Genomic DNA, 57,377 nt, shown 5'->3' on the forward strand with positions numbered 1-57,377 from the left:
GTGTTATCGTGTCCCCCGGTGTCCCCCGCGGCGGCTGGGGGGGCGGCCCGGCGGGGTGGGGTACTAAGGTCCTGGGCGCGCCGCCACTGGGGATTCCCCCCCCCACGTCGGGAGCTGTCGGTCCCTTGGGGCCGAGACGCGGCAGGAAACGCTGCGAGAGGGCGGCGGCGGTGACGATGGCGACCGTGACAGGCAGAGGCCCAGGCCCGACCGGATCAGGGAGAAGCCCAGCACGTACAGGCGGGTCCGAACTCGAACGGGCGATTCTCGACGCGGCGTTGGAGCAACTGCGTACGGTCGGCTGGAACGCGCTCACGAGGGAGGCCGTCGCCGCCGGCGCGCAGACCGGCGAGGCCGCCCTCTACGGCGCCGGCCCTCGAAGGCGGACCTCGTGGCCGACGCGCTGCGTCCGGTCTGCCGCGGATCGGTGAGATTCCCGACTCCGGCTCGATCCGCGAGGACCTCGGCCTGCTGTGCGTGCCTACGAGGGAGGTCATGTACTCGCGCGCCGGGCAGGCTCGCTGGTCGGTCCTTCACGAATGCGATCACATGGCGGCAGAGTGGTTCCGCGGGGTCATCCGGTCCGGGCTGCAGGAGCCCGCCCAGCGCCCTGACCAGGGAGCTTGTACTCCGCGGAAACAGGGAATCGGGCGGAGGGACGTGTGACCGGACGCCACTGGTCCGTTTGTCGTGGATGTCGCTCCGGTGGTGCTGATGTACCGCGCCAAGGTGTGCGGTAGCGAATGGGGGGACTCGGGCATCGCCGTGTTGAGCGACGAGGTGATGGTGGCGCTGCTCAGGGTGTGAGACGCGGAAAGCGGCCGCGAGCCGCGCGGGGAGGGATCTGGGGCCGATCGCGGGCCCGTCGGACCCGGGCGGGGGTGTGCAGTGGGCTCGGGGCGGCGTAACCTTGCTGGCGCCATGCCGTACGAAGCACCCACCCACACCGTCGAACGCTCCCTCCGTGCAACCACCGGCGCCAAGGTCATCGCCGGGGTCGACGAAGTCGGACGAGGGGCCTGGGCCGGTCCCGTCACCGTGTGCGCGGCGATCACGGGCCTGCGCCGGCCGCCCGCCGGGCTCACCGACTCCAAACTGCTCACCCCCAAGCGGCGCGACGCCCTGCTCGACGTCCTGGAGGACTGGGTCACCGCGTACGCGCTCGGGCACTCCACGCCCGAGGAGATCGACGAGCTCGGGATGACGGCCGCCCTGCGGCTCGCGGCGGAGCGCGCCCTGGCAGCCCTGCCGGTGCGGCCCGACGCGGTGATACTCGACGGCAAGCACGACTATCTCGGCCCGCCCTGGCGGGTCCGTACGGTGATCAAGGGCGACCAGTCCTGCATCGCCGTCTCCGCGGCTTCGGTCATTGCCAAGGTCCGCCGCGACCGGATGATGGCCGAACTCGGCGAACAGGGCGGTGGGATCGAGGACTTCGCCTTCGCCGCCAACGCCGGATACCCCTCGCCCGTGCACCGCGCGGCCCTGGAGCAGCGGGGGCCCACCCCCTACCACCGGCTCTCGTGGTCGTACCTCGACGCGCTGCCCAGATGGCGCCACCTCAAGAAGGTGCGCCGCAGCGAGGAGTCGATGGAGCTGGAAAACGGAGGCCAACTCGGCTTCGATTTCTGATCGCACCCATGTGCCACCGGCCGGTACGTTTCGTACCGGTGTTTGATAGATATCAACTCATGCCTCTCACCCCCGCCATCGAGGAGCCTCAGATTCACGAGAGTGCCCAGGGTCCCCGCGTCACGCCGGCCGCGAGCCGCACCGCGCAGACCCCCCGCCCCGTACCTGGTCCGCGTCCCGCCGCCGTCCCGCGGCCCGGTCGCCCCGGTCCTGTCCGGCCCGCACCCCCCGCGCAGCGTGCGGCGCAGGCCACCACCGGACCCGTTCCCGCAGCCCCTGCCCCCACCGCACCGTCCGTCTCCGCGGCGGTGCCGCAGATCCAGCTGATCCCGGCGTCCGCCGAGGGTGCGCTGGACGCGGCCGAGGAGGCCGTGGACCTGCTGCTCGACACCGGGCGCGCGCCCGGTGACATCCTGGTGCTCACCACCGGCGACCCGCACCCGTGGGCCGCCCACGAGCTGTCCTTCGGCGAGGCCGCGTACTGGGCCCAGCACGACGCCGGGGACGACGTCTTCTACGCGGACGCGGCGCAGGTCCAGCGAGCCGCCGACCGTCCCGTCGTGGTCTTCGCGGCCAACGGCGGTGCGGTCGACACCCTCGCGGGTTCCCTGCCGGTCGCGCTCACCCGGGCGGGTGCGCTGCTGATCGTGTGCGGTGACCCGCAGCAGATCAACTCCGTTCTGGGTGCGGGCGTCTGACGCCCTGTACCCCGGCACGGGTGAGGGGCGGGGCGGGCGCTGAGCCGGCCCCGCTGAAGCCCGGGCCCGGACCCAGATCCGGACCCGGACCCGGACCGAGGTTCGAGCCGACGTCCGCGAGGGTGCCCGATGCCTGATCCGCCGTACGCCCGGTCCCGGGTGTACGGCCGTGAGGCCTGTCCGGGAGCAGGCCGCGCGCCGGGTGCGGGCGTCAGCGCGCGGCGGTCCGGCGCAGGGCCTCGACCGCGCCACCGCCGGTGTGCAGGGCGAGTGGAGCGAATTCGGCCACGGTGTCACCGAGCCGCTGGGGCCGCGAGTCCGAGCTGGGCCGCCGGCCGCCACGGCCCTCGCCCAGCACCTGCCAGCCGTCGCGGGTCAGCGTGATGTACGCACCGCAGCGCAGTCCGTGCAGGGTGCAGGCGTCCCGCAGCCCCCACATCCACGCACCGTCCTCGGGGGTCCACCGCGCGTCGCCCTCGCGGCAGTAGAGCAGCACGGCCGTCCGTACCGGGGTCCGCCGCCGCAGGTCGTGCGGGAGGACCCGGCGCAGCCGGGACAGCAGGGCGTTGCGGTACTCCCAGCCGTCGGACGACGCCGAGCGCTGCACGAAGGAGGCGCTCGCCACGAGCTGCTCCTCCGGGCCGAGGACGGCGATCACCGCGGTCGACGGCACCGGGCTGTGCCGGGAGTGCAGGCCGCTGACCACCTCGCGCGGATTGCGCAGCAGGGGAATCCCTGCCGACATCCACTCGGACGGTTCCAGCAGTCTGCCGTGCCGGCTCGCGCCGCCGGCGGCCGTTGCCAGGGACGATGTCGAAGGCGGCGTGAATCCGAAGGTCACGTTCCTCCCTTCGGGTACACGCCCGCGGACGGGCACGGCTGGAGTCAGGGCGCGCCGCAGCGCGGCCCAGGAGGGTGCCGAGGAGCCGAGCGGGAGCACTCCGATTCTCGCGTGGCTTCCGAGCATGCGGCAACGAGCAATTGACGACGCCGACCGGAATTCGCCGGTATGCCGTTCATATCCTTGCCCCGCCACGCCGAGAACGACGCATCCGGTCCCCCGCGGCGCGTCGGCACCAGCGCGAACGCCTCCTTCGCGGGCCGAAGTGGCCGAGTGTCGTAGCCATCGGGTTGCATGGGGGCATGGACAACCAGGAGCTGCGCACCGAAGCCGACACGATCCTCGCCGAGCTGGTCGGCGACCCCGGGGGGTCGGCGCGGCTGCGGGAGGACCAGTGGCAGGCGGTGGCGGCCCTGGTCCAGGAGCGCCGACGGGCACTGGTGGTGCAGCGCACCGGCTGGGGGAAGTCGGCGGTGTACTTCGTCGCCACCGCCCTGCTGCGCCGTCGCGGCTCCGGCCCCACGGTGATCATCTCGCCGCTGCTGGCTCTGATGCGCAACCAGGTCGAGTCGGCGGCGCGGGCCGGCATCCAGGCCCGCACCATCAATTCGGCCAACCCGGAGGAGTGGGAAACCATCTACAAGGAGGTGGAGCGCGGGGAGACCGACGTCCTCCTGGTGAGCCCGGAACGGCTCAACTCGGTGGACTTCCGCGAGCAGGTGCTGCCCAAACTCGCGGCCACGACCGGCCTCCTGGTGGTCGACGAGGCCCACTGCATCTCCGACTGGGGCCACGACTTCCGCCCTGACTACCGCCGGCTGCGGGCCATGCTGGCCGAGCTCGCCCCCGGTGTGCCGGTGTTGGCCACCACGGCGACCGCCAACGCGCGTGTCACGGCGGACGTGGCGGAACAGCTGGGCACCGGCGTCGGCGAGGCCCTGGTGCTGCGCGGCCCGCTGGAGCGGGAGAGCCTGCGGCTGGGCGTGGTCCGGCTGCCGGACGCCGCCCACCGGCTGGCCTGGCTCGCCGAGCACCTGGACGAGCTGCCGGGCTCCGGGATCATCTACGCCCTCACCGTCGCCGCGGCCGAGGAGGCCACCGCCTTCCTGCGGCAGCGCGGCTTCAAGGTGGCCCCGTACACGGGGCGCACGGAGAACGCCGATCGGCTGCAGGCGGAGACCGACCTGCAGGAGAACCGGGTCAAGGCGCTGGTCGCCACGTCCGCGCTGGGCATGGGCTTCGACAAGCCGGACCTCGGTTTCGTGGTCCACCTCGGCTCGCCGTCCTCGCCGATCGCCTACTACCAGCAGGTGGGCCGCGCCGGTCGCGGCGTCGAGCACGCCGATGTGCTGCTGCTGCCGGGCAAGGAGGACGAGGCCATCTGGCGCTACTTCGCCGACACCGCCTTCCCTCCGGAAGCGCAGGTCCGGCAGACCCTCTCGGCCCTCGCCGATGCGGGACGGCCGCTGTCCGTGCCCGTGCTGGAGGCGGCGGTGGACCTCCGGCGCACCAGGCTGGAGACCATGCTGAAGGTCCTCGACGTGGACGGCGCCGTCAAGCGGGTCAAGGGCGGCTGGACCTCCACGGGCCGGCAGTGGACCTACGACTCCGAGCGGTACGCATGGGTGGCCCGGCAGCGGGCTGCCGAACAGCAGGCCATGCGCGACTACGTGAGCACGACGGGGTGCCGTATGGAGTTCCTGCGCCGGCAGCTCGACGACGAAGGGGCCGCCCCGTGCGGCCGCTGCGACAACTGCGCGGGTCCCTGGGCCGATTCCGCCGTCTCGGCGGAGATGCTGACCGGGGCGGCGAAGGAACTGGACCGTCCGGGCGTGGAGGTCGAACCGCGCCGCATGTGGCCCACCGGAATGCCGGCCCTGGGCGTCAACCTCAAGGGGCGCATCCCCGCCGGCGAGCAGTGCTCCACCGGCCGCGCCCTGGGCCGGCTCTCGGACATCGGCTGGGGCAACCGGCTGCGGCCCCTGCTGGCCGAGAACGCGCCCGACGTGCAGGTCCCGGACGACGTCCTGAACGCCGCGGTGGCGGTACTCGCCGACTGGGCCCGCTCTCCCGGCGGTTGGGCGCCGAACGTCGCCGAGGCCTCCGCCCGGCCGGTGGGAGTCGTCGCCGTACCCTCCATGACCCGCCCGCAGTTGGTCGGTTCCCTGGCGCGGGGGATCGCGGCCGTCGGCCGGCTGCCGTTCCTCGGCTCGCTGGCGTACACCGGGCCGGGCGGAGCGCACGCGGCACGCCGCAGCAACTCCGCGCAGCGACTGCGGGCGTTGTCCGACGCGTTCACCGTGCCCGAGGACCTGGCCGGTGCGCTGGCCGGCGCTTCCGGGCCCGTCCTGCTCGTGGACGACTGCACCGACTCCGGCTGGACCCTGGCCGTCGCCGCCCGACTGCTCCGCCAGGCGGGCGCCGACCAGGTCCTCCCCCTGGTCCTCGCCTCGGCGGGCTGACCTGACGGCGGGAGCCGGGCCGGCCCCGCCGGGGCACCCCGAGGTCAGGCGGCGGCCGGCGGGCCGGGCGGGAAGGGAATCCCGGAGAGCAGCGGCAGGAGCGACTCCTCCTCGTAGTCGAGATGGGCGTTCAGCTCTTCCGACATGCGGGCCAGTTCCCTGCGGAACCGCTCCGGATCCGCCCCGCTGATGTCGGCCAGCAGCACGCTCAACTCGCGCTGCAGCCGCGCCACCGTGACGTGCTCCGTCCGCAGCCGCTCGAGGACGTCCTTCAGGTGCGGGTTCTGCGCCGCGAGGGCGGGGAACACGTAAGCGTCCTCGCCGGTGTGGTGGATCTCCAGCGTCTGGCAGAACGCCAGGCAGTGCTGGCGGATCTGGAGCCCGAGGCCCGGCGCCGGCGCGGCCCCCTCGCCCTGGTGCGCGGCCACCGTCTCGAAGTAGCTGTCCACTTCGGTGCTCACGTGCCGCAGCTGCCCGCGCAGCCACACGTGGACTTCGACCAGCTTGTCGGCCAGGCTCCGGATCTCGCCCGGGCCCTCGCCGGGCGCGGGGTCGCTGCGCTCCAGCACCACCACGGGCAGCACGCGGCTGGTGTTCTCCTGGTACTCGCCGTAGCCCGGCGCCGCCGCCACGACGTGCGCGAAGAGCCGGTCCCGGCGCTCGCCCTCCGCGGGCACCGCGACCGCCACGAAGGAGTCGGCGCCGATCTCCACCTGGACCAGCGGATTGGCGAGGACGTTGTGGTACCAGTCGGGGTGCTTCGGCCCGCCCAGGTTGGAGCCGATGACCAGGAGGTGGCCGTCGTGGCGCACGTAGCCGAGCGGGACGGTCTGTTCCTCACCCGACTTGGCGCCGGTGACTGTGAGCAGCAGCAGATCGCTGCCCTCGAAGTACCCGCCGACCTTTCCCTGGTTGGTGCGGAACTCGTCGATGACTGACTGGTTGAAGGACATGGCGGGGTGGGACTCCTCGGGTGACGGGGTGTGCGGGGGCAGCACGAAGCAGGGGAGGGGGGAAGGCGCGTGCGGGGGCGTCGTCCCGTACGGCACGCCGTGCAACGGCGGGCGGAAGGACGAGCGGTGACACACGGGGACGCGGGGGATACAGCACGGCCGGTTCGAGCGGCGGTGCGGGCGCGACGAGGCGCCTGGATCAGGCGGAGCCTGTGAGAAGAGAACGCATAGGACGGTCCCTGGTGTGCGGGTGGTCGCCCAGTCACCGGCCGGCCCGGTTCTCTTTGGCCGGCGCCACGCGCCACGTTCCTCATTAGAACGACCGCTCCGCGATCTTGTCAACGCAGCTGTCAAGGCTCCTTGGCCGGATGCGCTGCCGGTCGTCGACAACACTCCCGCGGTGGCGCACCGTTCCGCGCCTGCGGTGGTTGAGGTGTCAACAGTTATCCACAGGGCTTTCGGGATCGGATCATGCGCGGGACCTTCGTGACATGACGAACAACAACGAATCCCGCCGCCCGTCCGACCGGTCCTTCATCAGCCCGGCCGGAACCGCCGACGAACCGCAGATCACCCTGCGCAGCCCGGCCGAACTGGCCGATGCGCTGCCCTACATGCTCGGCTTCCACCCGTCCGACTCGCTCGTCATGGTCGCCGTACACGGTGAGGGCGGGCGCTTCGGCGGCCGCCTCCGCGTCGGCATCCCCATCACACCTGCCGAATGGGAGGGCACCGCCCGACAGGTCGCCGACTGTCTCATCCGGGGCGGCGAACGGCGCGGCGCCAAGCCCGACGGCATCGTCGTCTACCTCTGCCAGGAGCCGCGCGGAGAGGAGAGCGGCCAGGGGGTGATGACCCGGCTGCGGCCGTTCGCGCAGCGGATCCGGTTGGCCTGCGGCGCGCTGGACGTGCCGGTGCTGGAAGCCCTGTGCCTGTCAGCCGGCCGCTTCTGGTCCTACGTCTGCCCCGACGAGCGGTGCTGCCCGGCCGAGGGCAGCCCGCTGGCAGCGGTCGGCACCTCGGTGATGGCCGCGGCCGCCACCTTCGCGGGTCTCCAAGTCCGCGGCTCCCTCGAAGAGATCGAAGGCAGGCTCGCACCGCTGCGCGGGCCCGTGGCCCAGGAGGCGGAGAGGGCCCTCGACCGGGCTGCCACCGCACTGATGCCGAGGATCCTCCACGGCGCCACCCGCGAGGAGGTCGGCGCCGAGACCATCACGCTGGCACAGACCCTGATGCGGCGCATGACCCAGGCGCCGCCCGCCGAGAGCGGCCCCCAGGGCGACGACTGGGACGACGCGCTGCTCGGCCACGACGAAGCCGCCGCACTGATCCTCGGCCTCCAGGACCGCGAAGTCCGGGACATCGCGGCCGAGTGGATGGAAGGGGAAGAGGCGGCCCCCGCACTGCGCCTGTGGCGGGCCCTGGCCCGCCGCTGCGTCGGCGCCTACGGCGAGCACGCCGCAGCGCCCCTCACCCTGGCCGGCTGGGTCTCCTGGTCCACCGGCGACGAGCCGACCGCCCGGATCGCCCTCGGCCTCGCCCTGAGGGCCGACGCCGAATACCGCTTCGCGCAGCTGCTCCACCACGCATGCAACGAGGGGATCGACCCCGAGGGGCTGCGCCAGTGCCTGAGGGAGGAGCGGCGCCGCCGCGAACCGAGGCGCGGCCGGTCCTCCGCCGTCACCCGGCCGCCCGGACGACGGGGCCGGACGGCCCCGCGCCGCGGCTCCCGCCGCACCGCCGGGAGCGGGCAGTGAGCGCGCGCCGGCCGTCGTACGGCGCTCCCCTGCGGTGGCCCCGCGCCGCCGCGGCCCCGGCCTCACGGCGCGGGCTCCGTCCCCGCAGCGCCCGGCCGGAGTCCGGGCCCGTGACCCGGGCGGGGGTGGGGGCGTTCAGCTGGGTGGTGCCGCCCCGGCCGCGCCGCCACCCAGCTGAAGCCACCGGAGCGCAGACAAGGCGACACATGTCTCACCCCGCACCTCCCCGCCCGACAGCCGTACCCGTGGCCCGCAGGCCCGAGCTGCCGCCCGTGCACGGCGCCGTCATCTGCGTCGCCGCGCCCTGCCTGGTCATCTCGCCCGAACACGGCCAGCTGACCGGGCAGGGGATCGACGGGATCTACCGGTCCGGGCGCCGGCTGCTCTCCCGCTGCGTGCTGCGGATCGGCGGCCGTGACCCGGTCGCCGTCCAGGGCCGCAGCCTCGGTGCCGACCGGGCCGGCTTCACCGCAACGGTCCGCACCGGGGCCGAGCCCGGCCCCGACCCGGACATCGGCGTGGAACGGATCCGCCACGCCGACGGCACCGAACGGATCACCCTGCGCGGCTTCACGGCCCGGCCGGTACGCCTCTGCGTGGAGCTGCTGCTCGGCACCGACCTGGCGGAACTGGCCGCAGTGGCCGCCGGCCGGGCCGGCCCGGAGCTGCCCGCCGGGGTGCACGCCGCCGGCCTGCGCTGGAGCACCGGCGGAGCACAAGCCGTCACCACGGCAGATCCGGCACCGGACGACGCCGTGGCCTCAGCCGGGCTGCTGCGCTGGCAGCTCGAACTGGGCCCTGGCGAATCCCGCACCATCGAGCTGCGCACCACACAGGACCGGGTGGTGCGGGCCCCCGCCGGCCAGGTGGCGAACCCGCTGGCCGACGCCAGGGCCGAAGGGGACGACCCGAGGGCCGAGGCGTGGTTCCGCACCAGCGTCGAGGACCTGCGCGCGCTGCTCTCGCGGGATCCGCAGGAGCCGGGCGACGCGTTCGCGGCGGCCGGGGTGCCCTGGCGGCTGGGCCTGGCACCGGCGGAATCGCTCTGGGCCGCCCGCATGGCGCTGCCGCTGGGGACCGGGCTCGCCGCCGCCACCCTGCGCATCCTCGCCCGGACACAGACCGAGGGGCGCGGCACCGAGGCCGGGAAGATCCCCGGCCCCCTGCGCGGAGCGGGCCCGCAGCTGCCGCCCGCGTGCACCGGAACCGAGGCGACCCTCGCCTTCCCCGCGCTGCTCGCCGAAGCCCGCCTCTGGGGGATGCCGGAGGACGATGTCGCCCGACTGCTTCCGGCCGCCGAACGGTGTCTCGACTGGATGCGCGGCGCCTTCGGCAAGGACGGCTTCCTGGCCGATCCCGACCCCGGGCCGCGGCGCTGCGAGACCCAGGCCCATGCCCACCGGGCCGCCGTGCTGGGCGCAGAGCTCCTCGCCGGCTGCGGACGACCCGGCACCGAGGAGTGGCGGGAGCGGGCGGCCGCGCTGCGCGAGCGGTTCCGGGACGGGTTCTGGATCGACGGCCCGGACGGCGGCCGGCCGGCCGCGGCTCTGCATCCCGACGGGCGGCCACTGCCACGGCTGACCGGGGCCGCAGCCCACCTGCTCGACGCCGGGCTGCTCAGCGGCGGCAGGCTCGCGCCCGGGCTCCTCGACGGGGTCCGCACCGAGCAGCTGGCCCGGCTGCTCGGGGCCCCCGCCATGGACTGCGGATGGGGGCTGCGGAGCATGGCCCTCAAGGAGCCGGGACACAACCCGTACGGCCACCGCTCCGGCGCGGTACGGGCGCACGAGAGCGCCGTGGCCGTGTCCGGACTGGCCGCGGCGGGCTTCGAGAAGGAGGCCGCTGGCCTGCTCAGAGGCCTCATGGACGCGGCAGAAGCCTTCGGGTACCGGCTGCCCGAGATGTTCGCGGCAGAGCAGCGCACCGCCGGCAGCGTCCCCGTCCCGCACCCGGCGGCATGCCGTCCCGCCGCCGTGGCCGCGGCCGCGGGGGTGCACGTACTGACCGCCCTCGCCGGAATCCGCCCCGACGCCCCCTCGGGCACCGTCGCCCTCGCACCCCTTCCCGGCGCCCCCCTCGGCGCGATCCGCCTCGCGGGTCTGCGGGTGTCGGGAGAGCCCTTCGCCGTCCGGGTCAGCCGGCTCGGCCTCGCCATGGTGGAGGAGGCCGCGGATGCGCTCCAACTGGGTGTCTAGTGCTGTGACCGCCAAGGTTCTCCGGGTCACGGCGGCTGGTACGGCACCTCGCCGCGTTGTCGGACCACGCCCGCACGTCCGGTACGCGCCGTGGCCCTCCGCCTTGCGGCGCTTCCCCTCGGCCCTGTGGGCCTGGGCAGACCCCATGCGCCGGACACCGCGACCCGGCAAACCTCTCCGGCCACAGCACCGGCGACTGAAGCGGGTCCTGTCCGGGAGGTCCCGCCTGCCCGGGGCGTGTGCGAGCGGTGTCGGCCCGCTCCGGCTCGCAGGCGGTGGGCGCCGGTCGTCGGGCCCGCCGGGCACACCCGCCGGCCCGCGGGCACTCGTCTTCAAGGTCACCAAAGCGCTGTTTATCGTCAGGCAGACGACTATGATCGCGGCATGTCGCCCTACGACCCGTCGGCCTATCCGCCCTTCGCAGTCACCGTCGACCTGGTCGTGCTCACCGTGCGGCGCCACGCGCTCTGCGCGCTGGTCGTCCGGCGGGGTGAGCAGCCGTTCCAGGGTCGCTGGGCGCTGCCCGGCGGATTCGTCCGCGGGGACGAGGACCTCGCGGCCGCCGCCGCCCGGGAGCTCTCCGAGGAAACCGGCCTGTGCGCCCACGACCCCGCCATGCCCGGCGCGGGCAACGGGGCACACCTCGAACAACTGGCCACCTACGGCGATCCGAAGCGCGATCCGCGTATGCGGGTCGTCAGCGTGGCGCATCTGGTGCTGGCTCCGGACCTCCCCGCGCCCCGGGCCGGCGGCGACGCCAACAGCGCCCGCTGGGCCCCCGTCGACGAACTGCTGGCCGTCGGCGACGAGAGCGCCGCAGGCCTCGCCTTCGACCACGCCCGGATCCTCGCGGACGGCGTGGAGCGGGCCCGCTCGAAGATCGAATACTCCTCCCTGGCCACGGCCTTCTGCCCGCCCGAGTTCACCGTCGGCGAGCTGCGCCGGGTGTACGAGGCCGTGTGGGGCGTGGCCCTGGACCCGCGGAACTTCCACCGCAAGGTCACCGGCACCCCCGGATTCCTGGTGCCGGCCGGAGGGACGACGACCCGTCAGGGCGGCCGCCCGGCCCAGCTGTTCCGCGCGGGCGGGGCGACCCTGCTCAATCCGCCGATGCTTCGCCCGGAGGTCTGAGGCCGCGGCCCGCGGCCCGCGGGCCGTCGGCGCCCGCGGCCGGTCCACGGCTCGGGGTGAACCTGGCGGAACGATCGGCGCTTCACCGGATCGGTTGCGCCGAAAATCGGACATATCGCGTTATCTTGCTTACGGTACTCACCCTGCCGCAGAGCGGTCTCACCCCCCGCGAGAGAAGCGATGCTCCAGGCCATCGGACTCACCAGCAAACCACGCACCGACGCCCCGCCCGTCGTGGACGACCTCACCTTCGAGGCCCGCCCGGGGCATGTGACCGCCCTGCTCGGCGAGCCGGGATCGGGCAAGACGACCGCCCTGCGGCTCATGCTCGAACTCGAACCGGGCCGCGGCGTCACCTACTTCCGCGGCCGCCCGCTGCACCGGATCCCCCACCCCGGCCGTGAGGTCGGAGTGGTGCTCGGAGACGTCCCCGGCAACCCGGCGCGGACCGTCCGCAACCAGCTGCGCATGCTCTGCGCCGCCGCTGGGGTGCCCGCCTCCCGGGCCGACACCATGCTCGAGGTGGTCGGCATCGCCGGCCTGCGCGACCAGCGCCTCGGCTCGCTGTCACTCGGCATGGAGCGCAGGGTCGCCCTGGCCTCGGCGCTGCTCGGCGATCCCTGCACCCTGCTCCTCGACGAGCCGGCCGCCGGGCTCTCCCCCCGCGAACGCGGCTGGCTGTACGGACTGCTGCGCGGCCACGCCTCCCTCGGCGGAGCGGTGCTCTTCACCACCGACGACGCCAAGGAGGCGGCCCGGAGCGCCGACCGGGTCGTCAGCATCGCGGCGGGCCGCCTCGTCGCCGACCAGGAGGCCGCGGAGTTCGCGCGGACCCGGCTGAGGCCGCGTGTCGCCGTGCGCACCCCGCATGCGGCCCGGCTGGCCGACGTACTGGGCCGGGAGGCCCGCGCGGCCCAGCGCGCGGTGGAGATCGTCGAGGAGAGCGGCAGCCGTCTGTCGGTGTACGGCAGCAACTGCGCCGAGGTCGGCGAGGCGGCGTTCCGCCACGGCGTACTGGTCCACCAGCTCGCCGACGAGACCGGCGACGCCGGCGCGTCGACGGTCCCGGTCCCGCACGCCCGGGCCGCCGCGACGGCCCCGGCGGCCCCCGCCGGGGCCGCGCCGGATCCCTCCGGGGGCTCCGGCAGCCGTTCCCGGGAGGCACGCTCCAGGCGGCCGGCCTCGGCCGTGCGGCGCGTCGGCGGACCGCTGCGGCCACTGCGCTACGAGCTGCTCCGCGTCTTCGGCACCGCCACCCCCGTCCTTACCGCCGGCCTCGTCCTGGTGGTCTCCGTCCTCACCTCCCTCGTGCTCGCCCGGGCCGGGCAGACCCCGCAGAACCGGCTGCTCGCCGCCTGGCCCGAGCTGCTGCCGCTGCCGCCCGCAGCCCTCGGCGCCGGTCTGCTCGGCGCACTGGCCTTCGGCGAGGAGTACCGCTATCCCGCCCTCGCCGCCGACCGGGGCACCGTGCCGCGCCGGCTGGGGCTGCTCACCGCGAAGCTCGGCGTCTGCGCAGCCCTCGCCCTGCTGCTGGGCGCCCTGACGGTGACGGCCGACGCCGCCGCGCTGGCGCTCGTCTTCGACAGCGGCCCCCTGCGCACCCCGGCGGAGTGGCTCTCCCCGGCCGCGAGTTGGGCCGGCCTGCTGATCGGCTGCGCCTGGGCCGGCGTACTGGCCTCCGGCGTCTTCCGGTCCGCCACCGCGGGACTGGCGGCGGTGCTCGCCGTACCCGTGGGAGTGGTTCCGCTGGTGCGCGAGGCGCTGGAAGGCTCGTCCGCGTACCCGGTGACCGGACTGGGGCCCCGGCTGCGGGGTCTGTCGTGGGTGCAGTGGCCGCCGGAGGCGGACCGGCTGCTCGTGGGGGCCCTACGGGTGATGACCCAACCCGTGGCGACCGCCCTGGTGCTGTCGCTGATGGTCCTGTTGTGCGCCTATGGGTTCACCGGACTGCGCAGCAGGGTCCGTTGGTGATCGTTCCGGTGCCGGAGCGGCGACGGACGGGACCGTTGCAGTCCATGTCGCGTCAAGCGGACCGCAACTCCCCGCAATAGGCCCGGTTCTTTACGATAAGTCGTCAATTGCGTAGGTGGCACCGATCACCCTTTCGTGTGCTTTTCACCAAAGACCTCAAGGGTCGTGGAGGCACGACCGACAAAGGATTCGTGAGTACCCTTGCGCACACCATGATGACCGCCGCCCGCCACGCCGACTCCGGCCTCGCCGGCGCGGGCGAACTCGACCGCTACCCCTACGCGGAGGCCCCCGGCTCCGACCGCGTCGGAGCACCCCACTGGGACGGCGCCGACGTCGAGTTGAGCCGCGTGGGCCGCCGCGCGGCAGGCAGCCGCGGCCGCGGACTACACGGCCAACTCGTCCAGCAGCTCGGCCAGATGATCGTCTCCGGCGACCTCGGTGCGGACCGCCCGCTGGTGCCGGAGGAGATCGGCCAGCGCTTCGAGGTCTCCCGCACGGTCGTCCGCGAATCGCTTCGGGTCCTGGAGGCCAAGGGTCTCGTCAGCGCCCGCCCCAACGTCGGCACCCGGGTCCGCCCGGTCGCCGACTGGAACCTGCTCGACCCCGACATCATCGAGTGGCGCGCCTTCGGGCCCCAGCGCGACGACCAGCGCCGCGAGCTCGGCGAGCTCCGCTGGACGATCGAACCACTCGCCGCCCGCCTCGCCGCCGGCCACGGTCGGCCGGACATCCAGCAGCGCCTGGCCGACATGGTCGAGATCATGGGCCACGCCCTCGGCCAGGGGGACTCGATCACCTTCGCCCGCGCCGACAACGAGTTCCACGCGCTCCTCATCCAGGTCGCCGGCAACCGCATGCTGGAGCACCTCTCCGGCATCGTCTCCGCCGCCCTCCAGGTCTCCGGCAGCCCGATGACCTCCTGCGACCGCCCGAGCGAGACCTGCATCGCGCACCACGCACGGATGGTCGAGGCCCTCGCCGCGGGTGACGCGGTGGGTGCCGAGAGCGCGATGCGCCAGCTCCTGACGGTTCATCCGGAGGTCGAGCGCGTGGTTCCCGCCCCGCGCGAGCACTGAGGGGCGGGTGCGCGGGGGTGTACGACACGTCGCCGGGCCCGGCTGGGCCCGGCGACACCGGCGTGCGGAGCCGTTCCGGAGCCGCCGCGTCTCCTCCGGAAACCGAGGGGTGTGACCGTATGACCGGCGTTCGCGCATACGGGGTGTGACTCGGGCCACGAAGATTGGGCGTAACGCTCCGCGAGGTCGCGCGATGACTTAAGAGGTGATGGCCGACGGAGGGAAGACAGCAGCCCTTGGGGGTGCTGTGCAGCTCCCCGGCCCCTGCCCGCGCCGCCGGCCCATCCCCGGTCGGTGGTCGTCGGCTCCGGTCCAGCACCACCAGGCCCGGGGTCGGAAGCCGTTCCCATCGTTCCGAGAGGTTGTTCGTGTCGGCCAGCACATCCCGTACGCTCCCGCCGGAGATCGCCGATTCCGAGTCTGTGATGGCGCTCATCGAGCGGGGCAAGGCCGAGGGGCAGATCGCCGGCGATGACGTGCGTCGGGCCTTCGAGGCTGACCAGATTCCTGCGACCCAGTGGAAGAATGTTCTGCGCAGCCTCAACCAGATCCTCGAGGAAGAGGGTGTGACGCTGATGGTCAGTGCCGCGGAGTCACCCAAGCGCACCACCCGCAAGAGCGTCGCAGCGAAGAGCCCGGCCAAGCGGACGGCCACCGAGCCCGTCAGGAAGACGGCGGCCAGGACGACGGCGGCGCAGCCCGCAGCCCCCGCGGTCCCGGCGGCCGAGGCGGTCGAGGCGGCGGACCCGCAGGCACCGGACGCCCCCGTCGAGGAAGCCGCCGCGGCGCCCGTGGCCAAGAAGGCGGCCGCGAAGAAGACGGCCGCCAAGAAGGCCGCGCCCGCCAAGAAGGCAGCTGCGAAGAAGACCGCCGCGAAGAAGACCGCCGCCAAGAAGGACGCCGACGAGGCCGGCGACGAGGAGAACCCGGACGAGGGTCCCGACGCGGTCAAGGCCGAGGGCGACGAAGAGGACGAGGGCGGGGAGAACAAGGGCTTCGTCATCTCGGACGACGAGGACGACGCCCCGGCGCAGCAGGTCGTGGTGGCCGGTGCCACCGCCGACCCGGTCAAGGACTACCTCAAGCAGATCGGCAAGGTCCCCCTCCTCAACGCCGAGCAGGAGGTCGAGCTGGCCAAGCGCATCGAGGCGGGTCTGTTCGCCGAGGACAAGCTGGCGAACTCCGACAAGCTGGCGCCCAAGCTCAAGCGCGAGCTGGAGATCATCGCCGAGGACGGCCGACGCGCGAAGAACCACCTGCTGGAGGCCAACCTCCGCCTCGTGGTCTCCCTCGCCAAGCGCTACACCGGCCGCGGCATGCTCTTCCTGGACCTGATCCAGGAGGGCAACCTGGGCCTCATCCGCGCGGTCGAGAAGTTCGACTACACCAAGGGCTACAAGTTCTCGACCTACGCGACGTGGTGGATTCGCCAGGCGATCACGCGTGCCATGGCCGACCAGGCCCGCACCATCCGCATCCCCGTGCACATGGTCGAGGTCATCAACAAGCTCGCCCGCGTGCAGCGCCAGATGCTCCAGGACCTGGGCCGCGAGCCCACCCCGGAGGAGCTGGCCAAGGAACTCGACATGACCCCCGAGAAGGTCATCGAGGTCCAGAAGTACGGCCGTGAGCCGATCTCCCTGCACACCCCGCTGGGAGAGGACGGCGACAGCGAGTTCGGCGACCTCATCGAGGACTCCGAGGCCGTCGTCCCGGCCGACGCCGTGAGCTTCACGCTCCTTCAGGAGCAGCTGCACTCGGTGCTCGACACCCTGAGCGAGCGCGAGGCCGGCGTGGTGTCGATGCGCTTCGGCCTCACCGACGGGCAGCCCAAGACCCTCGACGAGATCGGCAAGGTCTACGGGGTCACCCGTGAGCGGATCCGCCAGATCGAGTCGAAGACGATGTCGAAGCTGCGGCACCCGTCCCGGTCCCAGGTGCTGCGCGACTACCTGGACTGAGCCGGCGGCGGGCCGCGTCGGAGGCCCGCCCCGGCCGCGGCTCCGCAGGCGAGGGGGTGGCCGCGCGGGTGCGCTCGGCCACCGGGCATCCCACTCTGGGTGGAGTCATGCACACTCGGAGTCAGGAGGCCCCATGCGTCGTCCCTTTGCCCGTGTCCTGGCGGGCGCGCTGACCCTGGCGGCGGGCGCGGCCGCGGCGCCGCTCGCCCAGATGCCCCAGGCGGTCGCGGACAGCGTGGTGATCGGCGGGAAGCCGGTCAAGGCGGCCGACAGCCCCTGGGTCGTGGCCCTGGCCAGCCGTGACCGGTTCGGGGGTACGCGGGACGGGCAGTTCTGCGGGGGCGTCGTCGTGGCCCCGACCAGGGTGGTCACCGCGGCCCACTGCCTGGGCCGGCAGGTGCTCGGCGGCCCGGTCGAGTCCGTGTCCGATTTCCGGGTGATCGCCGGCCGTACGGAGCTCCGGGCGGCCGACGGCCGGGAGATCGCGGTGCGCGGGGCGCGGGTGAACCCCGACTACGACCCGCAGAGCAATGCCGGGGACCTGGCCGTACTGGAGCTGGCGGAAGCCGTGCCGGCCCACCACGTGCTGCCCATGGCGGAGGCGGGGCACCCCGCGTACACGGCGGGCACCGAGGCGGCCGTCTACGGCTGGGGCGACACGAGCGGGTTCGGCGACTACGCGTACGCCCTCCGGGCGGCGCGCGTGACCGTGCTGGCGGACGAGGTCTGCGGGCGCGCCTACCCCGGGGACGCGGACGGACAGTACCGGGCCGAATCCATGGTGTGCGCGGGGGACGGCGGGGGCGGCAGGGACGCCTGCCAGGGCGACAGCGGCGGGCCGCTGGTCGCACAGGGGCGGCTCATCGGGGTGGTCTCCTGGGGACGGGGCTGCGGGCGCGCCGACAGTCCCGGCGTGTACACGCGCATCGCCCCGCTGGCCGGCTTCGTGGCAGCCCCGGAGAGGGCCGCGCAGCCGGCCGGGGACCATAACGCCGCGTGGGGGCCTCAGAGGGGCTCCGGGGCGCCGGCAGGGTCCGTACAGGGGCATCGTGCGCAGTAGCCGGCCGCGGATGTGAGGACGGGCGGCACCCCTGGGTCTCAGGGGTGCCGCCCGTCGACCGGCCTGGCCGGTCCTGGCTCGTCGGATGCGAGGTTCGGCCTGTGTGTCAGCGGTCCTCGGGTTCGGCGTGGGCAGCCGGAGCGGACGTGAGCCGCTCGGTCTCATCCTGTATTTCCGCGGCGATCTTCTTGAGTTCCGGCTCGAACTTGCGACCGTGGTGGGCGCAGAAGAGCAGTTCACCGCCGCTCAGCAGGACGACGCGCAGATATGCCTGGGCGCCGCAACGGTCGCATCGGTCAGCGGCCGTCAGCGGGGTCGCGGGTGTCAGAACAGTAGTCACGTCGCCTCTTCTCTAGCTCGACGAGCTGTCGTACCAGGGTCAACATCCAACCAGGCCGAAAACGTTCCCGCTCGCGGCTTTTCCTCGAAACTTCCTTCCGAAGCTGGCCGGCTGTTGCCGGTTGGCGGCGAAGGAGCCGTATTGCGTTGCTTTACGGTTTCGCGTTGTCAGTCGTGCGCTTGTTGCAGTTCCATCCTCCCTGGCGTGAGTGCCAGGTTGTTCATGAGGACGTGCCCGAACCCTAAATGGTTCATGCGCGGAAGGGAACGTGATGTTTCCTTCACCCGCCCGGGGGATCGAACATCCGTGCGGATCTGCACTAGGCTGAGGAAAGCGCGAGGGTGGCGTTGCATCGGCTCTACCTGGCCTCGGTACCCTTCGACGGGCACCCGAGCCGCCCCTGCGCCCGACCGGGCCAGAAAAGAAATTCAGCGAGGAGCGAACTGCGTGACCGCCGACACGTCCGTGCCTTCCAGCGCGCTGCTGTCCGGAGCAGACCGGGACGGTTCCAACTACACCGCGCGGCACCTGCTCGTCCTCGAAGGGCTGGAGGCCGTCCGCAAGCGACCCGGCATGTATATCGGGTCCACCGACAGCCGGGGCCTCATGCACTGCCTGTGGGAGATCATCGACAATTCCGTCGACGAGGCCCTCGGCGGCTACTGCGACCACATCGAGGTGATCCTCCACGAGGACTCCTCGGTCGAGGTCAGGGACAACGGCCGAGGCATCCCCGTGGACGTCGAGCCCAAGACCGGCCTGTCCGGTGTCGAGGTCGTCATGACCAAGCTGCACGCGGGTGGAAAGTTCGGCGGCGGCTCGTACGCGGCCTCCGGCGGCCTGCACGGCGTCGGCGCCTCGGTGGTCAACGCCCTTTCCGCCCGCCTGGACGTCGAGGTCGACCGGGGCAGCTCCACGCACGCCATCAGCTTCCGCCGCGGCGTCCCCGGCATGTTCACCGAGCAGGGTCCCGAGAGCCCCTTCGACCCGGCGAACGGCCTGCGCAAGGTCAAGCGCATCGCCAAGGGCAAGACCGGCACCCGGATCCGCTACTGGGCCGACCGCCAGATCTTCCTCAAGGACGCCCGCCTCGGCCTGGAGACGCTCTACCAGCGCGCCCGGCAGACCGCCTTCCTCGTCCCCGGCCTGACCCTGGTCGTCCGCGACGAGCGGGCCGTGGACGGCGCCGGCAAGACCGAGGAGACCTTCCGCTTCGACGGCGGCATCAGCGAGTTCTGCGAGTACCTCGCCCAGGACAAGGCCGCCTGCGACGTACTGCGGCTGACCGGATCGGGCACCTTCAAGGAGACCGTCCCGGTCCTCGACGACCGCGGCCACATGACCCCCACCGAGGTCACCCGCGAGCTCGGCGTGGACATCGCCCTGCGCTGGGGCACGGGCTACGAGACCAACGTCAAGTCCTTCGTGAACATCATTGCCACCCCCAAGGGCGGCACCCACGTCGCCGGCTTCGAACGCTCGGTGACCAAGACGGTCAACGAGGTGCTGCGCTCGGCCAAGCTGCTGCGCGTCGCCGAGGACGACGTGGTCAAGGACGACGCCCTGGAGGGCATGACGGCCGTCGTCACCGTCCGTCTCGCCGAACCCCAGTTCGAAGGCCAGACCAAGGAGGTGCTCGGCACCTCCGCCGCCACCCGGGTCGTCGCCGCCGTGGTCGCCAAGGAGCTCAAGGCCTTCCTGACCTCCACGAAGCGCGACGACAAGCAGCAGGCCCGGGCTGTGATGGAGAAGATCGTCGCGGCCGCCCGGACCCGGATCGCGGCACGTCAGCACAAGGAGGCCCAGCGCCGCAAGACCGCGCTGGAGACCTCCTCGCTCCCCGCCAAGCTGGCCGACTGCCGCAGCGACGACGTGGACCGCAGCGAGCTCTTCATCGTCGAGGGGGACTCCGCCCTCGGCACCGCCAAGCTCGCCCGGAACTCCGAATTCCAGGCGCTCCTGCCCATCCGCGGCAAGATCCTCAACGTCCAGAAGTCCTCGGTCTCGGACATGCTCAAGAACGCCGAGTGCGGGGCGATCATCCAGGTCATAGGGGCCGGCTCGGGTCGTACCTTCGACATCGACGCCGCCCGCTACGGCAAGATCGTGCTGCTCGTCGACGCCGATGTGGACGGCGCGCACATCCGCTGCCTGCTGCTCACGCTCTTCCAGCGGTACATGCGCCCGATGGTCGAGGCCGGCCGGGTCTTCGCGGCCGTCCCGCCGCTGCACCGGATCGAGCTGGTCCAGCCCAAGAGGGGCCAGGACAAGTACGTCTACACGTACTCGGACAACGAACTGCGCCAGACCCTTCTGGAGTACCAGCGCAAGAACATCCGGTACAAGGACTCGATCCAGCGCTACAAGGGCCTCGGCGAGATGGACGCGGACCAGCTGGCGGAGACCACCATGGACCCCCGCTTCCGTACCCTGCGCCGGATCAACATCGGCGACCTCGACTCGGCCGAGCAGGTCTTCGACCTGCTCATGGGCAATGAGGTGGCCCCGCGCAAGGAGTTCATCACGAGCTCCGCGGCGACGCTGGACCGCTCGCGCATCGACGCCTGAGCGCGGGGGCACCGGAAGCCGGGGGCGCCTGACACGGGCGGGGCGCCCGGCATATCGGTGCCCTTCGCTCCATCACCTGTTGGAGTGAAGAGCACCGGTACACCAGTCCGGAAACCGACCATTCCGCACATCCTTGTGGGCACGCGGCCAATGCGGCAGCGGACAAGGAGAGTTCGGTGGACAAGCACGAAGGTCGTGATGCCGGAACGATCCGGTTGGACGACCCCTGGTACGACGCGCTGGCCGTCGGCTGGGGGGAGGGCGAGGAGCCGTCCCCGCCGCAGCCGGCCCCTGCCGGCCCCTGCCGGCCGCCCGGCGCATCCGACATCTACCTGGAAGTGCAGCGCAGCGCCGCCTTCCAGGAGGTCCGGAGCCGCTATCGCCGGTTCGTCGTCCCCGCGACCGCCGGGTTCCTGCTCTGGTACGTCGCCTACGTCGTGGCCGCGACGGCCGCGCCCGGCCTGATGGCCCGGCCCGTCCTGGGCGCGGTCAACGTGGCCATGCTGGCGGGGCTCGGCCAGTTCCTCAGCACCTTCCTGCTCACCTGGGCCTACGCCCGGCACGCACGGCTGCGCCGGGACCGGGCCGCACTCGACCTGCGCTGGACGGTCTTCGAGCAGGAACGCGGCCAGGAGCGGACCCGGGCGAGGAGGGCGGGCCGGTGACGACCGAGCACCAGACCCTCGCGCTGATGCTGTTCAGCCTGTTCATCGCGGTGACCCTGGGCATCACCACCTGGGTCAGCCGCAACCGCCACGGTTCGGCCGAGGAGTTCTACGCCGGCGGGAGGCTCTTCTCCCCGATGGAGAACGGTTTCGCCATCGCGGGCGACTACATGTCCGCCGCCTCGTTCCTGGGCATCTCCGGTCTGATCGCCCTCTTCGGCTACGACGGCATGCTCTACTCGGTGGGCTTCCTCGTCGCCTGGCTGCTGGTGCTGTTCCTCGTTGCCGAACTGGTCCGCAACTGCGGGCGCTTCACCCTCGCCGACGTGGTCGCCGCCCGGATGAGCGAGCGCCCGGTGCGGATCGCCGCCGGCATCTCCTCCGTCGTCGTCTCCGCGCTCTACCTCGTCGCGCAGATGGTCGGCGCGGGCAGCCTCGTGGGGCTCCTGCTCGGGAACTCCAGCGCCGCGGCCCGGACCCTCACCGTGATCGGGGTGGGCGCCCTGATGGTGGTCTACGTGTCCTTCGGGGGCATGCGGGCCACCACCTGGATCCAGATCGTGAAGGCCGTGCTCCTGATGGGCGGGGCGATCATCCTGACGGTGCTCGTGCTGCTGCGCTTCCACGGCGATGTCGACCGGCTGCTCACCACCGCCGCCGATCGCAGCGGGTACGGACTGGAGTTCCTCAGTCCCGGCCTCAAGTACGGCGGGGACTGGACCGCCCGCTTCGACTTCATCAGCCTCGGCCTCGCGCTGGTCCTGGGAACCGCCGGGCTGCCGCACATCCTGTCGCGCTTCTACACCGTGCCCACCGCCCGCGCGGCCCGCCGCTCGGTGGTGTGGGCGATCGCGCTGATCGGCGGCTTCTACCTGATGACCATCGTGCTCGGCTTCGGCGCGGCGGCCCTGGTCGGGCCTGACGAGGTCCGGGCCTCCAACGCCTCGGGGAACACGGCCGTTCCGCTGCTCGCGGCCTTTCTCGGCGGCGGCGCCGAAACGACCGGTGGCGCGGTGCTGTTCGCCTTCGTCGCCGCCATCGCCTTCGCCACCATCCTGGCCGTGGTGGCCGGCATCACCCTGGCCTCGTCGGCCTCCGTCGCGCACGACCTGTACGCCTCGCTCAAGCGGAGGCGTGCCAGGCAGCGCAGCGAGGTCTCGGTGGCCCGGGGCGCGGCCGTGGGCATCGGGGCGGTGGCGATCGCGCTCGGGCTGCTCGCCCAGAACCTCAACGTGGCGTTCCTGGTGGGGCTGGCCTTCGCGGTGGCGGCCTCCGCGAACCTTCCGGTGCTCCTGTACTCGCTGTTCTGGCGAGGTTTCACCACGCGCGGAGCCGTCTGGTCGGTGTACGGGGGCCTGGTTCCGGCGGTGCTGCTCGTCCTGGTCTCACCCGTGGTGTCGGGCAGCCCGGAGTCGCTGTTCCCGGGGTTGGACTTCCAGCTCTTCCCGCTCCAGAACCCGGGGATCGTCTCGATCCCGCTGGGCTTCCTGGCCGGCTGGCTGGGCACGGTCACCTCCGGCGAGGAACCGGACGAGGCGAAGCACGCGGAGACCGAGGTCCGCTCCCTGACCGGCGCCGGCGCGGTCTGAACAGAACCCTCAGACCGGCCCCTCCGAGGGGAGCCAGGTGTAGCGGTGCTCCGGGCGGCCGGTCTCGCCGTAGCGCAGGGCCAGGGTGACACGGCCGTTGCGTTCGAGGAGCTTCAGATAGCGCTGGGCGGTCTGGCGGCTGATGCCCGCGCGGTCGGCGATCTGCTGGGTGGACAGGGGGCCGTCGGCCGTGCGCAGGACCTGGCGGACGAGCTCCGCCGTGGTGGGGGAGTGGCCCTTGGGCAGCTCGTTCACGGAGCCCGCGCCGGCCAGGGCTCCGAAGATCCGGTCCACCTCGGCCTGTTCGGCCTCGCCGCCCGTGGCCAGGGTGCGGCGTAGCGAACCGTACGCCTCCAGCCGGGCGCGCAGCCCGGCGAAGGTGAAGGGTTTGACCAGGTACTGGAGGGCTCCGAGGCGCATGGCGGCCTGCACGGTGGCCAGGTCGCGCGCGGCGGTGACCATGATCACATCGGTGCCGTGGCCGCGCTGGCGCAGGCGGCGGACCAGGTCCAGGCCGTTCTCGTCGGGGAGGTAGTGGTCGAGGAGGACCAGGTCCACGGGATGGGCGGAGAGGAAATCCAAGGCTTCGGCCGCCGAATGGGCCTGCGCCGCCACACGGAAGCCGGGAACCTTCGCGACGTACGCCGCGTTGATCCGGGCAACACGCATGTCGTCGTCGACGACCAATACGTGGATCGGGGTCTCGTTCATCGCAGGGCCTCCGGGAGTACGACGGAGAATTCCGCCCCTCCGTCCGCTGCTTCACCGGCCCGGGCGCTGCCACCCTGCCGCTCCGCGAGGCGGCGCACGAGGGCGAGGCCCAGCCCGCGTTCGCGGTGGGCCCGTGGCTGCTTGGTCGACCAGCCCTCGGTGAAGATCTCCTCGCGGCGCGCGGCGGGGACCCCGGGGCCGCTGTCGCGGACCCGCAGCACGGCGGTACGGCCCTCCGCGCGCAGCTCCACCTCGACCCGGGGCGCGGCTGCGCCGGCGGCGGCGTCCAGGGCGTTGTCCACGAGATTGCCGACGATCGTGACGAGCCCGCCCGGGTCGACCAGCCGGTCGGGGAGGAGCGTGGCCGGGGCCAGCCGCAGGAGGATGCCGCGCTCGGCGGCGACGGTGGCCTTGCCGACGAGGAGGGCGGCCAGCAGCGGGTCGTGGACCTTCTCGGTGACCTGTTCGGCAGTCGTGCGGTGCACGCCGGCGACTTCCGTCACGAATGCGACCGCCTCCTCGTGCAGACCCAGTTCCAGCAGGCCGAGGAGGGTGTGGAGGCGGTTGGCGTGCTCGTGGTCCTGGGCGCGCAGGGCGTCGATGAGGCCGCGGGTGGAGTCGAGTTCGCGGCTCAGGTGCTCCAGTTCGGTGCGGTCGCGCAAGGTGGCGACGGCGCCTCCGTCCACAGTGGGCATGCGGTTGGCGACCAGGACCCGGGGGCCCTGGACCGTGAGCAGGTCCCGGCCGGTCACGCGGCCGGAGAGCACGTCGGCTGTGCGGCCGGCGCCGAGGACGTCGTCCAGCGGGCGTCCGGCGAAGGTGGCGGTGGCGTCGGGGGTGAGGCCGAGCAGGCGGGCGGCTTCGTCGTTGACCAGCCTGACGCGGCCGTCGGGGGCGAGGGCGATCACGCCTTCGCGGATGGAGTGCAGCATCGCCTCGCGCTCGGCGAGCAGGCCGGCGATGTCGGAGAAGGCCAGGTCGCGGGTCTGGCGCTGGATCCTGCGGGAGAGGAGGTAGGCGGCGAGGGCGCCCGCGGCCAGGGCGCCGCCGGCGTAGGCGAGGAGCCCCGGGATGGTTCCGAGCAGCCGGTCGCGGACGCTGTCGTAGGCGATGCCGACGGAGACCGCGCCGACGATCTCGCCGTCGGCGGCGATGAGCGGGACCTTGCCGCGGGCGGAGCGGCCCAGAGTTCCCTCGTCGATCTCCATGACCTCGCGGCCGGCCAAAGCGTCGCCCGGGTCGGTGGAGACGGGCAGCCCGATCAGGGTGGGGCTCGGGTGCGAGCGGCGCATGCCGTCCAGGTCGAGCACGACGACGTACTCGGCGCCCGTCGCCCGGCGGATCCGCTCGGCCGATGCCTGCACCGGGCTGTCCGGCGACGCCCCGGAGCCCAGGAGGCCGGCGGCGATCGAAGGGTCGGCCGCGGTGCTCTGTGCGATGGCCAGGGCCCGCCGCATCGCCTGGTCGTCGAGCTGGGCGCCGAGCGGGGCCAGGAACAGGCCCGTGGCCAGCACGACGACCCCGGCGGCGATGGCCAGCTGGGTCAGCAGGATCTGCGAGACCGCCCTTCTGGGCAGCCCGAGGCGCCGAGCGCTCATGTGGGGGAACCGCATGGGCAGCAACGGTAGGTCGGCCTCGGCAGGAGGGGAACGCCTGTGCCCCTTTTGTCAGCTACGCCCTCACCGGGGCACCGGCTGGGGTGGGCGGGGGCCGTGGTACTGGCCGCTCGGCCGCATGCGCAGCGGGCGCTCCTGGTATTCCTCAAGGGCGTGGGCGATCCAGCCCGCGGTGCGGGCCACCGCGAAGACGGTCTCGCCGGCCTCGGCGGGCATCGCGCATGACACCGTCAGGACCGCCAGGGCCAGGTCCACGTTGGCGTGCAGACCGCCCTGACGGGCCATGACCGCGGCCACCTCGCGGGCCGCGGCCAGTGCGGGACCGGCTTGCCCCAGCCCTTCCAGCCGGGCGAACAGCGCCCCCGCCCGGGGGTCCTCGCCCTGGTACAGGCGGTGCCCCAGGCCCGGGACCCGGCGCCCGGCCCGCAGGTACTCGGCGACCACCGGAGCGGCTCCGCCCTGTTCCAGGACCTCCACCAGCATCCGGTGGGCGAGCCGCCCGGCCGCGCCGTGCAGCGGGCCTTCGAGTGCGCCGAGCCCGGCCGACACCGCCGCGTACGGATGGGCGCGCGCCGACGCCGCCACCCGTACGGCCAGCGTGGAGGCGGCCAGGTCGTGGTCGACCAGCAGTGCCAGCGCCAGGTCGAGTACGGCGAGTGCGTCCGGGTCCGGCTCCCGCGACGTCAGCCGCGACCACAGCCGGCGGGCGATGCGGCCGTCGCCGGCCCACGCGGTGCCCGCCGCGGGCAGGGCGCCGACCATGGTCGGGATCAGGCAGCGCGCCGAGCCCAGTACCGCCTCCTCCGACAGGTCGAAGCGCAGCGGATCAGCCACCGCGGCGGCGGCGACCGCCACCCGCAGCCGGTCCACCGGGCCGCTGTGCGCCGGCAGGGCCTCCACCGCCCGGCGGGCCGCCCCCAGTGCCTCCGGGGGCGCGGTGAACCGGGCCCCGGGGTTGAGGTTGCCCGTCCAGAGCCACTCGGCGACCTCCTCGTAGCGGTACCGCGAGGCCAGGGCCACGGCGTCGACGCCCCGGAAGTAGTACCGGTCGGGTTCGATGAGGGTGAGCGCCGTGCGGACGGAGAGTTCCCCGGGTGCGGGAGCCGCCGCCTCCCGCCGGCTGCGCCGGGCCAGCGCCTCCACCTCGGCGGCGTCGAAGCTGCTGCCCCGCCCGGCCGGATCGCGGCGGCTGGCGAGCTGGCCCCGGCTGACGTAGGCGTACACCGTCGCCGGCTTCACGCCGAGCACCCGAGCCGCCTCCTGCGTGCTGAGCCTGCGTCCGCCGTCCGTCTGGTCACTCATGCCGAACACCCTACAGATCCCCTTCGGTATTGATTGAATCAACGTTGACAAGGATTGAATCCATCATGGATGGTCGATGCATGAACACCACCGACAGCACCATCGAAGGACCGCGGGGCCTCGCGGGAGTCGTGGTCACCGAAACCGAGCTGGGTGACGTCCGGGGCCGTGAGGGCTTCTACCACTACCGCCAGTACTCGGCCGTGGAGCTCGCCGCCGGCCGCAGCTTCGAGGACGTGTGGCACCTGATGTTCCGCGGCACGCTCCCGGCGGACACCGCCGAGCGGGCCGCCTTCGCCGCCGAGACCGCCGCGCTGCGCCGCCTGCCCGAGGAGGTGCGGGCCCTCCTGCCGGACCTCGCCCGCGCCACCCGGCTCTCCGGCCCGCTCGCCGGGCTGCGCACCGCGCTCTCGCTCCTCGGAGCGTCCGCCGGCTTCCGGCCCGTCTACGACCTGACCCCCGAGCGGCGGGCCGCGGACGCGCTGGCCGCCTGCGCCGCCGTGCCGACCCTGCTGACCGCCCTGCACCGGCTGGGCCAGGGCCTGGAGCCGGTCGAGCCGCGCGGGGACCTCCCGTACGCCGCCAACTACCTCTACATGCTGGCCGGCGAGGAGCCCGATCCGGCCCGGGCCCGCGCGGTCGAGCAGTACCTGATATCCACCGTCGACCACGGCTTCAACGCCTCGACGTTCACCGCCCGGGTGATCGCCTCCACCGGCGCCGACGTCGCCGCCTGCCTGACCGGGGCCATCGGCGCCCTCTCCGGCCCGCTGCACGGCGGCGCCCCCAGCCGCGCCCTGGACACCCTCGACGCGATCGGCACCGTGGACCGCATCGGGCCGTGGATCCGCGAACGGGTCCTCGCCGGCGACCGGATCATGGGCTTCGGCCACCCCGTCTACCGCACCGAGGACCCCCGTTCACGCATGCTGCGCGACATCGCCCTCGGCTTCGGCGGCCCCCTCGTGGACTTCGCCGTCGAGGTCGAGCGCCAGGTGGAGGAGATCCTCGCCGAACTCAAGCCGGGCCGGGAGCTGCACACCAACGTGGAGTTCTACGCGGGCGTGGTCATGGAGCTGTGCGGACTGCCGCGGGAGATGTTCACCCCGACCTTCTGCGCGGCCCGGGTGGTCGGCTGGAGCGCGAACATATTGGAGCAGGCCACCGATTCGAAGATCATCCGACCGGCCGCCCGGTACACGGGCCCCACCCCGCCGCAGCCGGTGCCGCTCCTCGGCTGACCGGGCCTGGCTACGATCGACCGGGTGAACAGCAGGCAGCCCATCCCCGTCGTCGTCCTCGCCGGATTCCTCGGATCCGGGAAGACCACCGTGCTCAACCACCTCCTCGCCGGCCGCGGGGGCACCCGTATCGGGGTCGTGGTCAACGACTTCGGCTCGATCGAGGTCGACGCCATGTCGGTGGCCGGCCAGGTCGGGGACTCGATGGTCTCCCTCGGCGGCGGCTGTCTGTGCTGCGCCGTCGACGGCAGCGAGCTGGACGCGTACCTGGAGAAGCTCTCGGCGCCTGTCCACAGGATCGACGTGATCGTCATCGAGGCGAGCGGCCTGGCCGAACCCCAGGAGATGATCCGCATGCTCATGGCCAGCGAGAACCCTGCCGTGCGGTACGGCGGCCTGGTGGAGGTCGTGGATGCCGCGGAATTCGACGCGACCCGGGCCCGGCATCCGGAGACCGACCGCCACCTCGCCGTCGCGGACCTGGTGGTGCTCAACAAGACCGACCGGGTCGACGCGCGCGAACGGACCAGGATCGAGACCGAACTCGCCGCGCTCTGCGCGCCCGGCACCCCGGTCGTGGGTGCCGACCACGGCCGCATCGACCCGGAGCTGCTCTTCGACCGCCGGCCCTGGACCGAGACCCGGGGGCAGCTCTCCTTCGAGGACCTGCTCGCGGAAGCCTCCGGCCACGACCACCGCACCCACGCGCACGCCTCCTACGAGAGCACGGAGTTCAGCTCGGAGCAGGCGCTCTCCCCGCGACGGTTCATGGACTTCCTCGACCGGCGCCCGGCCGGGCTCTACCGGATCAAGGGCTTCGTGTATTTCGGGGTCCCCGGACACGAGGAGCGCTACGAGGTCCAGGCCGTCGGCCGCTTCCTCCGCTTCGCCCCGCAGCCCTGGGGGCGGGGCGAAGCGCGACAGACGCAGCTGGTCCTGATCGGCTGCGGCACCGACGGCGGGGAACTGCTGCGCGAGTTGGAGGCCTGCCGTGAGGAGGCCCCGCAGGAGGTGAACCCCGACAGCATGTGGGGCGTGCTGCGGTACGTCGACCGGCCCGCGGAGCACTGGGACCACACCCCCGTTTCGGACACCTCCGGGATGCCCCTGACGTACTGATCCCGGAGTGCCGGGTGCCTCCCGCTGCTACGTGCCGTCCGAGAAGTTGTGCACGCCCCACCAGCCGGAGGCGTCGTGGTAGAGACCCACGCCGACCTCGGTGAACTCCGCGCTGACCTGTGCCTTGTAGTGGCCGGGGCTGTGGCGCCACATCGACTGGAACTTCTCGGCGGCTTCCTGGGCGGTCATCGAGGCATCACTCCACCACACGATGTTCTCGCCCGTCCAGGTGCGCGAGCCGATCTTCAGGTAGGCGCGTTCCTCGTTGGACGAGTGGCCGAATCCGTTCTTCTTCATGTGCTCGGCCCACTTGCCGGCGAAGTCGCTGAGGTCCTGCTTGAGCACGAGCGGAGGCCTGCCGACGGTGGCCCGTTCGCTGTTCAGCAGGTGCAGGGACAACGACTGGGCCGTTCGGACGTCCTGCGTCGAGGTGCGGGCACCGGGCACCTTCGGGTCCGGTCCCACCGGACTGTTCCCCGAAGGGCCGCGGGTCGGCTGCCCGGGCCTCTCCTGCTGCGCGGACTGTCTGGACGACGGTTCGGCCGACGCTGCGGTACGCGAGGGGGAGGCGCTGGCGTTCGGGCCCGGCGTGGCCTCGGCCCCCGGGGTCGCTTCCGCTGCACCTGCCCCGACGGTGGGTGATGCCGGGCCGGAGGGCGGGCCCCCCGCGGGGCCGCCCGGGCCGTCCACGGTGCCCGCGCCTGTGGCGTCGGGGGACAGGGACGAAGCCGTCGCCGCGGTGCGGGCGGGAGCTTCGCCGGCTATCAGGGTGTACGCACTCCCGGCTCCGGTCAGCAGGACCACGGTGGCGACCGCTGCCGGCAGGGGCACCTTCTTGCGGGTCCGGCGGCGGCCACCGGCCGTCCGGCCCGCGTGGCGCGGCCCGGAAGGCCCGTCCGGCCCTGCCCTGTCCACGCCCTGCCCGCACTCGTCGTCGCGCAACTGCATCGCATCCCCTCAGAGGTGTGACGGCCCACTCGGCCTGACACCTGAGGAGACCCGTGGGGCGGGCGGCGATAACGGTTTTCTCCGCGTGATCCGCGTGATCCGCGTGATCCGCGTGATCCGTGTGGCCCGGCCCGAGCCGGGCCTACCCGGCGGCGGCCGGACCGCCGGAGTCGTCCGCGGGCCCTGCCTCGCCGGTGAGGCAGGCGTGACACGGACAGCGGTCCGGATGCGGACTCTTCGGCGCCGTTTCGGCGCGGTACTGGCGCGCGTACCGCTCCAGCGCCACGGAGGCGTCCACCGCGTAGTCCGCCGTGGCGAAACCGCGCGCGTAGCGATCCTCGCGCAGCCGCTCCAGGACGCGCGGCGTGTGAACGAGCTTCGGCCGGAAGCCGTAGAGGTGACGCGTCGCCGTGTCGATGACGATCCACCGGCCGGTATGCCGCTCACGCCCCGCCACCGTGACCCGATCACCCCCCGGACCCCAGTACACCCGGGCCACGTACACCTTCGCCCCGCCCTTGAAGTACTTCGTCCCCGGGCGCAGTTCCTGGCCGCCGACTCCGCAGCGACGCCAGGCCACGACGTTCGCGGCCACCAGCCAGACCGGTTCCGGTGACCGGCCGTCGGACTCGTTCCCCTGCGGCTCCACCCCTACGCGACCTCGACCCCGTACTCGCGCAGCAGGTCCTCCAGGCCGCCCCGGTAGCCCTTGCCGCCGATCACGAAGTCCCAGTCGCCGTTGGAGCGGCGCCGGAACGAGCCGAGCACCAGTGCGGTCTCGCCGGCCCGGCCGTCGGAGACCTCCAGCTGCCCGGCCTCCGCGCCCGTCGCGTCCAGGAGTCGGATCCGGGCTTCGGTGAAACCGGCCAGGTCGGCATACGGATCGGCCTCCGGATCGACGGCGGCCACCAGCACCAGCCGGTCGGCCTCGCGCGGCAGGGCCTCGAAGGAGACTTCCAGCGCCGCCTTGTCCGGTGCGGCGTGCGCCCGGGCCCGTACCGAACCGTCGGGCGTGTGCGGGTTGTTGAAGAAGACGAAGTGGTCCTCGCTCAGCACCCGGTTGCCCGTGCAGACGAGGGCGCACACGTCCAGGGCGACCCGGCCGGACCAGGTCATGCCGAGCACGTTGTGGTCGTCCGACGGGGCGGGCTCGGCAGTGCGCGGCGCCGGGACCGCGCCCGCCGGACCGCCGCCGAGGCGCCCGCGCAGGCCGTACTGGTGCAGGAGCTCCACCAGCTTGTCCCCGGGAACCAACTCCAGCGGCTTGCCGTTGGAGAAGGTGTACGACGTGGGACCGAAGGACGAGGTGGTGACCAGCACCCCCTTGTTCGCCCCCTTGTCCTGGACCGTGCCGTACAAGTCCCTTACCGCCGTGGGCGGCACGGTGTTCCGGTAGCGCTTGACCTGCACCACGATGCGTCCGCCCGTGATCGGGGAGGGGTCATTCGCCTCGATGTCCACACCGCCGTCCCCGGACCGCTGGGTGGTCACCGCCTCCATGCCCATCGCCCGGAAGAGCTCCGCCACCAGGTTCTCGAAGGCGATCGGGTCCATCATGAAGAGATCCGGCTCGTCCTCCGCATCGCCCGCGTGCCCGCCGTGGCTGACGACTTCTCCGCCGACCTCGTCGGGCCTGCGTCCCGGGCGTACGGCCGTCAGCTGGTCGGGCCGCGCCGACAGCTGCCCGCGCAACCCCTCCACCAGGCAGTCCACCGCGCTGACCTGCTCCAGCCGCAGCCCGGTGAAGGTGCTGCGCGGCGCCGTCACCGAGGCGAGTACGAACTGCGCCTCCTGACCCGTCACCGGATCGGGGCAGTCGACGAAGCCGTTCACCACGACCGAGTCCAGCACGCCGAACTCGTCCGCCGCGTACATCTCACGTACGACCAGCAGCAGGGACTGCGCCAGCAGGTCCCGGTACAGCGCCCGTCGCTCGGTGACCGGGCGGGGCTTCACCTTGTCCTGGTCCGTACTCGGCAGGTACTGCACCGCCCGGGCCTCCGGAACCACCGTGTAGAGCGGCAGCTCCCAGTCCAGGACGAGCTCGCGCTTCGCCGGGTCGTACGCCGCCGCCACCTGGCGCGGCAGTACTTCGGGCCAGGCCGTGGAGGCGTACAGCGCGGCCGAGAAGTACTCGACCACCGCTTCCGAGTCGCCCGCACGCAGCGCGCGGGCCAGCTCGGTGAGTCCGTCGTTGTGCGCCCGGATCCCAGCGAGCTGCTGCGCCGCCCACTGGTCGTACTGCTGCCGGTACGCCGCCAGTTGCTGCTGCCGTTGCGCCTCGGCGGCGCTCGCGGCCTGCCAGGCCTGGGTGTACCGGGCGTGCGCTTCCCGTTCCGCCTGTGCCCGGCTGGCCGATCCGAGCGTCCAGCCGCTGCTCTGGTGCTGGAACTGCTCGATGCGGGGCATCGGCACCGGCTGTGCCAGGGTGCCCGGGTTGAACGGTTCCAGCTGCTCCGACCGGACCAGGGCGGCCGTCCGGAACGCCGGTGCCCGGCAGCCGGACACCAGCAAGCCCTGCAGAGCAGCCACCTCGGCGTCGAGCTCGGCGGTGCGCCGCCGTGCCTCGGCCTCCCGGTGCTGCCGATGGCTGCGGGCCGCCTCGCGTTCGTACGCCCGCTGCCGGCGTTCCGCCTCGCGGTGCTGGATCAGCTGTGTCTGCTGCGTCCGGCGCTGGGCCTCGGCCCAGTCCCCGATCAAACCGCCCGACCGACGACTCATCAGCTCTGTGTTCTCCCGCCCCACCCGACAGTGCCAGAGGGAAAACACTAGTCGCCATTCGGGTGGTACGTCCCCCGGACGTACCACCCGAATGGTCGGGAACCTCCTACAGCGCGGGTCCCGCCAGCGCCGCCACGACCGACGGCAGGGGCGCCCCGGAGCCGTCCCGGCGCGGGTCCGCGGCCGGCAGCTCGGCCGGGGTGCCGTTCGCCGCCGCCGCGCGGGCGGGGGCGGCGCCGGCCCAGGCCAGCACCAGCAGGTCCTCGCCCTTCAGGAACCGCTGGCAGCGCACGCCGCCGGTGGCGCGTCCCTTGCGCGGGTACTGGTCGAAGGGCGTCAGCTTCCCCGACAGCAGGGAGTCGTCCAGGGTCCCGTGCGCGCCGGCCACCGTGAACACCACGGCGTCCCGGCCCGGGTCGACGGCCGAGAAGTGGATCACCTTGGCGTTCTCGGAGAGCTTGATACCCGCCATACCGCCCGCCGGGCGGCCCTGCGGGCGCACCTGGCCCGCCGGGTAGCGCAGCAGCTGGGCGTCGTCGGTGATGAAGACCAGGTCCTCCTCGCCCGTGCGCAACTCGACCGCGCCGACGATCCGGTCACCGTCCTTGAGGGTGATGACCTCCAGCTCGTCCTTGTTGGCCGGGTAGTCCGGCACGACGCGCTTGACCACGCCCTGCTCGGTGCCCAGTGCCAGCCCCTGCGAGGACTCGTCCAGCGAGGTCAGGCAGACCACCTTCTCGTCCGCCTCCAGCCCGGAGAGGAACTCCGAGACCGGCGCGCCGCCCGCGAGGTTCGGCGCGGCGTGCGTGTCGGGCAGCTGCGGCAGGTCGATCACCGAGAGCCGCAGCAGCCGGCCGGTGGAGGTGACCACGCCCACGTCGGCCCGTGCGGTCGCCGCCACCTGCGAGACGATCAGGTCGTGCCTGGCCCGGGAGCCGCCCTCGTCCTGCGGCAGCGGCTCGTCGTTCGCCGTACGGGCCAGCAGGCCCGTCGAGGACAGCAGGACCCGGCAGGGGTCGTCCGCGACCTCCAGCGGAACGGCCGCCACCGCCGTGCCCGCCGACTCCAGCAGGACCGTACGGCGCGCGGTGCCGAACTTCTTCGCGACGGACGCCAGTTCCGCGGAGACCAGCTTGCGCAGCTCGTTGTCGGACTCCAGGATCCCGGTCAGCTCGTCGATCTCGCCCGTCAGCCGGTCGCGCTCGGTCTCCAGCTCCAGGCGGTCGAACTTGGTGAGCCGGCGCAGCGGGGTGTCCAGGATGTACTGGGTCTGGGTCTCGCTCAGCGAGAACCGCTCCATGAGCCGGGCCTTGGCCTGGGCGGAGTTCTCGCTGTCGCGGATGAGGCGGATGACCTCGTCGATGTCGATCAGGGCCACGAGCAGGCCCTCGACGAGGTGCAGCCGGTTGCGCCGCTTGGTGCGGCGGAACTCGCTGCGCCGCCGGACGACCTCGAAGCGGTGGTCGAGGTAGACCTCCAGCAGCTCCTTGAGGCCCAGCGTCAGCGGCTGCCCGTCCACCAGCGCGACGTTGTTGATGCCGAAGGACTCCTCCATCGGCGTCAGCTTGTAGAGCTGCTCCAGCACGGCCTCCGGGTGGAAGCCGTTCTTGATCTCGATGACCAGGCGCAGGCCGTGGGCCCGGTCGGTGAGGTCCTTGACGTCGGCGATGCCCTGGAGCTTCTTCGAGCCGACCAGGTCCTTGATCTTCGCGATGACCTTCTCGGGGCCGACCGTGAAGGGCAGTTCGGTGACGACCAGGCCCTTGCGGCGCGGCGTGACGTTCTCCACGGCCACCGTCGCGCGGATCTTGAAGGACCCGCGGCCGTTCTCGTAGGCGTCCTTGATCCCGGAGAGCCCGACGATCCGGCCGCCGGTGGGCAGGTCGGGACCCGGCACGAAGCGCATCAGCGCCTCCAGGTCCGCGTGCGGGTGGCGGATCAGGTGGCGGGCGGCCGCGATGACCTCGCCGAGGTTGTGCGGGGGCATGTTCGTGGCCATGCCGACCGCGATCCCGGACGCGCCGTTGACCAGCAGGTTCGGGTAGGCGGCGGGCAGCGCCACCGGTTCCTGCTCCTGCCCGTCGTAGTTGGCGGTGAAGTCGACGGTGTCCTCGTCGATCGACTCCGTCATCAGGGACGTGGCGTCGGCCATGCGGCACTCGGTGTAGCGCATCGCGGCCGGCGGGTCGTCGTTGCCCAGCGAACCGAAGTTGCCGTGGCCGTCGACGAGCGGCAGCCGCATCGAGAAGGGCTGGGCCATGCGCACGAGGGCGTCGTAGATCGACGCGTCGCCGTGCGGGTGGAGCTTGCCCATCACCTCGCCGACGACGCGGGCGCACTTGACGTACCCGCGGTCGGGGCGCAGGCCCATCTCGTTCATCTGGTAGACGATGCGGCGGTGCACCGGCTTCATGCCGTCCCTGGCGTCGGGCAGGGCACGGGAGTAGATCACCGAGTACGCGTACTCGAGGAAGGAGCCCTGCATTTCGTCGACGACGTCGATGTCGAGGATCTTCTCCTCGAAATCCTCCGGCGGCGGGGTCTTCGTGCTGCGGCGGGCCATCGCTGCGCGGCTCCTTAACCAAGAATGTATGTGCTGGGTGTCTGGCTGGTCTGGCGGGGGTCTGGCTGGGTCCTGCCGTGTCCGGCGGGGGTACGACGCCGACCATTGTGGCCCGAGGGACCGACAACGCCGACTCCGACCCAGGTCTGGCCCGGGAACTTATCCGGTGGCCGACGCGCTTGCATACAGTGGCAGGTCTGACGGAAATCTCTGCATCGCGATCGAAGGGACCACATGCCCATGGGTCACACGGCCACAGCCCAGGCCGGCTCCGGCGGCCTGACAGCGACCGAGCACCGGCTGGCCAACGGCCTGCGCGTGGTGTTGTCCGAGGACCACCTGACCCCGGTCGCCGCGGTCTGCCTCTGGTACGACGTCGGCTCGCGCCACGAAGTCAAGGGGCGTACCGGCCTGGCTCACCTCTTCGAGCACCTGATGTTCCAGGGTTCGGCGAGCGTACCGGGCAACGGACACTTCGAGCTGGTCCAGGGTGCCGGCGGCTCCCTCAACGGCACCACCAGCTTCGAGCGCACCAACTACTTCGAGACGATGCCGACCCACCAGCTGGAGCTCGCGCTCTGGCTGGAGGCGGACCGGATGGGCTCGCTGCTGGCCGCCCTGGACGAGGAGTCCATGGAGAACCAGCGCGACGTCGTCAAGAACGAGCGCCGCCAGCGCTACGACAACGTGCCGTACGGCACCGCCTTCGAGCGGCTGACCGCCCTGGCGTACCCCGAGGGCCACCCCTACCACCACACCCCGATCGGCTCCATGGCCGACCTGGACGCCGCGTCCCTGGAGGACGCGCGCACCTTCTTCCGTACGTACTACGCGCCCAACAACGCGGTGCTGTCGGTCGTCGGCGACATCGACCCCGAGCAGACGCTCGCCTGGATCGAGAAGTACTTCGGCACCATCCCCTCCCACGACGGCAAGCAGCCGCCCCGCGACGGCTCGCTGCCCGACACCATCGGGGAGCAGCTGCGCGAGGAGATCGTCGAGGACGTCCCGGCGCGCGCGCTGATGGCCGCCTACCGCCTGCCGCACGACGGCACCCGCGAGTGCGACGCCGCCGACGTGGCGCTGACCATCCTGGGCGGCGGGGAGTCCTCGCTGCTCCACAACCGCCTGGTACGCCGCGACCAGACGGCCGTCGCCGCGGGATTCGGCGTGCTGCGCCTGGCCGGGGCGCCGTCGCTGGGCTGGCTGGACGTCAAGACCTCCAGCGGGGTCGAGATCCCCGCCATCGAGGCGGCCGTCGACGAGGAGCTCGCGCGGTTCGCCGCGGAGGGCCCGACCGCCGAGGAGATGGAGCGCGCCCAGGCGCAACTGGAGCGCGAATGGCTGGACCGGCTGAGCACGGTGGCCGGCCGCGCCGACGAACTCTGCCGCTACGCGGTGCTGTTCGGCGACCCGCAGCTGGCCCTCACCGCCGTCCAGCGCGTCCTCGACATCACCGCCGAGGAGGTGCAGGCCGTGGCCGCGGCCCGACTGCGTCCCGACAACCGCGTGGTGCTCGTCTACGAGCCCCTCGCGGCGGACGCGGCCGTGGGCGGAGAGGGCGAAGAGAACGCCGACAGCGACGAGAACGAGGGGGCGGAGCAGTGAGCGACACCGCAGCCGTCACGATGACCTTCCACCCGCGCCCGCAGGCCGGCGAGCCGCAGCCGTGGGCCTTCCCGGCCCCCGAGCGCTCGACGCTGCTCAACGGGCTGACCCTGCTGCGCTGCCACCGGCCGGGCCAGCAGGTCGTCGCGGTCGAGGTGAACCTCACCGCGCCCCTGGACGCCGAGCCCGAGGGCCTGGACGGCGTGGCGACCATCATGGCGCGCGCCCTGTCGGAGGGCACCGACAAGCACTCCGCCGAGGAGTTCGCGGCCGAGCTGGAGCGCTGCGGAGCCACCCTCGACGCGCACGCCGACCACCCGGGCCTGCGGGTCTCCCTGGAGGTGCCCGCCTCCCGGCTGGCCAAGGCGCTGAGCCTGCTCGCCGAGGCGCTGCGCGCGCCCGCCTTCGCCGACGCCGAGGTCGACCGGCTGGTGCGCAACCGGCTCGACGAGATCCCGCACGAGCTGGCCAACCCCCAGCGCCGCGCCGCCAAGCAGCTCTCCAAGGAGCTCTTCCCGGCGTCCCTGCGGATGTCCCGGCCGCGCCAGGGCACCGAGGAGACGGTCGCCCGCATCGACTCCGCCGCCGTACGTGCCTTCTACGAGGCCCACGTACGCCCCGCCACCGCCACCGCGGTGGTCGTCGGCGACCTGACCGGCATCGACCTGGACGCCGTGCTGGCGGACACCCTGGGCGCCTGGACCGGCGACACCGCCGAGGCGCGCCCCGTGCCGCCCGTGACCGCCGACGACACCGGCCGCGTGGTCATCGTCGACCGGCCGGGGGCGGTCCAGACGCAGCTGCTGATCGGACGCATCGGGGCGGACCGGCACGACCGCGTCTGGGCGGCCCAGGTGCTGGGCACGTACTGCCTGGGCGGCACCCTCACCTCCCGCCTGGACAAGGTGCTGCGCGAGGAGAAGGGGTACACCTACGGCGTGCGGGCCTTCGGCCAGGTGCTGCGCTCCACCGCCGACGGCAAGGGCGCCTGCATGCTCGCGATCAGCGGCTCGGTGGACACCCCCAACACCGGACCGGCGCTGGAGGACCTCTGGAAGGTGCTGCGCACCCTCGCGGAGGGCGGTCTGACCGACGCCGAGCGCGATGTGGCCGTGCAGAACCTGGTGGGCGTGGCCCCGCTGAAGTTCGAGACGGCGGCCTCGGTCGCCGGGACCCTGGCCGACCAGGTCGAGCAGGAGCTGCCGGACGACTACCAGGCGCAGCTGTACGCGCAGTTGGCCGAAACCGGCACGGTGGAGGCCACCACGGCCGTCGTGAAGGCGTTCCCGGCGGACCGGCTGGTCACGATCCTGGTGGGCGACGCGGCGGTGATCGAGGAGCCCGTGCGGGCCCTCGGGATCGGTGACGTCACGGTGGTCGCCAACTGACGTCGCGGGCGCCCGGATGACGGGCAACTGACGCACCTTTCAAGGGGCTCCGGCGATTTTCCGCCGGAGCCCCTTTTGTCCGGTTGATGGCGAGGTTGCTTGTATGCGGTGTGGCGTACGCAACAAAAGGGCGCGTCTGTTTGGCGATTGACTGATGATCCGCCTAGCGTCATCCGTGCTGTTCGTCAGTTGTGCCCGCCGCACCCGCGGCACCGGACAGCGATCGCCGAGTCCCCGTCAGGCGCGAGCCTGGGGAGCCGGGGACCCACATCAGTCCCTGGGGTGAATCGGACCCCCTCGCAAGAGGAGGCCCGTAGGAGACCTTCCTGCTCCGAACCCGTCAGCTAACCCGGTAGGCGAGAAGGAAGGAAAGGATCAAACCCTTCATGGCGTTTGGCAGTCGTCCCGCTGGTACCGGCAAGCACCGTGGTTCCAGCCGCCTGAGCAAGAAGACCGCCGGCTACGCCGGTATCGCCGCGATCGCCACCACGGGTGTGGTCGGCTCCCTCGCCGCCCCGGCCTTCGCCGCGGACAACCACAGCAGCTCCGCCCCGGAGAACGGGCTGGGTGCCGTCGTCGTCGCCGAGGACCTCGCGGGCGACATCCAGGACCAGGCAGAGGCCCAGCAGCGCGCCGCCGAGCACGCCGCCGCCAAGGCCCAGGCCGAGGCCGACGCCAAGCAGAAGGCCGCCGAGGCCAAGCGCCTCGCCGAGGCCAAGGCGAAGGCCGAGCGCGAGGCCGCCGAGCGCGCCGCCCGCGAAGAGGAGCGCAAGCGCCTCAACACCTTCGTCTCCCCGCTGAACGGCTCCTACGTCAGCACGCAGTACAAGGCCGGCGGCGGCATGTGGTCCTCCGGCAGCCACACCGGCATCGACTTCCACGCCGCCTCCGGCACCTCGGTCCACGCGGTGGGCCTCGGCACCGTCGTCGAGGCCGGCTGGGGCGGCGCGTACGGCAACAACGTCGTCATCAAGCACAACGACGGCACGTTCACGCAGTACGGCCACCTGTCCTCGCTGAGCGTCTCCGTCGGCCAGCAGGTCACCCCGGGCCAGCAGATCGGCCTGTCGGGCTCCACCGGCAACTCCAGCGGCCCGCACCTGCACTTCGAGGCCCGCACCGGCTCGCAGTACGGCTCGGACATCGACCCGATCGCGTACCTGCGCTCGCACGGCGTCAGCCTCTGACCCGTTCCGCGGCCCACCGAGTACCGCGCACAGCTTCACGAAGGCCCCGCCTCCCGAGCCGGGGTCTTCGTGTTTTTGCGTTCCGGCGCAATGTTTCGGATTTCCGTCCGCTCTCGAAATCTTGCTGTGCTGCAATAGAGTCGTTGTGTGCGCGTGGGTGCGCACGGGGGCTGGCGGTCGGAAATAGGCGGAGGTTCGGTCTTGCGTATTCCTGCGCACGCGGTATGCACGGCAATTCGCGACGACATCGTCTCCGGGGTGTTCGAACCAGGCGGTCGGCTGACCGAGGAGGTGCTGGCCCGGCGGTACGGGGTCTCGCGGGTACCGGTGCGCGAGGCGTTGCGGACCCTGGAGTCCGAGGGCTTCGTGACCACGCGCCGCCACGCCGGCGCCTGTGTGGCCGAGCCCACCGCGCAGGAGGCCGCGGACCTCCTGGAGTTGCGGATGCTGCTGGAGCCGCTGGCGGCGTCCAGGGCCGCCCGGCGCCGCACCGACGCCCACCTCAAGGTGCTGCGGGGGCTGGTCAGGCTGGGTCAGGAGCGGGCCAGGCGGGGCCAGGGCGAGGACCTGAGGGCGCTCGGGGGCTGGTTCCACGAGACGCTCGCACAGGCCTCCGCAAGCCCCGGACTGATCGCGCTGCTCACGCAGATGCGGCACAAGGTGGCGTGGATGTTCGTGGTGGAGGCGCCCGCCCGGCCCGCGGAGTCCTGGGCGGAGCACGGCGCGATCGTCGACGCGGTGGCGCGCGGCGACGCCGAGCGGGCGCGCACCCTGGCCGCGATCCACGCCGATCGCGCGACTGCCGCGCACCGGCTGAGGCGGCATCCGGTGAGCACTTCGCAACCTGCCGTAAACATGTCGGGCGGCCGGCATTAACAGGAGCCGTATACAAAGGGTGGAATGGCGGGAATTAGCGGCCGCCGGTGGTGGCGGGGTAATTCGCCGTGTCGAATTCCTGCGGAGCGGCCGTAAAGTGGCGGTGCGCGCCGCTCGGCAGGCCGAGTCGCATTCGTTTCTCTGAATTCCGTGCGAACGCCGAAGCCGGGTCCCCCTCGCGAGGGGGACCCGGCTTCGGCGCAGGTGTCGGTGGGAGAACCCGAAGGGTCAGACCGTCTCGGGGAGCTCTTCGAGGCCCTCGGCGACCAGCTTCGCGAGGCGGTCCAGGGCGGCCTCCGCACCCTCGGCCTCGGAGGCGAGGACGATCTCCTCGCCGCCTTGGGCGCCCAGGCCCAGCACCGCCAGCATGGAGGCGGCGTTGACGGGGTCGCCGCCGGACTTCGCGATGGTCACCGGGACGCCGGAAGCGGTCGTCGCACGGACGAAGATCGAGGCGGGACGAGCGTGCAGGCCCTCGGCCCAACCGACGTTGACGCGGCGCTCTGCCATGGTGATGCCCTTCAGGTTCTTACGGTTGTCTAGACCAGTCTCTCACGGCGCCCCGAATGCTCGGACCGGCCCTCGGTCTGGATCCCCTGATTCCGCCGACGAACGAGCTTCCCCAGCTTGCACCGGTTCGTCCCGGCTTGCCTACTACGCCGCGCGAACGCCGTCCCGCCCGGTCCGGCCCGGTCCGGCCGTAAGGTATGCGCATGACCATAGAGTCGGACCCGTCCTACCCGGCCCACTGGGAAGCCGACGTCGTCCTCCGCGACGGCGGCACCGCCCGGATCAGGCCCATCACCACCGAGGACGCCGGCCGGCTCGTCAGCTTCTACGAGCAGGTCTCGGACGAGTCGAAGTACTACCGCTTCTTCGCGCCCTACCCCCGCCTCTCCGACCGCGACGTGCACCGCTTCACGCACCACGACTACGTGGACCGGGTGGGCCTCGCCGCGACCGTCGGCGAGGAGTTCATCGGCACCGTCCGCTACGACCGCATCGGCCCGGACGGCCGCCCCGCCTCCGCCCCCGCCGACGAGGCCGAGGTCGCCTTCCTCGTCCAGGACGCCCACCAGGGCCGTGGCGTCGCCTCCGCGCTCCTCGAACACATCGGCGCGGTGGCCCGGGAGCGCGGCATCCGCCGGTTCGCCGCCGAGGTGCTGCCCGCCAACACCAAGATGATCAAGGTGTTCACGGACGCCGGCTACCAGCAGAAGCGCAGCTTCGAGGACGGCTCCGTCCACCTCACCCTCGACCTCGAACCCACCGCCGAGTCCCTCGCCGTGCAGCGCGCCCGGGAACAGCGCGCCGAAGCCCGCTCCGTGCAGCGCCTGCTGGCCCCCGGCTCGGTGGCCGTCGTCGGGGTCAGCCGCTCCGGCGCCGGCGTGGGCGCGGCCGCCCTGCGCAACCTGCGCGACAGCGGCTTCCACGGCCACCTCTACGCCGTCAACGAGGCCGCCACCCGCGACCTCCTCGACGGGGTGCGGGCCTACCGCACCGTCGAGGCCATCGGCGCCCCCGTCGACCTCGCGGTGATCGCGGTCCCGGCCGACCGGGTCCCCGACGCGGTGGCCGCCTGCGGCGAGCACGGCGTGCAGGGGCTCGTCGTCCTCTCCGCCGGATACGGGGACAGCGGCCCGGCCGGACTCGCCCGCCAGCGCGAGCTGCTGCGGCAGGTGCGCTCCTACGGGATGCGCCTCATCGGACCCAACGCCTACGGGGTGATCAACACCGCCCCGGAGGTGGAGCTCAACGCCTCGCTGACCCCCGCCCCGATGCCCGTGCGCGGCCGGACCGGCCTGTTCACGCAGTCCGGAGCGATCGGGATCGCCCTGCTCTCGGCGCTGCTGCGGCGCGGCGAGGGCCTGTCGTCCTTCGTCTCGGCGGGCAACCGTGCCGACGTGTCCGGCAACGACATCCTCCAGTACTGGTACGAGGACGAGGCGACCGACGTCGCCCTGATGTACCTCGAAACCCTCGGCAACCCGCGGAAGTTCACCCGCCTCGCCCGCCGGACGGCGGCCGTCAAGCCGGTGGTCGTCGCCAAGGGCGGCCGCCACACCCCCGCCGGGCACGTCGTCCCCGGCACCCGGCTGTCGGAGGACACCGTCTCCGCCCTCCTGCGGCAGGCCGGCGTCATCCGGGTCGACACGGTCACCGAGCTGGTGGACGTCGGCCTGCTGCTGGCCTCGCAGCCGCTGCCCGCCGGACCCCGGATCGCGATCCTCGGCAACTCCGAATCCCTCGGGGTCCTCACCTACGACGCCTGCCTGACCCAGGGCCTGCGGCCGCTGCCGCCCCTGGACCTGACGACCGCGGCGTCCCCGGAGGACTTCCGCACCGCCCTGGCCGCGGCCCTCGCCTCCGACGACTGCGACGCGGTGATCGTCACCGCCATCCCGTGGGTCAGCGAGCACGCCCTCGCCGACGACCTCGCCGACGCACTGCGCGAGGCCGTCGCCGAGACCCCCGGCAAGCCCGTGGCGGTCGTGCACGTGGAACTGGCCGAGCTGGTGCAGGCCCTGTCCGCGACCCGCGGGCCAGCCGACCAGCCCCCCGACCGCCCCGCCGCCGACGCCGCCCGCACCCCGGCCGCCCTCGCGGCCGGCGGCGCCGGCACCTCCACCCCCGCCCCCGCCCCTGGCCGGATCCCCGGCTACCCGGCCGCCGAGCGCGCCGTCAAGGCCGTCGCGGAGGCCGTGCGCTACGGCCAGTGGCGCCGCGCCCTCGCCGACGCCGGGCACGTCCCCGAGTACGAGGACATCGACGAGGCCGGCGCCGCGGCCCAGCTCGCCGGGCTGCTCGCGCACGTCGACGACGGCGCCGTGCTGACGCTCAGCGACTGGGACGCCCGCGAGCTCCTCGCGCGCTACGGGATCCGCGTCCTGCCCACGCTGCCCGCGCCCAGCCCCGACGCCGCCGTCCGGGCCGCCGAGGTCCTCGGCTACCCGGTCGCCCTCAAGACCACCGCCCCGCACCTGCGCCACCGAGCGGACCTGGGCGGCGTACGGCTCGACCTCACGAACGAGGCCGAGCTGAGGCGCTCGTACGAGGAGCTCACCGACGCGCTGGGCAAGCCGGCCGAACTCCAGCCCGTGGTGCAGCCCATGGTTCCGCGGGGCGTGGACACCGTCGTGCGGTCCGTCATCGACCCGGCCGCCGGCGCCGTCCTCTCCTTCGGGCTCGCCGGGGTGGCCTCCGAACTGCTCGGCGACACCGCCCACCGGCTGGTCCCGGCCACCGACCGGGACGTGGCCGCACTGATCCGGTCCATCCGGGCGGCACCCCTCCTCTTCGGCTGGCGCGGCAGCGACCCCGTCGACACCCCCGCCCTGGAGGAGGCGCTCCTGCGGCTGTCCCGGCTCGTGGACGACCACCCCGAGGTGATCGGGGTCACCCTGGAGCCGGTCGTCGTCGCCATCGAGGGCGTCTGCGCCCTCAGTGCGACCGTCCGCGTCGCCCACCCGCCCGCCCGCGGCGACCTCGGCCCGCGGACCCTCCCCAGTTACTGAGCGGGTACGGCGCGGTAGGAGGGCACCCGAGGGGCCTTACCATGGACCCCATGGCGAAATCCGGTACGACGACCCAGGGGCTGCGCACGGCGATCGAGCGCAGCGGCTACTACCCGGCCCTCGTGGCCGAGGCCGTGGAGGCCGCGGTGGGCGGCGAGCCGATCTCGTCGTACCTGGTCCACCAGGAGACGACCTTCGACTCCAACGAAGTGCGCCGACACGTCACCGTGCTGGTGCTGACCGGCAACCGCTTCATCGTCAGCCACACCGACGAGCAGGCGGCCGACGCCGGGTCCCCGTCCCCGTACGCGACGACCTCCACCGAGTCGGTCAAGCTCTCCAGCATCTCCTCCGTGGTGCTGAGCCGTGTCGTCGCCAACCCGGAGTCCTACACCCCTGGCACCCTGCCCCGCGAGGTCGTCCTGACCATCGGCTGGGGCGCGGTCTCGCGGATCGACCTGGAGCCGGCCGCCTGCGGCGACCCCAACTGCGACTCCGACCACGGCTACACGGGCAACTCCACCGCCGACGACCTCAGCCTGCGGGTCAGCGAGGCCGGCGACGGACCGGAGGCGGTGCGCCAGACCCTCGTATTCGCGCAGGCGCTCAGCGAGGCGACAGCGGCCACGTCCTCCACCTCCGCCCGCTGATGGCGTACTCCGCTGCGCAGGACTGGACCGAGCCGGAGCTGCTGGACCTGGCCGGCGCCCCCGTCCCGGAGTACGGCGCCGGGTCGCTCGCCGATCTGCTGCCGACGCTCGTTGCCGGGCAGGGCGTCCCCGGCTACACCGCCACCATCGCCGAGCTGACCCCGGCCGACCGCAACTGCGTCTTCCTGGTCGACGGCATGGGCTGGGAGCAGGTAAAGGACCACCCGGACGAGGCCCCGTACCTGGCCTCCCTCCTCGGCAGCTCGCGCGGCGGCACCGGCCGCCCGATCACCGCGGGCTTCCCGGCGACCACCGCCACCTCGCTGGCCTCCGTCGGGACCGGGCTGCCGCCGGCCCGCCACGGCCTGCCCGGCTACGCCGTGCGCAACCCGGCCACCGGTGAGCTGATGAACCAGCTCCGCTGGCACCCGTGGGCGCCGCCGAAGCCGTGGCAGCCGTACCCGACGGTCTTCCAGGAGGCCGACAAGGCCGGCGTGGCGACCGCCCAGGTGTCCTCGCCCGCCTTCCAGACCACCCCGCTCACCAAGGTCGCCCTGAGCGGCGGCACCTTCCTCGGCCGGATGACCGGCGAGGAACGGATGGACGTGGCCGCCGAACGCCTCGCGGCCGGCGACCGCTCGCTCGTCTACACCTACTACAGCGAGCTCGACGGGGCCGGACACCGGCACGGCGTGGACTCCGACGCCTGGCGCGGCCAGCTGATGTACGTGGACCGGCTCGTCCAGCGGCTCGCCGAGCAGCTGCCGCCGCGCACCGCGCTGTACGTCACCGCCGACCACGGCATGGTCGACATCCCCTTCGACGAGGACGCGCGGATCGACTTCGACGAGGACTGGGAGCTCGGCGCCGGCGTCGCCCTGCTGGGCGGCGAGGGCCGGGCCCGGCACGTGTACGCGGTGCCGGGGGCGGAAGCCGACGTGCTGACCGTGTGGCGCGAGGTGCTCGGCGACCGGTTCTGGGTCGCGGGCCGCGAAGAGGCCCTGGAACTGGGCTGGTTCGGCCCGCCGGGGGAGTGCGACGAGCGCGTGCTCGGCCGGATCGGCGACGTGGTCGCCGCCGCCCAGGCCGATGTCGCGATCACCGCTTCGCGCAACGAGCCGAACGAGTCGGCGCTCGCCGGAATGCACGGCTCCATGACCGCGGCGGAGCAGCTCGTCCCGCTGCTCGAAATCCGCACCTGACCGTCACCCCAGCCCGGTCGTCCCGGCCCGGTCACTCCAGCCCAGTCACCTGCACCCACGATCCGAAAGGTCCCGTACTTCCCATGCCCGAGCTGGTGTTCTTCTCCGGAACGATGGACTGCGGAAAGAGCACACTGGCGCTCCAGATCACGCACAACCGCTCGGCCCGCGGCCTGCAGGGCGTGATCTTCACCCGCCAGGACCGCGCCGGCGAGGGCAAGCTGTCCTCCCGTCTGGGCCTGGTCACGGAAGCGGTCGAGGTCGCCGACGCGATGGACCTCTACGGCTACCTCGTGGGCGAGCTCTCCCAGGGCGGCAGGGCGGACTACGTCATCGTCGACGAGGCCCAGTTCCTCGCCCCGGAGCAGATCGACCAGCTGGCCCGGATCGTCGACGACCTCGACATGGACGTCTTCGCCTTCGGTATCACCACGGACTTCCGCACGAAGCTCTTCCCGGGCTCACAGCGCCTGATCGAGCTCGCCGACCGCATAGAGCAGCTCCAGGTCGAGGCCCTGTGCTGGTGCGGCGCCCGCGCCACGCACAACGCCCGTACGGTCGGCGGTGTGATGGTCGTCGAAGGCGAGCAGGTGGTGGTCGGGGACGTGAACCGCCCGGCGGAGGAGATCGGCTACGAGGTCCTCTGCCGCCGCCACCACCGCCGCCACATGACCTCGGCCGCGGCCCACGCCGCCGCCCTCTCCCCGGACGTCCTGCCGGTCAACAACCACTGACCGGCGCCGCCGGTCAGCCGGGGCGGCGGCGGGCGCCGATGCCCTGGGGGCCGGTCGTGCGGGCCAGGGCGCGGCGGCCGGGTCGGGTACGCGCGGTCGACGGACTGCCGCAGCCCTAGGGTCTGTATCGAGTTGCCCCGTGAAGCAAGGAGCGGCGTTGGGTGCGTGCCGAGGGTGCGTGCCGGGCGTCGCGACGCCGCGGGGCAACTCGATACAGGCCCTAGCCACCGACCAGCCTGGTGACGACGAGGAGGCGGTCGTGGCGTGCCGCCAGGGCCGTCAGCCCCCATCGGCGCTCTCGCCCGGTTCGGCGCCACCTCGCCGGAGGTCGGCGTCGGTGAGCGACTCCAGTTCGCCGTGCGTGTCCAGCCAGTACAGCAGGACGACGGCCGGGGCGACGATCACCAGGGCCACCAGCGTGACGAACGCCAGCCACGTGAGGCTGGAGGGCGCGCCCGCGGCGTCGGCCACGGTCAGCGAGGTGGGGATCAGGTAGGGCCGCTGGGCCATGCCCCAGGCGAGGACCGCCGCAGCGACGACCCCCACCGCAGTGACGCGCACCCAGGTGCCCGGCGGGCGCAGCAGCAGCCATGCCGTGGCGAAGGTGGCAGCCACGGCCAGGAGTACGAACAGGAGTCCCATTCCGTGGGTGAGGCCGTACCAGATGTGCGGGGCGTCCGAGCGCGTGACGAACAGCGCGACCACGGCCAGTACGGCGACCACGGCCAGCGCGGCCAGTGCCCGCCCCCGGAAGTGGTCGACCAGATCGGGTACGTCGAAGCGGCGGGCGTCACCGGAGAGGAACACGGCCCCGAGGAAGGCCGTCGTCGCGATGGCCAGCAGCCCGAACACCAGGGAGGTCGGGTTGGACCAGGCCTCCGCCGAGGCCTCCGTACCGAGCGCGACCCGGCCGGAGGCGACCCCGCCGACGGCCGCGCCGAGGAAGAAGGGCGTCACGAGCGAGGACAGGGCGAACAGAGCCCCGAAGAGGCGCCGCCCGGCGACTCGCCGGGAGGCCTTGCGGAAGGCGAAGCCGGCGCCGCGCAGGACCATGCCCACGGCGGCCAGGGCGAGCGGCAGCCACATCGCGGAGAACACCGTCTGGAAGAAGACCGGGAATCCCGTCCACATGATGACGAAGATGAAGATCAGCCAGACGTTGTTGACCTCCCACACCGGTGCCATGGCGTGGTCGATGAGCCACCGGGGCCGCTTGCCCCGCTCCGCCCCTCCCGCGGTCAGGTCCCAGAAGCCGGCCCCGTAGTCGGTGCCGCCCGCGCAGGCGTACGCGGTCACGGCGAGCAGCAGCACGAAGGCGATGACGTCGGCGGTCACGGGCGGCCCTCCCCGGACGAGGACGGGACGGACGAGGGCGGTCCGTACGGTGTGTCCGCCTCCGGCCCCGCGCCCGGACCCTGCGCTCCCTGTTGCGCGTCGGCGAGCCGCCACCGGGTGCGCATCGTGAGGAGGACGGCGAGGAACGCGCCGAAGACGAACACGTACACCACGACCACCAGCCCGAGCATGATCCACAAGGTCGTCGAGCGGGTCGCGGTGACCGCCTCGGCGACCCGCATGTTCTGGTAGACGATCCACGGCTGGCGCCCCACCTCGGTGGCGATCCAGCCGCACTCGACGGCCACGACGGAGGCCACGCCCGCGCAGGCCGCGCTGCGCCAGAACCACGTGGAGGCCGGCAGCCTGCGGTGCCGCCACCACACCAGCGCGTACCAGAGGGCGAGCAGCACCAGCACCGACCCGATCAGGGCCATGAGGTCGAAGGCCCAGTGGGCGATGGTCGCCTGGGTGGCGTTCGGCCGGTCGCTCGCCGGGACGGAGGACAGCCCGATCACCTTGGTGTCCGTGCTGAAGCCGGCCAGGAGGGAGTCGAGCTGGGGGATCTTGATGCCGCCCGAGACGGACCCGTCCGGGTGCAGGCGGCCGAAGACGTACTCCGGTACGTGGGTGTCGGTCTCCCAGACGATCTCCAGGGCGGCGAACTTCACCGGCTGCTCCTGGAACACCTTCCGGGTGATGGAGTCGCCCAGGAAGAACTGGATCGGGGTGGCCACGGCGGCGACGGTGAAGGGGACGGTGAAGCCGAGCCGGTGGTAGTGGTCCCGGCGCCCCCGCAGCCAGCCGACGGCGTAGACGCCGGCCACCACGTACCCCGCCGTCAGCATCATCGCCACGACGAAGTGCCAGTACTGCGGCCCCAACATCGGGGTGAAGACGGCCTTCCAGATGTTCACGTCGACCGGGTTGCCGGCGGAGTCGAGGGAGAAGCCCCGCGGGGTGTTCATCCACGAGTTGGCGGCCAGGATGCCGAACGCCCCCATCAGCGCGGCGGCCGGCAGCGGAAGCCCGAGCAGGAAGTGCGTACGGGGCTTCAGCCGGCGCCAGCCGTACAGGTAGACGGCGATGAGCACCGCTTCGAGGAAGAAGGCCCATGCCTCGACGCCGAAGCCGATGCCGAACACGTCGCCCCACCTGCCCATCAGCCCCGGCCACAGCAGCCCGAACTCGAAGGACAGGACGGTGCCGGTGACGACCCCGACGGCGAACTGCACCGCCATGACGGCGGACCAGCGCCGGGCCAGCAGCAGGGCCGTGGGGTCGTTGCGGCGGATCCCCCGGTAGTGCATCAGCAGGGTGATGAACGGCAGTGCCACGCCCATCGGCACCAGGATGATGTGCGAGGCGAGCGTGAAGGCCATGAGCTGTCTGGCCGGGAGCAGCTGGGCCGGGGCGTCGGCCGCCAGCAGGAGAACCGTGGTGTGCATGCGTGCCTTCGCTGCTAGTGCTGTGGCCGGAGAGGTTTGCCGGGTCGCGGTGTTCGGCGCTTGGGGTCTCCCCAGGCCCTCAGGGCCGAGGGGAAGCATCGCAAGGCGGAGGCCGCGGCTCGTACGTTGTGCCGCCTCCCCGACGAGCGGGCCCCGCGCGCCCCTGCCGAGGCCGGCCGGGCCGACCGCCCACGTAATCACCGGCCGAGACGGGGGGTCCGCCGGGCGGGTCCCGGTTGGGCCGTTCGGCGCAGGATCTTCCTCCGCACGGCGCAGGTGGGCTCAAGGCCCCGGGAGGGGGTCGGTTCAGCCGGGACACGAGGTGGTCGCCGACCCGCAGGGCGTGGGCGGTGGCGGTCAGGGACGGGGTGACCGCGCCGATGCTCGGGAGGAAGCTCGTACTGCTGAATGCGGGGATCGTGTTCGACGGGCGGGTAGGCGCACTGCGCGCTCGCCGGCCCCTCACCGGGGTCCTCCCCGTGTCGCCCGTGGACGCGGGCGGGCGTCAGATGGCGCAGCGCCCCGCGCCGGCCGCCCCTGCACCGGCGTGCGCACCGGCGTGCGCGGCGGCCCGGGCCGTGCGGCGCAGCCGCTCGTACAGCGGGCGGAAGTCCTCCGCGCTCATGGGCCGCGCGGCGGCCGGTTCGGGGCGGCCGGTCAGTGCCCGGTCATCGGATCGCTGCCCCGTCGGCCGTCCCCCACGGCCGCAGACCCCAGCGGAGCACATGCCCGGCCCCCGGTTCCAGGACGGTGAGGCCGCTACCGGTACGGAAGGCGTCCGCCGGGCAGGACATGGCCTCCACCGCGACACCGCGCCGGCGCCGCCCGGGCTGCCCCAGGGTGTCGCCCGTGTAGACCTGCACGTACCGGGTGCCCTCGCCGAGCCACAGATCGGTGCCGCGCTGCCCCGGCGGGTGCGCCAGCCGGACCACGGCCCGCGGCGGCCGGTCGATCTCCCAACCGCGGTCTTTCCCGAACCGGACACGCCGACGACGCGTACCAGGGGAGTCGGCTGCCCGGCTTCCACCGGCATCCGGGTCAGTCCCCCGAGAGACCGGGAGCCGTGCACAGCGCCCAGACGATCAAGGCGTCGACCGCCAGGAGCGCCAGGGCCCAGAACGGCGTGTACGGCAGCCACATGAAGCTCGCCACCATGCTCAGGCCCGCCAGCGCCAGGCCCACGATCCGGGCCCACAGGGCGCCCCTGATCACGGCGAGTCCGGCGAAGAACACCACGATGCCCAGGGCGAGGTGGATCCAGCCCCAGCCCGTGAGGTCGAACTCGTAGGCGTAGTGGGGGGCGGGGATGAAGACGTCGTCCCGGGCGATCGCGGAGATGCCGGAGAACACCGTCATCAGTCCGCCGAAGACCATCAGGAACCCGGCGAAGAGCAGTCAGCCGTTGCGGGCGTCGAAGCCGCCCCTGCGCGCGGCCGACGCCGCGCCGTTCGGGCGTCCTCCGCCCACGTGACTCGTCATGACACGCTCCCTCCTCACTTCGCCCCGGCCGCGGGCGCTGCGACCGCCTTGCCCGCAGGGGGGACCTCGGGCCCGGGCGGCAGCAGTTCGGTGACCACGAAGGCGACCACGGCCGCGATGATGACCACGGGGATCATCGCTCCGCTGCCGAGCAGCAGGACGACGAGCACCACGCTGCTGACCGGTAGCCGCAGCGCGCTGGCGGCCGCGGCGGCCATGCCGGCCGCGAGGCCCGGTACGAGGCCCAGTCCGGGCAGCGGTGCGAACAGCAAGCCCGCGGCGGCGCCCAGGAACAGTGCCGGGAAGACCGGTCCGCCGCGCAGGCTGCCCAGGCAGAGGGCGTAGGCCGCGCCCTTGCACAGCAGGACCGCGATCAGCGCTGCGATGCCCCAGGCCTGTGGATCGGCGGCCAGGGCGCCCATCGCGGCCTGGCCCGACGAGGCCACATCTGCCGGGGAGTTGCCGGTGACCAGCGCGTAGAGCGCGCCGAAGGCGCCCGCCGCCAGGGCGCAGACGGCCGTGTGGGCCACGGGCCGCTTGGCCACGTACACGGAGGCGTACCGACCGCCGGCCAGCACCAGGTGCATGAAGACACCCATGACGGCCGCCAGGACCAGGGCCCACAGCACGTCGGCGGCGTCGAGACGGGGGAAGGGAGCGTTCAGGTCCAGCGCCAGGCTGCCCGTCGACAGGCCCGTCCAGCGGCCGAAGCCGGTGAACACGAGCTCGCCGACCCCACTGGAGAGCAGGGCCGGCAGCATGATCGCGAAGAGCTGCGGTCCGCCCACTCCGGCCACCTCCATCAGCAGCACGGCACCGACCAGCGGATTGCCGAAGATCGCGGAGATGGCCGCCGCAGCCCCGGCCGCGCTCAGGATGATCGTGCTCTGGGGGGTCGCGGGCGCCTGGGCCAGGTCCCTGAACAGCAGCGCGAGCCCGCCGCCGAGGGCGATCAGCGGGGCTTCCGGGCCGAGGGTCGCACCGAGCGGCAGGCTGACCACCGCCGCCAGGACGACGCCCGGCAGGGCGATCGGGCTGGCTCCTGCGGCATGCAGCCCGGACGCGGGGACGTGGCCGCCCGCGCCGGGCAGGCGGGTCACCACCAGTGCGACCAGGACACCGGCGGCCAGCAGCAGCGGCAGCGGCCACCACCAGGGCGGTTCGTTCCAGCCGAGCGCTTCCGGGAGAACGGCCCACATCACGTGCTCCAGCTGGTGGAGCGCGACCAGGAACCAGAACGCCGCGAGCGAGACGGGGATGCCGATCAGGGCGCAGAGGAAGAGCAGCTTCAGGTAGCCCGGCGTGCGCAGCATGTCCCGCAGCCGGTCGCCCTCCGCGGGTTCCTCGGCCGGTGCCGGTGGTGGCGTACGAGGTGCCGTCATGGGGTCATCCCCTTCCGTCCCCCGTGACCGACCGGCCTCTCAGCCGAGGAGTCTGCTCTTCTGCTGCGTGAACTCCTCCTCGGTGAGCAGTCCTTGGGCCTTCAGCTCGCCCAGCTTCTGCAACTGGTCGAGCTTGCTGCTCATGTCGTCGCCCGCGGGCGGGGGCGGGGGCGGAGCGGCCGGGGCGGGCGGCGGGGGCGGTGCAGCGGCCTGCTGCTGTTCGTTCTCCTGCTGCGACCAGCGGCCCGCCTGCCGCCGCGATACACGGTTGGAGACCGCGGTGGCGGTTCCGGCCACGACGGCCGTGCGGGCGACACCACGAAGAAGTCCGGGCATGGAGCGTCATCTCCCAGGTTGCCAAGGGGCGGTCGGCCGCACCGCGCGTCCGTCCGCGGGTCGTCATGTGCCGCAGGCCGGGAGTCCGGGCCGCTGCCCGGCGCCTGCCGCCCGCGGCCGGGGCTCATGCCTCCATCACGTCGAGCGAGGCCAGCAGCGCCTGGACCGGAATCCGGCCGCCGGCCACCAGCTGTGCGCCGCTGCGCCGCAGGGCCCGGGCGAACGGCGCCGCCCAGACGTTCTCGTAGACCAGGATCCCGGCGGAGTTGCCCGCCTCCAGGGCGGCACCGGCCTCGTCGAGGTCGTCCTGGCCGAGCAGGCCCGAGGCCGCGCCCTCGAAGACGGTCAGGTCCATCTCACCGCCGCCGGCGTCCTTCAGCTCCAGGGCGACGACCGAGCCATCGACCTCCTTGCGGACGAAGACCAGGTCGAGGATGCGGATGATGCCGCGATCCACGAGATCGACGAGCAGGGGCAGGCCCTCTCCGGTCATCCTGCTGCCCGGGAACTCGACGACCAGGTAGTCGACAGGCCCCATCGTCTCGATGTCCTCGGTCATGTCCTCGTTCATGTCGTCGCTCATCACCACTCCTCACGTGCGATGCGGTGGGGGTGACCGCGCCGTGAGCCGCCGACACCGGGGCGCGGCAGCCCACCAGCTCATTGCAGCACCCCCACGATGCCTTCGCACCTTCGGCCACCGGCCACGGCCACCGGGGACCGCGGTGGCGTGCACGGCGTGTGGCAGTCGTGCTTGCGGGCCGCCGCGGCCCTTCACCCGGGCCGGACGGTGCGCCTACGGTCGTACCCGAAGCGCCCCCCGACCGTCTGCCCGAGTGACCCAGGGGCCGGACTGCACATCCGGTGACGCGGGTTCGCATCCCGCCACGGTCTCTACGACGCAGCGTCCGCCCGGTTCCAGTCCATACGGGACCAGGGCAGGGCCAGTCCGTCCCGGCTCACGACCTGCCGGGGAGCCAGCGAGTCGATCGGCGCCGCCTCCCGGTGCCGCGCGTACACGGTGTCCACGTAGCGGTGGCCGGTGTCGGCGGCGACGAAGAGGACCGTGCGCCCCGGCGACCGGTCGCGCTCCCAGCGGGCGGCGAGGTAGCCCGCCCCCGTGGACAGACCGGCGAACACCGCGTGCCGGCGCAGCAGGTCGACGCCGCCTGCCAGCGCCGCGTCGAACGAGATCCAGTGGAGGGTGTCGTACGACGCGTGCCGGACGTTCCCGAAGGGGATGGAACTGCCGATCCCCGCGATGATGATCTCGGGATCCGCGACGTGCTCCGCACCGAAGGTGACGCTGCCGAAGGGCTGTACGCCGACCAGCTCGGTGCCGGGCGCGTCCTCGCGCAGGTAGTGGGCGAGAGCTCCGGTGGACGCGCCCGAGCCCACGCCGCCGACGAGGGTGAGCGCCTCGCCGGCCGTGGACGTGCGGACCAGGTCGGCCACGGCCCGGTAGCCGAGGTAGTGGATGTCGTCGTGGTACTGCCGCATCCAGTGGCACCCGGGGTGTTCGGCGAGGATCTCCTGGACGCGCTCGACGCGCCGTTTCTGGTCCAGCTTCAGGTCGCTGCACGGCTCCATCTGCTCCAACGTCGCGCCAAGGACGGCGAGTTGGGTGCGCAGGGTGTGGTCGACCGTCGTCGAGCCGACGATGTGGCAGCGCATGCCGTGCCGGTGGCAGGCCAGGGCGAGGGCGTACGCGTAGATCCCGCTGGAGCTGTCCAGCAGGGTGTCGCCGCGCCGCACCACTTGGGTGTCGAGCAGGTGGCGGACCGCGGCGAGGGCGGAGACCACCTTCATCGTCTCAAAGCGCAGGCAGACGAGCCGGTCGTCGAGGCGTATCAGATCCGGTCGGCCGATGGCCTCCGCGATGTGCTGGTCCACTCGGGGACTCCTTGGGCGTCGGGAAGGTCGGGAAGGTCGGGAAGTTCGAGGGGGTCGGGGAGTCGGGGAAGGTCGTGAACGTGCGGGTGGCGGGGATGCCGTCGCTCTCCAGGGCCCGTACGCAGCCGCGGACCCGGTGGCGCAGTCCCGGGGCGGCCGGGTCCAGGAGCAGCCCGGCCACCGCGCCGCTGTGCGCGATCTGGACGCCCACGGCACCGACCCGCCGGGCGACGCCGACGAGCGCGTCGAACTCCGGGTGGCGCAGGACGCGCTGCCCGCGCCGGGCGCTGGCGGTCGCCACCCGGCCGAGCAGGCCGGCGTCGCCCGTGGCCACGGCCCGCCGCAGCAGCACGCGCAGCCTCTCGAAGGCGCGTACGTCGTGGTCGTCGTGCACCCGGGCCGGGAGGGAGAGCGTGTCCACGGGTGCGCCCCCGCCCAGCGCGCAGCCGACGACGACCAGCGGCGGCAGGCGGCGGCCGAGCACTTCCAGGACCCGCCCCTCGCGCTGGGCGAAGAGCACCGGGCGGGCATCCAGCATCAGCGGGTCGCAGGCCTGCTCGGCACGGACGGCGAGCCGGGCGACGGCTGCGGGCGGGAGCCGTGTCGCGTACGCGTCGGCGACCGCGCGGATGACGGCGATGACGTCACCGGTGGAACTGCCCATGCCCAGTCCCACCGGGATGTCGCCGCAGATCCGCAGCTCCCCGCCGCAAGCCGGCTCCCCGCGCAGCCGGGCGCACTCCTCGACGGCCAGAACCGCCGCGCGCGCGGCCTTCGTGCGGTCTGCGGGCCGTACGGTGAGCGCCTCCGGCGGGGTGCCGGGCCGCAGGGTGAACTCGGCCCGGCTGCCCGGGCCGCTCATCGGCAGGGTGACCAGGCCGGCGCACCGGCGCCCGGCGGCGTCGAGGAAGGTGCCCTGGAGGATCTCGCCGTGGTGGCAGGAGGCGTGCCCGCCGCCGCGGCGGTCGGTGCCGGGGGAGTCCCGGCGGGCCGCCGGGATCACGCCGGCCCCGCCGTCCGGTAGCGGTAGAGCGTGGTCGGGTCGGCGCTGAACTGGGAGAAGGGGAAGGGCTCCGCGGACACGGCGGTCACCCCGGAGCCGAGAAAGGCTCGGGCCACCGCGCTGCCGCTCTGGGCGTAGACGACGAGCGGGATCCCCCGGGCGCGGCACCGGTCGAGGACGGTGTCGAAGGAGCCGTTGCTCAGGGTCATGCCGGTGGCGATGACGGCGTCGGCTCGCTCCAGCACCTCGTGCATGTCGCTGGTGACGGGGTCGCCCCACTGGGTGGCCTTGAGGTTGAAATCGCAGGGCAGTGGTTCGCCGCCGCGCTCGCGGATCGCCGCGACCAGCGGGTTCACCACGCCGATGAGGCCGACCGCGGCGCCCCTGTCGATGTCCAGCAGCCCGGCGATCGCCGCGTCACGGGCCCTCGCGCGCACTTCGGGGGTGCCGGCGGGCAGGGTGACCGGTTCCGCCCCGGAGTAGCGGTGCGGGAGCTGCCGGGCGAGGTAGGCGTCGAGGGCGGCGATCCGCAGCGGTCGCGGCGCCTCGCGCAGCAGGAGGTCGAGCGGGGCGCCGGAGGAGTCGCGGCAGACCGCCGGATCGATCTCCCCGGCCTCGAAGGCACAGCCGCCGAAGGAGTCGCCGACGCGGACCAGGACGTACTGGTTGAGGTAGGTGGTGTCGCCGCCGGCCAGCCGGGTGCCGTGGTGGATCCAGAACACGCTGGTCGCCACCAGCTCGGAGGGCAGGGGGCCGTGCCCGCCGACCAGTACGGCCTCGGTCAGGGCGTCGACGGACGCCGCGGGAGCGGTGTGTGCGGGGGTCGTCATGAGGTTCCTTGTGTGAGCGCGGATCGTTGTGCGGTTCGGGGCGCGGCGTCGCGGAGGGGCCCGCGGTAGGTGACCGCCGGCCGGCCCAGCGCGTCGGCGGACAGCGCGGCGTCCACCTCGAAGAACCGGGCGAGGTTCTCGGGGGTGAGGACGTCGGCCGGGGCGCCGGAGGCGACCAGCAGGCCGTCGTGCAGGAGCAGCAGCCGGTCGCAGTGGCGGGCGGCCAGGGTGAGGTCGTGCAGGGCGACGAGCACCGTCCGGTCGGCGCCGGCGAGGAGCTCCATCAGCTCCAACTGATGCCTGACATCGAGGTGGTTGGTGGGTTCGTCGAGGAGCAGTCCGTACGGCTGCTGGGCGAACGCGCGGGCGATGTGAGCCCGTTGCCGTTCGCCGCCGGACAGGCCCTTCCAGGGGCGTCCGGCGAGCCCGGTGAGTCCGACGAGGTCGAGCGCGGCGGCGACGACGGCCCGGTCGTACGCGTCCGGTCCGCGCCAGCGGTCGCGGAAGGGGGTCCGCCCGAGCCCGACGACGTCGGCGACGCGCAGATCGGTGTCGAGTGCGGAGTCCTGCGCGACGAAGGCGACCCGCCGGGCGATCCCGCGGGCGCCCAAGTCCCGTACGGGCACACCGTCGTAGCGCACCGTACCCGCGTCGGGCACGCGCAGCCCGGCCAGGCAGCGCAGCAGCGAGGACTTGCCCGAGCCGTTGGGGCCGATCAGAGCGACGGTCTCACCCGGTGCGATGTCCAGGCCGACCCGGCGGACGACGGGCGTGCCCGAGACCGACCAGCTCAGCCCCTCGGCGGTGATCCTCACAGCTCCCCCCGCCTGCGCAGGACGAGGAGGAAGAGCGGGACCCCGATCAGCGCCGTGATCACGCCGACGGGCACCTCCCGGGGGGCGAAGGCCACCCGCGCCAGGGCGTCGGTCCACACCAGGAACACCGCGCCCGCGAGCGCGGCGTAGGGCAGCAGCACCCGGTGCAGCGGCCCGGCCAGGAAGCGCACCCCGTGCGGGACGATCAGCCCGACGAAGCCGATGGCGCCGACGGTGGCCACCGCGACCGCGGTCAGCACGGCGGTCACCACGAGCAGCAGCATCCGGGTGCGCCGTACGCCGATCCCCAGGGAGGCGGCGGTGTCCGCGCCGAAGGCGAGCCCGTCCAGGGCGTTCGCGCACAGCAGGGCGGCGGCCAGCCCCAGGGGAGTGACGACCGCGCAGACCACCACGGCGTCCCAGCGGGCCGGGGCCATCGAGCCCAGCAGCCAGTGGGTGACGGCGCGCGTGGTGTCGGCGTCGGCCGACGCCATCAGGGCCAGCGAGGTCAGCGCGGTGAACAACTGGCCGACGACCACCCCGGTCAGCACGATGCGGACCGAGTCCAGCCCC

Annotated in this window: 46 protein-coding genes, 1 tRNA gene and 1 riboswitch (1 of these 48 running past the window's edge); of the genes, 24 read left to right on the forward strand and 23 right to left on the reverse strand. The window is 72.9% G+C overall.

Annotated elements, in window-relative coordinates; translation table 11 throughout:
• Positions 1-921: 921 nt before the first annotated feature.
• The gene (locus ACFWFZ_RS20880; RefSeq protein ID WP_387124284.1) at positions 922-1,632 is read left to right on the forward strand and encodes a ribonuclease HII; all 711 of its coding nucleotides are present in this window, start codon (positions 922-924) and stop codon (positions 1,630-1,632) included.
• A gap of 59 nt (positions 1,633-1,691) precedes the next feature.
• Positions 1,692-2,330 carry a hypothetical protein gene (locus tag ACFWFZ_RS20885; protein WP_387124285.1) on the forward strand — a complete coding sequence of 213 codons (639 nt, stop codon included), beginning with the start codon at positions 1,692-1,694 and terminating at the stop codon, positions 2,328-2,330.
• Positions 2,331-2,541: 211 nt separating this feature from the next.
• On the opposite strand, the gene ACFWFZ_RS20890 is transcribed toward ACFWFZ_RS20885, so the two are convergent.
• Positions 2,542-3,171: a hypothetical protein gene (locus ACFWFZ_RS20890; RefSeq protein ID WP_387124286.1), complete on the reverse strand. Its 630-nt coding sequence runs from the start codon at positions 3,169-3,171 to the stop codon at positions 2,542-2,544.
• 302 nt (positions 3,172-3,473) lie between these two features.
• Between ACFWFZ_RS20890 and ACFWFZ_RS20895 the strand changes: the two genes are divergently transcribed.
• The gene (locus ACFWFZ_RS20895) at positions 3,474-5,633 is read left to right on the forward strand and encodes a RecQ family ATP-dependent DNA helicase (protein ID WP_387124287.1); all 2,160 of its coding nucleotides are present in this window, start codon (positions 3,474-3,476) and stop codon (positions 5,631-5,633) included.
• Positions 5,634-5,677: 44 nt separating this feature from the next.
• Here the strand turns inward: ACFWFZ_RS20895 and ACFWFZ_RS20900 are convergent, their stop codons facing one another.
• Positions 5,678-6,586, reverse strand: coding sequence for a nitroreductase/quinone reductase family protein (locus ACFWFZ_RS20900; RefSeq protein ID WP_387124288.1), 909 nt, complete (start codon positions 6,584-6,586; stop codon positions 5,678-5,680).
• A 491-nt stretch (positions 6,587-7,077) separates the two neighbouring features.
• Here ACFWFZ_RS20900 and ACFWFZ_RS20905 point away from each other — a divergent pair, with 491 nt between their 5' ends.
• The 7 genes from ACFWFZ_RS20905 to ACFWFZ_RS20935 all read left to right on the forward strand — a co-directional run bounded on the left by ACFWFZ_RS20905 (position 7,078) and on the right by ACFWFZ_RS20935 (position 17,740).
• Complete coding sequence (locus ACFWFZ_RS20905; RefSeq protein WP_387124289.1) at positions 7,078-8,343, forward strand: DUF4192 domain-containing protein; 1,266 nt, start codon at positions 7,078-7,080, stop codon at positions 8,341-8,343.
• A 245-nt stretch (positions 8,344-8,588) separates the two neighbouring features.
• Positions 8,589-10,538 carry a glycogen debranching N-terminal domain-containing protein gene (locus ACFWFZ_RS20910; RefSeq protein WP_387124290.1) on the forward strand — a complete coding sequence of 650 codons (1,950 nt, stop codon included), beginning with the start codon at positions 8,589-8,591 and terminating at the stop codon, positions 10,536-10,538.
• Positions 10,539-10,922: 384 nt separating this feature from the next.
• Positions 10,923-11,669, forward strand: coding sequence for an NUDIX domain-containing protein (locus ACFWFZ_RS20915; protein ID WP_030650452.1), 747 nt, complete (start codon positions 10,923-10,925; stop codon positions 11,667-11,669).
• Positions 11,670-11,849: 180 nt separating this feature from the next.
• Positions 11,850-13,640, forward strand: a complete 1,791-nt coding sequence (locus tag ACFWFZ_RS20920) for an ATP-binding cassette domain-containing protein (protein WP_387124291.1) — start codon at positions 11,850-11,852, stop codon at positions 13,638-13,640.
• Between the two features lie 137 nt (positions 13,641-13,777).
• Complete coding sequence (locus ACFWFZ_RS20925; protein WP_387124292.1) at positions 13,778-14,719, forward strand: FadR/GntR family transcriptional regulator; 942 nt, start codon at positions 13,778-13,780, stop codon at positions 14,717-14,719.
• A 368-nt stretch (positions 14,720-15,087) separates the two neighbouring features.
• On the forward strand, positions 15,088-16,680 hold the full coding sequence (locus ACFWFZ_RS20930) for an RNA polymerase sigma factor (protein ID WP_387124293.1): 1,593 nt from the start codon (positions 15,088-15,090) through the stop codon (positions 16,678-16,680).
• Between the two features lie 133 nt (positions 16,681-16,813).
• Positions 16,814-17,740 carry a serine protease gene (locus ACFWFZ_RS20935; RefSeq protein WP_387124294.1) on the forward strand — a complete coding sequence of 309 codons (927 nt, stop codon included), beginning with the start codon at positions 16,814-16,816 and terminating at the stop codon, positions 17,738-17,740.
• Between the two features lie 106 nt (positions 17,741-17,846).
• Here the strand turns inward: ACFWFZ_RS20935 and ACFWFZ_RS20940 are convergent, their stop codons facing one another.
• Positions 17,847-18,080 carry a hypothetical protein gene (locus ACFWFZ_RS20940; RefSeq protein ID WP_030028922.1) on the reverse strand — a complete coding sequence of 78 codons (234 nt, stop codon included), beginning with the start codon at positions 18,078-18,080 and terminating at the stop codon, positions 17,847-17,849.
• A gap of 447 nt (positions 18,081-18,527) precedes the next feature.
• Between ACFWFZ_RS20940 and ACFWFZ_RS20945 the strand changes: the two genes are divergently transcribed.
• From ACFWFZ_RS20945 to ACFWFZ_RS20955, 3 genes are all read left to right on the forward strand, one after another.
• Entirely contained in the window at positions 18,528-20,648 is a 2,121-nt protein-coding gene (locus ACFWFZ_RS20945; protein ID WP_387124295.1) for a type IIA DNA topoisomerase subunit B, read from the forward strand.
• 176 nt (positions 20,649-20,824) lie between these two features.
• Positions 20,825-21,313, forward strand: coding sequence for a DUF485 domain-containing protein (locus tag ACFWFZ_RS20950; protein ID WP_387124296.1), 489 nt, complete (start codon positions 20,825-20,827; stop codon positions 21,311-21,313).
• Positions 21,310-22,902 (forward strand): cation acetate symporter, encoded by a 1,593-nt coding sequence (locus ACFWFZ_RS20955; protein ID WP_387124297.1) that lies wholly within the window; start codon positions 21,310-21,312, stop codon positions 22,900-22,902. The genes ACFWFZ_RS20950 and ACFWFZ_RS20955 overlap by 4 nt, the downstream gene beginning before the upstream one ends.
• 9 nt (positions 22,903-22,911) lie before the next feature.
• Here ACFWFZ_RS20955 and ACFWFZ_RS20960 read toward each other — a convergent pair whose 3' ends face one another.
• The 3 genes from ACFWFZ_RS20960 to ACFWFZ_RS20970 all read right to left on the reverse strand — a co-directional run bounded on the left by ACFWFZ_RS20960 (position 22,912) and on the right by ACFWFZ_RS20970 (position 26,531).
• Complete coding sequence (locus ACFWFZ_RS20960; RefSeq protein ID WP_387124298.1) at positions 22,912-23,613, reverse strand: response regulator; 702 nt, start codon at positions 23,611-23,613, stop codon at positions 22,912-22,914.
• Positions 23,610-25,211: an ATP-binding protein gene (locus ACFWFZ_RS20965; protein ID WP_387124299.1), complete on the reverse strand. Its 1,602-nt coding sequence runs from the start codon at positions 25,209-25,211 to the stop codon at positions 23,610-23,612. Before ACFWFZ_RS20965 ends, ACFWFZ_RS20960 begins: the two co-directional genes overlap by 4 nt.
• An 81-nt stretch (positions 25,212-25,292) precedes the next feature.
• The gene (locus tag ACFWFZ_RS20970; protein WP_387124300.1) at positions 25,293-26,531 is read right to left on the reverse strand and encodes a citrate synthase; all 1,239 of its coding nucleotides are present in this window, start codon (positions 26,529-26,531) and stop codon (positions 25,293-25,295) included.
• 80 nt (positions 26,532-26,611) lie between these two features.
• On the opposite strand from ACFWFZ_RS20970, the gene ACFWFZ_RS20975 reads away from it, so the two are divergent.
• Together ACFWFZ_RS20975 and ACFWFZ_RS20980 are read left to right on the forward strand one after the other, a co-directional pair.
• Entirely contained in the window at positions 26,612-27,772 is a 1,161-nt protein-coding gene (locus ACFWFZ_RS20975; RefSeq protein ID WP_387124301.1) for a citrate synthase/methylcitrate synthase, read from the forward strand.
• Between the two features lie 24 nt (positions 27,773-27,796).
• Positions 27,797-28,891 carry a CobW family GTP-binding protein gene (locus ACFWFZ_RS20980; RefSeq protein ID WP_387124302.1) on the forward strand — a complete coding sequence of 365 codons (1,095 nt, stop codon included), beginning with the start codon at positions 27,797-27,799 and terminating at the stop codon, positions 28,889-28,891.
• A gap of 27 nt (positions 28,892-28,918) precedes the next feature.
• Here the strand turns inward: ACFWFZ_RS20980 and ACFWFZ_RS20985 are convergent, their stop codons facing one another.
• The 4 genes from ACFWFZ_RS20985 to ACFWFZ_RS21000 all read right to left on the reverse strand — a co-directional run bounded on the left by ACFWFZ_RS20985 (position 28,919) and on the right by ACFWFZ_RS21000 (position 35,123).
• Positions 28,919-29,356 (reverse strand): CAP domain-containing protein, encoded by a 438-nt coding sequence (locus ACFWFZ_RS20985; protein WP_387124303.1) that lies wholly within the window; start codon positions 29,354-29,356, stop codon positions 28,919-28,921.
• 625 nt (positions 29,357-29,981) lie between these two features.
• Positions 29,982-30,488 carry a hypothetical protein gene (locus tag ACFWFZ_RS20990; RefSeq protein WP_387124304.1) on the reverse strand — a complete coding sequence of 169 codons (507 nt, stop codon included), beginning with the start codon at positions 30,486-30,488 and terminating at the stop codon, positions 29,982-29,984.
• A 2-nt stretch (positions 30,489-30,490) separates the two neighbouring features.
• Positions 30,491-32,560, reverse strand: coding sequence for a restriction endonuclease (locus tag ACFWFZ_RS20995; RefSeq protein ID WP_387124305.1), 2,070 nt, complete (start codon positions 32,558-32,560; stop codon positions 30,491-30,493).
• 106 nt (positions 32,561-32,666) lie between these two features.
• Entirely contained in the window at positions 32,667-35,123 is a 2,457-nt protein-coding gene (locus ACFWFZ_RS21000) for a DNA topoisomerase (ATP-hydrolyzing) subunit A (RefSeq protein ID WP_387124306.1), read from the reverse strand.
• Between the two features lie 240 nt (positions 35,124-35,363).
• Between ACFWFZ_RS21000 and ACFWFZ_RS21005 the strand changes: the two genes are divergently transcribed.
• The 4 genes from ACFWFZ_RS21005 (at position 35,364) to ACFWFZ_RS21020 (ending at position 40,182) form a co-directional block, all read left to right on the forward strand.
• On the forward strand, positions 35,364-36,731 hold the full coding sequence (locus ACFWFZ_RS21005; RefSeq protein ID WP_387124307.1) for a M16 family metallopeptidase: 1,368 nt from the start codon (positions 35,364-35,366) through the stop codon (positions 36,729-36,731).
• 20 nt (positions 36,732-36,751) lie between these two features.
• Entirely contained in the window at positions 36,752-38,119 is a 1,368-nt protein-coding gene (locus tag ACFWFZ_RS21010; RefSeq protein WP_387124447.1) for a M16 family metallopeptidase, read from the forward strand.
• Positions 38,120-38,333: 214 nt separating this feature from the next.
• A riboswitch (cyclic di-AMP (ydaO/yuaA leader) is annotated at positions 38,334-38,493 on the forward strand.
• Between the two features lie 12 nt (positions 38,494-38,505).
• Positions 38,506-39,306: a M23 family metallopeptidase gene (locus ACFWFZ_RS21015; RefSeq protein ID WP_387124308.1), complete on the forward strand. Its 801-nt coding sequence runs from the start codon at positions 38,506-38,508 to the stop codon at positions 39,304-39,306.
• A 201-nt stretch (positions 39,307-39,507) separates the two neighbouring features.
• A complete protein-coding gene (locus tag ACFWFZ_RS21020) occupies positions 39,508-40,182 on the forward strand; it encodes a GntR family transcriptional regulator (protein WP_387124309.1) in 675 nt (224 codons plus the stop codon).
• A gap of 228 nt (positions 40,183-40,410) precedes the next feature.
• Here ACFWFZ_RS21020 and ACFWFZ_RS21025 read toward each other — a convergent pair whose 3' ends face one another.
• Positions 40,411-40,692 carry an HPr family phosphocarrier protein gene (locus tag ACFWFZ_RS21025; protein WP_030026990.1) on the reverse strand — a complete coding sequence of 94 codons (282 nt, stop codon included), beginning with the start codon at positions 40,690-40,692 and terminating at the stop codon, positions 40,411-40,413.
• A 197-nt stretch (positions 40,693-40,889) separates the two neighbouring features.
• Between ACFWFZ_RS21025 and ACFWFZ_RS21030 the strand changes: the two genes are divergently transcribed.
• The 4 genes from ACFWFZ_RS21030 to ACFWFZ_RS21045 all read left to right on the forward strand — a co-directional run bounded on the left by ACFWFZ_RS21030 (position 40,890) and on the right by ACFWFZ_RS21045 (position 46,283).
• Positions 40,890-43,697, forward strand: a complete 2,808-nt coding sequence (locus ACFWFZ_RS21030) for a GNAT family N-acetyltransferase (protein WP_387124310.1) — start codon at positions 40,890-40,892, stop codon at positions 43,695-43,697.
• Between the two features lie 41 nt (positions 43,698-43,738).
• The gene (locus ACFWFZ_RS21035) at positions 43,739-44,347 is read left to right on the forward strand and encodes a DUF5998 family protein (RefSeq protein WP_387124311.1); all 609 of its coding nucleotides are present in this window, start codon (positions 43,739-43,741) and stop codon (positions 44,345-44,347) included.
• On the forward strand, positions 44,347-45,549 hold the full coding sequence (locus ACFWFZ_RS21040) for an alkaline phosphatase family protein (RefSeq protein ID WP_387124312.1): 1,203 nt from the start codon (positions 44,347-44,349) through the stop codon (positions 45,547-45,549). Before ACFWFZ_RS21035 ends, ACFWFZ_RS21040 begins: the two co-directional genes overlap by 1 nt.
• Positions 45,550-45,632: 83 nt before the next feature.
• Positions 45,633-46,283: a thymidine kinase gene (locus ACFWFZ_RS21045; RefSeq protein ID WP_387124313.1), complete on the forward strand. Its 651-nt coding sequence runs from the start codon at positions 45,633-45,635 to the stop codon at positions 46,281-46,283.
• Positions 46,284-46,562: 279 nt separating this feature from the next.
• On the opposite strand, the gene ACFWFZ_RS21050 is transcribed toward ACFWFZ_RS21045, so the two are convergent.
• The 7 genes from ACFWFZ_RS21050 to ACFWFZ_RS21080 all read right to left on the reverse strand — a co-directional run bounded on the left by ACFWFZ_RS21050 (position 46,563) and on the right by ACFWFZ_RS21080 (position 52,801).
• Complete coding sequence (locus ACFWFZ_RS21050) at positions 46,563-47,618, reverse strand: cytochrome d ubiquinol oxidase subunit II (RefSeq protein ID WP_387124314.1); 1,056 nt, start codon at positions 47,616-47,618, stop codon at positions 46,563-46,565.
• Positions 47,615-49,066: a cytochrome ubiquinol oxidase subunit I gene (locus ACFWFZ_RS21055; protein WP_387124315.1), complete on the reverse strand. Its 1,452-nt coding sequence runs from the start codon at positions 49,064-49,066 to the stop codon at positions 47,615-47,617. Before ACFWFZ_RS21055 ends, ACFWFZ_RS21050 begins: the two co-directional genes overlap by 4 nt.
• Positions 49,067-49,734: 668 nt before the next feature.
• Complete coding sequence (locus ACFWFZ_RS21060; protein ID WP_387124316.1) at positions 49,735-49,998, reverse strand: hypothetical protein; 264 nt, start codon at positions 49,996-49,998, stop codon at positions 49,735-49,737.
• A 106-nt stretch (positions 49,999-50,104) separates the two neighbouring features.
• A complete protein-coding gene (locus ACFWFZ_RS21065; protein ID WP_387124317.1) occupies positions 50,105-50,422 on the reverse strand; it encodes a hypothetical protein in 318 nt (105 codons plus the stop codon).
• 137 nt (positions 50,423-50,559) lie between these two features.
• Entirely contained in the window at positions 50,560-51,927 is a 1,368-nt protein-coding gene (locus ACFWFZ_RS21070) for a chloride channel protein (protein WP_387124318.1), read from the reverse strand.
• Positions 51,928-51,966: 39 nt separating this feature from the next.
• Positions 51,967-52,263 (reverse strand): SHOCT domain-containing protein, encoded by a 297-nt coding sequence (locus tag ACFWFZ_RS21075; RefSeq protein ID WP_387124319.1) that lies wholly within the window; start codon positions 52,261-52,263, stop codon positions 51,967-51,969.
• Positions 52,264-52,387: 124 nt separating this feature from the next.
• Complete coding sequence (locus tag ACFWFZ_RS21080; protein WP_387124448.1) at positions 52,388-52,801, reverse strand: DUF6325 family protein; 414 nt, start codon at positions 52,799-52,801, stop codon at positions 52,388-52,390.
• A 283-nt stretch (positions 52,802-53,084) separates the two neighbouring features.
• Between ACFWFZ_RS21080 and ACFWFZ_RS21085 the strand changes: the two genes are divergently transcribed.
• A tRNA-Cys gene (locus tag ACFWFZ_RS21085) sits at positions 53,085-53,158 on the forward strand.
• Here the strand turns inward: ACFWFZ_RS21085 and ACFWFZ_RS21090 are convergent.
• The 5 genes in view from ACFWFZ_RS21090 to ACFWFZ_RS21110 are tightly spaced (each overlapping or abutting the next) and all read right to left on the reverse strand, a layout consistent with a single transcriptional unit that may run on beyond the window.
• Positions 53,158-54,156: a pyridoxal-phosphate dependent enzyme gene (locus ACFWFZ_RS21090; protein WP_387124320.1), complete on the reverse strand. Its 999-nt coding sequence runs from the start codon at positions 54,154-54,156 to the stop codon at positions 53,158-53,160. The genes ACFWFZ_RS21085 and ACFWFZ_RS21090 overlap by 1 nt on opposite strands.
• On the reverse strand, positions 54,077-55,159 hold the full coding sequence (locus tag ACFWFZ_RS21095; RefSeq protein WP_387124321.1) for a GHMP kinase: 1,083 nt from the start codon (positions 55,157-55,159) through the stop codon (positions 54,077-54,079). Before ACFWFZ_RS21095 ends, ACFWFZ_RS21090 begins: the two co-directional genes overlap by 80 nt.
• Positions 55,156-55,989: a Rossmann-like domain-containing protein gene (locus ACFWFZ_RS21100; protein WP_387124322.1), complete on the reverse strand. Its 834-nt coding sequence runs from the start codon at positions 55,987-55,989 to the stop codon at positions 55,156-55,158. Before ACFWFZ_RS21100 ends, ACFWFZ_RS21095 begins: the two co-directional genes overlap by 4 nt.
• Positions 55,986-56,804 carry an ABC transporter ATP-binding protein gene (locus ACFWFZ_RS21105; protein ID WP_387124323.1) on the reverse strand — a complete coding sequence of 273 codons (819 nt, stop codon included), beginning with the start codon at positions 56,802-56,804 and terminating at the stop codon, positions 55,986-55,988. Before ACFWFZ_RS21105 ends, ACFWFZ_RS21100 begins: the two co-directional genes overlap by 4 nt.
• Positions 56,801-57,377, reverse strand: partial view of a FecCD family ABC transporter permease gene (locus tag ACFWFZ_RS21110; protein WP_387124324.1) — the 3' portion only. Its footprint extends 524 nt past the window's final position; the window shows 577 of its 1,101 coding nt (coding positions 525-1,101); its start codon lies beyond the right edge, outside the window; its stop codon occupies positions 56,801-56,803. The genes ACFWFZ_RS21105 and ACFWFZ_RS21110 overlap by 4 nt, the downstream gene beginning before the upstream one ends.

It is taken from the genome of Streptomyces sp. NPDC060232, assembly GCF_042726555.1.
GTDB lineage: Bacteria > Actinomycetota > Actinomycetes > Streptomycetales > Streptomycetaceae > Streptomyces.

Bases quoted from the DNA above. Each gene is read 5' to 3' on its own strand.
- ACFWFZ_RS20880 (WP_387124284.1), top strand. From the start codon at position 922: ATGCCGTACGAAGCACCCACCCACACCGTCGAACGCTCCCTCCGTGCA.
- ACFWFZ_RS20885 (WP_387124285.1), top strand. From the start codon at position 1,692: ATGCCTCTCACCCCCGCCATCGAGGAGCCTCAGATTCACGAGAGTGCC.
- ACFWFZ_RS20895 (WP_387124287.1), top strand. From the start codon at position 3,474: ATGGACAACCAGGAGCTGCGCACCGAAGCCGACACGATCCTCGCCGAG.
- ACFWFZ_RS20900 (WP_387124288.1), bottom strand. From the start codon at position 6,586: ATGTCCTTCAACCAGTCAGTCATCGACGAGTTCCGCACCAACCAGGGA.
- ACFWFZ_RS20905 (WP_387124289.1), top strand. From the start codon at position 7,078: ATGACGAACAACAACGAATCCCGCCGCCCGTCCGACCGGTCCTTCATC.
- ACFWFZ_RS20915 (WP_030650452.1), top strand. From the start codon at position 10,923: ATGTCGCCCTACGACCCGTCGGCCTATCCGCCCTTCGCAGTCACCGTC.
- ACFWFZ_RS20920 (WP_387124291.1), top strand. From the start codon at position 11,850: ATGCTCCAGGCCATCGGACTCACCAGCAAACCACGCACCGACGCCCCG.
- ACFWFZ_RS20935 (WP_387124294.1), top strand. From the start codon at position 16,814: ATGCGTCGTCCCTTTGCCCGTGTCCTGGCGGGCGCGCTGACCCTGGCG.
- ACFWFZ_RS20960 (WP_387124298.1), bottom strand. From the start codon at position 23,613: ATGAACGAGACCCCGATCCACGTATTGGTCGTCGACGACGACATGCGT.
- ACFWFZ_RS20965 (WP_387124299.1), bottom strand. From the start codon at position 25,211: ATGAGCGCTCGGCGCCTCGGGCTGCCCAGAAGGGCGGTCTCGCAGATC.
- ACFWFZ_RS20970 (WP_387124300.1), bottom strand. From the start codon at position 26,531: ATGAGTGACCAGACGGACGGCGGACGCAGGCTCAGCACGCAGGAGGCG.
- ACFWFZ_RS20975 (WP_387124301.1), top strand. From the start codon at position 26,612: ATGAACACCACCGACAGCACCATCGAAGGACCGCGGGGCCTCGCGGGA.
- ACFWFZ_RS20995 (WP_387124305.1), bottom strand. From the start codon at position 32,560: ATGAGTCGTCGGTCGGGCGGTTTGATCGGGGACTGGGCCGAGGCCCAG.
- ACFWFZ_RS21000 (WP_387124306.1), bottom strand. From the start codon at position 35,123: ATGGCCCGCCGCAGCACGAAGACCCCGCCGCCGGAGGATTTCGAGGAG.
- ACFWFZ_RS21005 (WP_387124307.1), top strand. From the start codon at position 35,364: ATGGGTCACACGGCCACAGCCCAGGCCGGCTCCGGCGGCCTGACAGCG.
- ACFWFZ_RS21010 (WP_387124447.1), top strand. From the start codon at position 36,752: ATGACCTTCCACCCGCGCCCGCAGGCCGGCGAGCCGCAGCCGTGGGCC.
- ACFWFZ_RS21015 (WP_387124308.1), top strand. From the start codon at position 38,506: ATGGCGTTTGGCAGTCGTCCCGCTGGTACCGGCAAGCACCGTGGTTCC.
- ACFWFZ_RS21025 (WP_030026990.1), bottom strand. From the start codon at position 40,692: ATGGCAGAGCGCCGCGTCAACGTCGGTTGGGCCGAGGGCCTGCACGCT.
- ACFWFZ_RS21030 (WP_387124310.1), top strand. From the start codon at position 40,890: ATGCGCATGACCATAGAGTCGGACCCGTCCTACCCGGCCCACTGGGAA.
- ACFWFZ_RS21035 (WP_387124311.1), top strand. From the start codon at position 43,739: ATGGACCCCATGGCGAAATCCGGTACGACGACCCAGGGGCTGCGCACG.
- ACFWFZ_RS21040 (WP_387124312.1), top strand. From the start codon at position 44,347: ATGGCGTACTCCGCTGCGCAGGACTGGACCGAGCCGGAGCTGCTGGAC.
- ACFWFZ_RS21045 (WP_387124313.1), top strand. From the start codon at position 45,633: ATGCCCGAGCTGGTGTTCTTCTCCGGAACGATGGACTGCGGAAAGAGC.
- ACFWFZ_RS21055 (WP_387124315.1), bottom strand. From the start codon at position 49,066: ATGCACACCACGGTTCTCCTGCTGGCGGCCGACGCCCCGGCCCAGCTG.
- ACFWFZ_RS21065 (WP_387124317.1), bottom strand. From the start codon at position 50,422: ATGACGGTGTTCTCCGGCATCTCCGCGATCGCCCGGGACGACGTCTTC.
- ACFWFZ_RS21070 (WP_387124318.1), bottom strand. From the start codon at position 51,927: ATGACGGCACCTCGTACGCCACCACCGGCACCGGCCGAGGAACCCGCG.
- ACFWFZ_RS21075 (WP_387124319.1), bottom strand. From the start codon at position 52,263: ATGCCCGGACTTCTTCGTGGTGTCGCCCGCACGGCCGTCGTGGCCGGA.
- ACFWFZ_RS21080 (WP_387124448.1), bottom strand. From the start codon at position 52,801: ATGGGGCCTGTCGACTACCTGGTCGTCGAGTTCCCGGGCAGCAGGATG.
- ACFWFZ_RS21100 (WP_387124322.1), bottom strand. From the start codon at position 55,989: ATGACGACCCCCGCACACACCGCTCCCGCGGCGTCCGTCGACGCCCTG.